Origin of the sequence: Amycolatopsis coloradensis (assembly GCF_037997115.1) — a bacterium.
GTDB classification, from domain to species: Bacteria; Actinomycetota; Actinomycetes; order Mycobacteriales; family Pseudonocardiaceae; genus Amycolatopsis; species Amycolatopsis coloradensis_A.
The window spans coordinates 5157389-5214461 of record NZ_CP150484.1; the positions used below are offsets into that span (position 1 = coordinate 5157389).

50 protein-coding genes and 2 pseudogenes (1 of these 52 only partly in view) are annotated in these 57073 nt (G+C 68.6%); 22 read left to right on the plus strand and 30 right to left on the minus strand.

Translation table 11 applies throughout. From position 1 onward, the window contains the following. Positions 1–59: 59 nt before the first annotated feature. Positions 60–1139 (minus strand): glycoside hydrolase family 5 protein, encoded by a 1080-nt coding sequence (locus LCL61_RS24075; protein ID WP_340681803.1) that lies wholly within the window; start codon positions 1137–1139, stop codon positions 60–62. A gap of 177 nt (positions 1140–1316) precedes the next feature. On the opposite strand from LCL61_RS24075, the pseudogene LCL61_RS42660 reads away from it, so the two are divergent. Next, positions 1317–2025, plus strand: a pseudogene (locus LCL61_RS42660) (PIG-L deacetylase family protein). Here the strand turns inward: LCL61_RS42660 and LCL61_RS24095 are convergent. The 3 genes and pseudogenes from LCL61_RS24095 to LCL61_RS24105 all read right to left on the minus strand — a co-directional run bounded on the left by LCL61_RS24095 (position 2014) and on the right by LCL61_RS24105 (position 4872). Further along, a complete protein-coding gene (locus LCL61_RS24095; RefSeq protein ID WP_340681805.1) occupies positions 2014–2577 on the minus strand; it encodes a CGNR zinc finger domain-containing protein in 564 nt (187 codons plus the stop codon). The pseudogene LCL61_RS42660 and the gene LCL61_RS24095 overlap by 12 nt on opposite strands. Positions 2578–2838: 261 nt before the next feature. Further along, positions 2839–3660, minus strand: a pseudogene (locus tag LCL61_RS24100) (tRNA (adenine-N1)-methyltransferase); the annotation flags it as partial. 60 nt (positions 3661–3720) lie between these two features. Continuing rightward, positions 3721–4872: a M50 family metallopeptidase gene (locus tag LCL61_RS24105; RefSeq protein WP_340681806.1), complete on the minus strand. Its 1152-nt coding sequence runs from the start codon at positions 4870–4872 to the stop codon at positions 3721–3723. A gap of 128 nt (positions 4873–5000) precedes the next feature. On the opposite strand from LCL61_RS24105, the gene LCL61_RS24110 reads away from it, so the two are divergent. Beyond that, a complete protein-coding gene (locus tag LCL61_RS24110; RefSeq protein ID WP_340681807.1) occupies positions 5001–5894 on the plus strand; it encodes a RecB family exonuclease in 894 nt (297 codons plus the stop codon). A 308-nt stretch (positions 5895–6202) separates the two neighbouring features. On the opposite strand, the gene LCL61_RS24120 is transcribed toward LCL61_RS24110, so the two are convergent. From LCL61_RS24120 to pip, 3 genes are all read right to left on the minus strand, one after another. Further along, complete coding sequence (locus LCL61_RS24120) at positions 6203–7027, minus strand: metallophosphoesterase (protein ID WP_340681808.1); 825 nt, start codon at positions 7025–7027, stop codon at positions 6203–6205. Between the two features lie 15 nt (positions 7028–7042). Then, a complete protein-coding gene (locus tag LCL61_RS24125; RefSeq protein WP_340681809.1) occupies positions 7043–7447 on the minus strand; it encodes a hypothetical protein in 405 nt (134 codons plus the stop codon). Positions 7448–7556: 109 nt separating this feature from the next. Continuing rightward, positions 7557–8549 (minus strand): prolyl aminopeptidase, encoded by a 993-nt coding sequence (gene pip / locus LCL61_RS24130; RefSeq protein ID WP_340681810.1) that lies wholly within the window; start codon positions 8547–8549, stop codon positions 7557–7559. 407 nt (positions 8550–8956) lie between these two features. Here pip and LCL61_RS24135 point away from each other — a divergent pair, with 407 nt between their 5' ends. Continuing rightward, positions 8957–10363: an MFS transporter gene (locus tag LCL61_RS24135; RefSeq protein ID WP_340681811.1), complete on the plus strand. Its 1407-nt coding sequence runs from the start codon at positions 8957–8959 to the stop codon at positions 10361–10363. Between the two features lie 64 nt (positions 10364–10427). Here LCL61_RS24135 and LCL61_RS24140 read toward each other — a convergent pair whose 3' ends face one another. Continuing rightward, the gene (locus LCL61_RS24140) at positions 10428–14720 is read right to left on the minus strand and encodes a GH92 family glycosyl hydrolase (RefSeq protein ID WP_340681812.1); all 4293 of its coding nucleotides are present in this window, start codon (positions 14718–14720) and stop codon (positions 10428–10430) included. A 240-nt stretch (positions 14721–14960) separates the two neighbouring features. On the opposite strand from LCL61_RS24140, the gene LCL61_RS24145 reads away from it, so the two are divergent. Beyond that, positions 14961–16589 (plus strand): tannase/feruloyl esterase family alpha/beta hydrolase, encoded by a 1629-nt coding sequence (locus LCL61_RS24145; RefSeq protein ID WP_340688666.1) that lies wholly within the window; start codon positions 14961–14963, stop codon positions 16587–16589. 62 nt (positions 16590–16651) lie between these two features. On the opposite strand, the gene LCL61_RS24150 is transcribed toward LCL61_RS24145, so the two are convergent. From LCL61_RS24150 to LCL61_RS24165, 4 genes are all read right to left on the minus strand, one after another. After that, on the minus strand, positions 16652–17314 hold the full coding sequence (locus LCL61_RS24150; RefSeq protein ID WP_340681813.1) for an ABC transporter ATP-binding protein: 663 nt from the start codon (positions 17312–17314) through the stop codon (positions 16652–16654). Further along, a complete protein-coding gene (locus LCL61_RS24155; RefSeq protein ID WP_340681814.1) occupies positions 17314–18006 on the minus strand; it encodes an ABC transporter ATP-binding protein in 693 nt (230 codons plus the stop codon). Before LCL61_RS24155 ends, LCL61_RS24150 begins: the two co-directional genes overlap by 1 nt. After that, positions 17999–20575 (minus strand): FtsX-like permease family protein, encoded by a 2577-nt coding sequence (locus LCL61_RS24160; protein ID WP_340688667.1) that lies wholly within the window; start codon positions 20573–20575, stop codon positions 17999–18001. The genes LCL61_RS24155 and LCL61_RS24160 overlap by 8 nt, the downstream gene beginning before the upstream one ends. 147 nt (positions 20576–20722) lie before the next feature. After that, positions 20723–23911, minus strand: coding sequence for a BTAD domain-containing putative transcriptional regulator (locus tag LCL61_RS24165; protein WP_340681815.1), 3189 nt, complete (start codon positions 23909–23911; stop codon positions 20723–20725). Between the two features lie 94 nt (positions 23912–24005). Here LCL61_RS24165 and LCL61_RS24170 point away from each other — a divergent pair, with 94 nt between their 5' ends. Next, on the plus strand, positions 24006–24881 hold the full coding sequence (locus LCL61_RS24170; protein WP_340681816.1) for an NAD(P)-dependent oxidoreductase: 876 nt from the start codon (positions 24006–24008) through the stop codon (positions 24879–24881). A gap of 10 nt (positions 24882–24891) precedes the next feature. Continuing rightward, positions 24892–25752: an NAD(P)-dependent oxidoreductase gene (locus LCL61_RS24175; RefSeq protein ID WP_340681817.1), complete on the plus strand. Its 861-nt coding sequence runs from the start codon at positions 24892–24894 to the stop codon at positions 25750–25752. Between the two features lie 72 nt (positions 25753–25824). Here LCL61_RS24175 and LCL61_RS24180 read toward each other — a convergent pair whose 3' ends face one another. After that, entirely contained in the window at positions 25825–26721 is an 897-nt protein-coding gene (locus LCL61_RS24180; protein WP_340681818.1) for a LysR family transcriptional regulator, read from the minus strand. Between the two features lie 79 nt (positions 26722–26800). Between LCL61_RS24180 and LCL61_RS24185 the strand changes: the two genes are divergently transcribed. Next, entirely contained in the window at positions 26801–27703 is a 903-nt protein-coding gene (locus LCL61_RS24185) for an EamA family transporter (protein WP_340681819.1), read from the plus strand. Positions 27704–27861: 158 nt separating this feature from the next. Here LCL61_RS24185 and LCL61_RS24190 read toward each other — a convergent pair whose 3' ends face one another. Then, positions 27862–28098, minus strand: coding sequence for a hypothetical protein (locus LCL61_RS24190; RefSeq protein WP_340681820.1), 237 nt, complete (start codon positions 28096–28098; stop codon positions 27862–27864). A 62-nt stretch (positions 28099–28160) separates the two neighbouring features. Between LCL61_RS24190 and LCL61_RS24195 the strand changes: the two genes are divergently transcribed. Then, positions 28161–28760, plus strand: coding sequence for a TetR/AcrR family transcriptional regulator (locus LCL61_RS24195; protein ID WP_340681821.1), 600 nt, complete (start codon positions 28161–28163; stop codon positions 28758–28760). 13 nt (positions 28761–28773) lie between these two features. Then, positions 28774–29259 (plus strand): ribonuclease E activity regulator RraA, encoded by a 486-nt coding sequence (gene rraA, locus LCL61_RS24200; protein WP_340681822.1) that lies wholly within the window; start codon positions 28774–28776, stop codon positions 29257–29259. Positions 29260–29265: 6 nt separating this feature from the next. Here the strand turns inward: rraA and LCL61_RS24205 are convergent, their stop codons facing one another. Next, positions 29266–30159, minus strand: a complete 894-nt coding sequence (locus LCL61_RS24205) for an NADP-dependent oxidoreductase (RefSeq protein ID WP_340681823.1) — start codon at positions 30157–30159, stop codon at positions 29266–29268. Between the two features lie 70 nt (positions 30160–30229). Here LCL61_RS24205 and LCL61_RS24210 point away from each other — a divergent pair, with 70 nt between their 5' ends. Next, on the plus strand, positions 30230–30835 hold the full coding sequence (locus tag LCL61_RS24210) for a helix-turn-helix domain-containing protein (protein WP_340681824.1): 606 nt from the start codon (positions 30230–30232) through the stop codon (positions 30833–30835). Beyond that, positions 30829–31641, plus strand: coding sequence for an MBL fold metallo-hydrolase (locus LCL61_RS24215; RefSeq protein WP_340681825.1), 813 nt, complete (start codon positions 30829–30831; stop codon positions 31639–31641). The genes LCL61_RS24210 and LCL61_RS24215 overlap by 7 nt, the downstream gene beginning before the upstream one ends. A gap of 4 nt (positions 31642–31645) precedes the next feature. Here LCL61_RS24215 and LCL61_RS24220 read toward each other — a convergent pair whose 3' ends face one another. From LCL61_RS24220 to cmtR, 4 genes are read right to left on the minus strand one after another with little or no spacing between them, the layout of a single operon-like run. Beyond that, entirely contained in the window at positions 31646–32092 is a 447-nt protein-coding gene (locus LCL61_RS24220) for an LppU/SCO3897 family protein (protein ID WP_340681826.1), read from the minus strand. 43 nt (positions 32093–32135) lie between these two features. Next, a complete protein-coding gene (locus LCL61_RS24225) occupies positions 32136–32747 on the minus strand; it encodes a class I SAM-dependent methyltransferase (RefSeq protein ID WP_340681827.1) in 612 nt (203 codons plus the stop codon). 10 nt (positions 32748–32757) lie between these two features. Then, positions 32758–33411 (minus strand): cation transporter, encoded by a 654-nt coding sequence (locus LCL61_RS24230; protein WP_340681828.1) that lies wholly within the window; start codon positions 33409–33411, stop codon positions 32758–32760. Beyond that, positions 33408–33734, minus strand: coding sequence for a Cd(II)/Pb(II)-sensing metalloregulatory transcriptional regulator CmtR (cmtR, locus tag LCL61_RS24235; protein WP_340681829.1), 327 nt, complete (start codon positions 33732–33734; stop codon positions 33408–33410). The genes LCL61_RS24230 and cmtR overlap by 4 nt, the downstream gene beginning before the upstream one ends. Before the next feature lie 453 nt (positions 33735–34187). Here cmtR and LCL61_RS24240 point away from each other — a divergent pair, with 453 nt between their 5' ends. The 4 genes from LCL61_RS24240 to LCL61_RS24255 are packed head-to-tail and all read left to right on the plus strand — an operon-like array spanning position 34188 to position 39118. Next, positions 34188–35609: a family 2B encapsulin nanocompartment shell protein gene (locus LCL61_RS24240; RefSeq protein ID WP_340681830.1), complete on the plus strand. Its 1422-nt coding sequence runs from the start codon at positions 34188–34190 to the stop codon at positions 35607–35609. Continuing rightward, a complete protein-coding gene (locus tag LCL61_RS24245) occupies positions 35606–36994 on the plus strand; it encodes a family 2B encapsulin nanocompartment shell protein (RefSeq protein WP_340681831.1) in 1389 nt (462 codons plus the stop codon). Before LCL61_RS24240 ends, LCL61_RS24245 begins: the two co-directional genes overlap by 4 nt. A gap of 53 nt (positions 36995–37047) precedes the next feature. Further along, a complete protein-coding gene (locus tag LCL61_RS24250) occupies positions 37048–37911 on the plus strand; it encodes a geranyl diphosphate 2-C-methyltransferase (protein WP_340681832.1) in 864 nt (287 codons plus the stop codon). A gap of 25 nt (positions 37912–37936) precedes the next feature. Next, positions 37937–39118 carry a family 2 encapsulin nanocompartment cargo protein terpene cyclase gene (locus tag LCL61_RS24255; protein ID WP_340681833.1) on the plus strand — a complete coding sequence of 394 codons (1182 nt, stop codon included), beginning with the start codon at positions 37937–37939 and terminating at the stop codon, positions 39116–39118. 24 nt (positions 39119–39142) lie between these two features. Here the strand turns inward: LCL61_RS24255 and ligA are convergent, their stop codons facing one another. The 3 genes from ligA to LCL61_RS24270 all read right to left on the minus strand — a co-directional run bounded on the left by ligA (position 39143) and on the right by LCL61_RS24270 (position 42660). Further along, positions 39143–41134: an NAD-dependent DNA ligase LigA gene (gene ligA, locus LCL61_RS24260; RefSeq protein ID WP_340681834.1), complete on the minus strand. Its 1992-nt coding sequence runs from the start codon at positions 41132–41134 to the stop codon at positions 39143–39145. 54 nt (positions 41135–41188) lie between these two features. Then, the gene (locus LCL61_RS24265) at positions 41189–42286 is read right to left on the minus strand and encodes an ionic transporter y4hA (protein ID WP_340681835.1); all 1098 of its coding nucleotides are present in this window, start codon (positions 42284–42286) and stop codon (positions 41189–41191) included. A gap of 122 nt (positions 42287–42408) precedes the next feature. Further along, on the minus strand, positions 42409–42660 hold the full coding sequence (locus LCL61_RS24270) for a hypothetical protein (RefSeq protein ID WP_340681836.1): 252 nt from the start codon (positions 42658–42660) through the stop codon (positions 42409–42411). A gap of 276 nt (positions 42661–42936) precedes the next feature. Between LCL61_RS24270 and LCL61_RS24275 the strand changes: the two genes are divergently transcribed. Further along, positions 42937–43425, plus strand: coding sequence for a hypothetical protein (locus tag LCL61_RS24275; RefSeq protein ID WP_340681837.1), 489 nt, complete (start codon positions 42937–42939; stop codon positions 43423–43425). A 55-nt stretch (positions 43426–43480) separates the two neighbouring features. On the opposite strand, the gene LCL61_RS24280 is transcribed toward LCL61_RS24275, so the two are convergent. The 3 genes from LCL61_RS24280 to LCL61_RS24290 form a co-directional block, all read right to left on the minus strand. Then, complete coding sequence (locus tag LCL61_RS24280) at positions 43481–44944, minus strand: trypsin-like serine protease (protein ID WP_340681838.1); 1464 nt, start codon at positions 44942–44944, stop codon at positions 43481–43483. A 125-nt stretch (positions 44945–45069) separates the two neighbouring features. After that, positions 45070–45471 (minus strand): hypothetical protein, encoded by a 402-nt coding sequence (locus LCL61_RS24285; RefSeq protein WP_340681839.1) that lies wholly within the window; start codon positions 45469–45471, stop codon positions 45070–45072. A gap of 573 nt (positions 45472–46044) precedes the next feature. Beyond that, positions 46045–47085 (minus strand): DUF2891 domain-containing protein, encoded by a 1041-nt coding sequence (locus LCL61_RS24290; protein ID WP_340681840.1) that lies wholly within the window; start codon positions 47083–47085, stop codon positions 46045–46047. A 39-nt stretch (positions 47086–47124) separates the two neighbouring features. Here LCL61_RS24290 and LCL61_RS24295 point away from each other — a divergent pair, with 39 nt between their 5' ends. Next, positions 47125–47808, plus strand: a complete 684-nt coding sequence (locus LCL61_RS24295) for a class I SAM-dependent methyltransferase (protein ID WP_340681841.1) — start codon at positions 47125–47127, stop codon at positions 47806–47808. 11 nt (positions 47809–47819) lie between these two features. On the opposite strand, the gene LCL61_RS24300 is transcribed toward LCL61_RS24295, so the two are convergent. Then, positions 47820–48281 carry a nuclear transport factor 2 family protein gene (locus tag LCL61_RS24300; RefSeq protein ID WP_340681842.1) on the minus strand — a complete coding sequence of 154 codons (462 nt, stop codon included), beginning with the start codon at positions 48279–48281 and terminating at the stop codon, positions 47820–47822. Positions 48282–48368: 87 nt separating this feature from the next. On the opposite strand from LCL61_RS24300, the gene LCL61_RS24305 reads away from it, so the two are divergent. Beyond that, the gene (locus tag LCL61_RS24305; RefSeq protein WP_340681843.1) at positions 48369–48977 is read left to right on the plus strand and encodes a TetR/AcrR family transcriptional regulator; all 609 of its coding nucleotides are present in this window, start codon (positions 48369–48371) and stop codon (positions 48975–48977) included. 327 nt (positions 48978–49304) lie between these two features. Here LCL61_RS24305 and LCL61_RS24310 read toward each other — a convergent pair whose 3' ends face one another. Beyond that, complete coding sequence (locus LCL61_RS24310) at positions 49305–49886, minus strand: SMI1/KNR4 family protein (RefSeq protein WP_340681844.1); 582 nt, start codon at positions 49884–49886, stop codon at positions 49305–49307. A 9-nt stretch (positions 49887–49895) separates the two neighbouring features. After that, a complete protein-coding gene (aztA, locus tag LCL61_RS24315) occupies positions 49896–50645 on the minus strand; it encodes a zinc ABC transporter ATP-binding protein AztA (RefSeq protein WP_340681845.1) in 750 nt (249 codons plus the stop codon). 47 nt (positions 50646–50692) lie between these two features. Between aztA and aztB the strand changes: the two genes are divergently transcribed. The 4 genes from aztB to aztD are packed head-to-tail and all read left to right on the plus strand — an operon-like array spanning position 50693 to position 54832. Continuing rightward, positions 50693–51544: a zinc ABC transporter permease AztB gene (gene aztB, locus LCL61_RS24320; RefSeq protein WP_340681846.1), complete on the plus strand. Its 852-nt coding sequence runs from the start codon at positions 50693–50695 to the stop codon at positions 51542–51544. Next, positions 51541–52737 (plus strand): hypothetical protein, encoded by a 1197-nt coding sequence (locus LCL61_RS24325; RefSeq protein ID WP_340681847.1) that lies wholly within the window; start codon positions 51541–51543, stop codon positions 52735–52737. Before aztB ends, LCL61_RS24325 begins: the two co-directional genes overlap by 4 nt. Beyond that, positions 52734–53633 (plus strand): zinc ABC transporter substrate-binding protein AztC, encoded by a 900-nt coding sequence (gene aztC, locus LCL61_RS24330; protein ID WP_340681848.1) that lies wholly within the window; start codon positions 52734–52736, stop codon positions 53631–53633. Before LCL61_RS24325 ends, aztC begins: the two co-directional genes overlap by 4 nt. A 26-nt stretch (positions 53634–53659) precedes the next feature. Further along, positions 53660–54832: a zinc metallochaperone AztD gene (gene aztD / locus LCL61_RS24335; RefSeq protein WP_340681849.1), complete on the plus strand. Its 1173-nt coding sequence runs from the start codon at positions 53660–53662 to the stop codon at positions 54830–54832. Positions 54833–55293: 461 nt separating this feature from the next. On the opposite strand, the gene LCL61_RS24340 is transcribed toward aztD, so the two are convergent. Further along, complete coding sequence (locus tag LCL61_RS24340) at positions 55294–55929, minus strand: response regulator transcription factor (RefSeq protein ID WP_340681850.1); 636 nt, start codon at positions 55927–55929, stop codon at positions 55294–55296. Then, positions 55926–57073, minus strand: partial view of a sensor histidine kinase gene (locus LCL61_RS24345; protein ID WP_340681851.1) — the 3' portion only. The gene runs 19 nt beyond the window's last position; only the last 1148 of its 1167 coding nucleotides appear in the window; the start codon falls outside the window, past its right edge; it ends in the stop codon at positions 55926–55928. The genes LCL61_RS24340 and LCL61_RS24345 overlap by 4 nt, the downstream gene beginning before the upstream one ends.

Sequence of the window (57073 nt, forward strand, 5' to 3'; positions counted from 1 at the left end):
CTCTTCCGATCTCGGAAAACGTCCTGAACGACCCTTTCCTGACGTGCGCGCTGCCGGGATCAGGAGGTCGGGAAGTTGTCCGCGGTGCGGATGCGGTCCCGGATCCAGACACCGGCGGGCTTCAGCGGAGCCGTACCGGTGAACGAGCTGCCCGAGCAGGTGCCCGGCTTGAACACCGCGCCCGAACGGCTGTCGTCGGAGAAGTTCCAGTTCGTCCAGCTGATCTTCTTCGACGCGAGGAAGTCGAGGTACTTCTGCGAGTTGGTGAAGTCGTTCGCGCCGTCACCGCTGGCGGTCTGGGTGCCGAACTCGGTCACGAACAGCGGGATCTTGCTCGCGGCGCGGCTCAGCGCGTTGAAGTACTCGGTTTTGTGCGACGCGGCGTAGAAGTGGAACGTGTACATGAAGTTGCTGGCGCGCACCGGGTTGTTGATGATGTCGGTCTCGTCGCGGCCGTCGGAGATGCCGAGCGAGCCCCAGCCGTGCGTGCCCACGAGCACGACGCCGTCGGAGTCCTGAGCGCGGATGACCGGGATCATCTGCTCCGCGTAGCTGCGGACCCGGTCCCAGCTGACGTTGTTGGGCTCGTTGGCGATGTCGTAGATGATGTTGGTCTTGTCCTTGTGCCGCTGGGCGATCTCGGTGAAGAACGTCTTGGCGCGGCTGAGGTTCGCGTTCGGGTCGCCGGGGGTGAGCTGGTGCCAGTCGACCAGGGCGTACATCCCGCGTTTGGTGGCCTCTTCGATGTACCCGTGCACCATGTCGGTGAACTTGCGCGGGTCGGTCTCGTAGCCGCCTTCCTGGATGTACATCGAGATCCGGAGGACGTCGGCCTTCCAGTCGTTGGCCAGTGCGTCGAGTGAAGCGGTCTTCACGCACTGGCTGAACCACTGGATGCCGTGGGTGCTCATGCCACGGAGCTGGATCGGCTTGCCTGCGGAGTTGCAGAGCTGGAGACCGCAGACCTTCAGCTGTCCGTTGATCGCCGCCGGACTGCCCGGCGGCAGCGCGGCGGCTGCCTGCGTTGCGGGCTCTGCCGCGGTCTCGGCCGCCGTCGACGTGCTCGCGGTCGCGACCGGGGCCAGCAGTCCGGCGGCCAGTGCGGCCGTCACCCGGAGGCGGATCTTGTCCCAACGCATTCGGCTTCTCCTCTCGCGTCGACGGCACCGACGTTGGCGCGCCGACGGTCAGGGCGGCGGAGTTAAATAAGAAACTTTCCTTACTATCGGAAAGTAAAGGGAAGATTACCCACAGGGTCGACGGACGGTCAAGAGTTCACCGCCGACCGTTCCGACGACCACTGGCATGCTCGGAGCGTGACGACCATCGTGGCCTTCCCGCCCATCCCGACGACGAAGCCCTGCTGACCGGCGGCACCCTCGCCCGCGCCGCCGCGGACGGCCACCGTGTCGTCCTCGTCGTCGCCACCATCGGCATGCGGGGCGCGGACGCGTCGCGCGCGTCGTTCATCTCGGCTACGCCGGCAGCGGTCACGGCGCGATCCTCTATCCGGACCCGCCGGACTGGGTCCGCTTCGTCCGCGCGAGCACCGACGAAGCGGCGGCGCGGCTCGTGGCGATCCTGCGCGAAGAGGGGGCTTCGGTCCTATTGAGCTACGACCGCAACGGCGGCTACGGTCACCGCGACCACGTCAAGGTACACGAGGTCGGCAAGCGGGCGGCGGAACTCGCGGGCGACGTCCGTCCGCTGGAGGCCACGATCCCCCGCGACGTCGTCGCGCGCCTGGTGTGGATCGTGCGCTTGTCACGGATCCCGTTCCGCTATGACGTCGACGCGCTTCTCCGCGCCTACAGCGCCAAACCCGAGATCACGCACACCTTCGACGTCCGGCGCTTCGCGCGCCAGAAACAGGCCGCGATCGCCGCCCATTCCTCGCAGGTGAGCGACAACGGCAGGCTCGCGCCGCTGATGCGCGTGCTCACCCGGATTCCGGCGCCGCTCTTCGGCTTCGTGTTCAACCGCGAGTGGTACGTCGACGCGGCACCGCGAGGCTCACGCTCCTGAACGGCGGGCGCGGTACGCGGCGGCCTTCACCCGGTTCTGGCAGGCCAGCCCGCAGAACCGCTTGATCTGCGCCTGGCTCGCGTCGATGTACACCTGATCGCACCGCGGCGCCGCGCACAACCCGACGCGATGCGGGATGTCGCCGCCGAGCGCCGCGGCCACGGACACCGCGAGGCCAGCCGCCCACTGCTGGACGATGTCGGCTTCAGGACCGTGGAAATGCAGATGCCACGACTGTTCGCCGTGGCGATGCAAGGACGGCCGGGCCTTGCTGTCGACGAGCATCCGGTTGAGCAGCCCGGCCGCCTGGTCGTACTCCCGCCGGGAAAGCGACTCGATGATCTCCCGTAGCCGCGCCGCGAGATTTCGCAGCCGCTCCGCGGTGAGCACGTCGACCCGACCGTTCCCGGTTTCGAGCGCTTCGGTCGTGGCCCGGACCAGGTCCTGCCCCCGGAGCGCCGGTTTCGGCCTGCCGTGGACATGTTCCCCGGTCAACGCGTTGATCAGCGCGACCCCGGTCTCCAACCGCATCGCATGGTGCTCGTCAGCCATTCCGCCCCTCCCCCGAACGTCACTGGTTCACAGGACGCCCGCGGTGACGCTATCAAAGGCGTGCGACGCCGCAAGGTGGTGAAGTCTGTTGGAGCGACGAAATCCGGCGGACGGCGGGTCTTAAGTCCACTGTGGACATAGAGGGTGGCGGAGGGAATTGGGGCGGGTCTCGTGAGTGGTAAGGACGGTTCTAACCGTCCTTACAGATTTCGGGTGCGTCGGCCAGGCGGGTGCCGTATTCCTGTGGCTCGGCGCCGACGAACCCTTGCCGGAGCGGCGGTGCACCCGCGGCGAAACGGTGCCGTCAGCCAGACGGCGCGCCGTCAGCAGGAACGCGGTGTGCGCGACCATCCGGTGGTCCGGCCGCACCGCGAGGCTCACGACGTGCCAAGGCCGCATGAGGGTCTCCCACGATTCCGGCTCGGTCCAGCACTGCTGGTCCCGCAAGGCTTCCGTGATCCGCGAAAGCTGTGTGACCGTCGCCACATAGACCGTGAGCACGCCGCCCGGCACCAGATGCGCGGCGACCGTGTCCAGCTGGTCCCAAGGCGCCAGCATGTCGAGGACGACGCGGTCGACCTCGCCGGTGTGCGTCGACAGGTCCGCGACCGTCAGCGACCAGTTGTCCGGCTTGCGGCCGAAGAACTTCTCGACGTTCCGCTCGGCGTGTTCGGCGTGGTCGTCCCGGATCTCGTAGGACTGCACGGTCCCTTCCGAACCGACCGCCCGCAGCAGCGAACAGGTCAGCGCGCCGGAGCCGGCGCCGGCCTCGAGTACCCGCGCCCCCGGGAAGATGTCGCCCCACATCACGATCTGCGCGGCGTCCTTCGGGTAGATCACCTGCGCGCCACGCGGCATCGACAACACGTAGTCCGGCAGCAGCGGGCGAAGCGCCAGATAGTGGCTGCCGCCTGCCGAAGTGACGACCGATCCCTCCTGCGCACCGATCACGTCGTCATGCGCCAGCGCGCCGCGATGGGTGTGATATTGCTGTCCCTCGGCGAGGACCATGGTGTAGTGCCGCCCCTTGGAGTCGGTCAGCTGAACCCGGTCACCAACACGAAACGGCCCTCGGACCGACACTGAACCTCCATACGCGCGAACACAGATCGACGACCGATCCTCGCAGGTGGCCGCACCGCGCTACGCCGGGGGTCGGCTCCGGGTCATCGCGGCGCGCAGGTCTTCACGCCTGAGCACCCCGGCGGGCCTGCCTTCGTCGTCCACCACGAGGAACTGCCACGCGGCCGTTTCCCGCACCCGCTCGGCGATCTCCTCCCCCGACTCCGAGGAAAGCAGCACGGTGTCGGCGCGGATCGGCTCCGCGGCCATCTCCGCGGGCGCGTGCGGCGACGTCCCGGCCAGCTGCGCGGCTGCCGTCTCGTCGAGCAGGCCCGCCGCGACGCCGTCGGCACGCACCAGGACCACCCCGCGGCCCGCCGATGCGGCCAGCGCGTCCGAGACTGGGCTTTCCGCCGGAAGCTGGAGAACGGGACGGACGAGTTCGCTCAGCCGCACACCTTCCGGCCACCCCCGGCGGGTTTCGGCGGCGAGTTCGCTTCGGGCGCCGAGGATCACGAACCACGCCGTCACGACACAGACACCGAGCCGGAGCCAGCGGTCCTCGCTGCCCGCCGCCAGTCCCCACAGCGCCCAGACGAGCAGTCCGGCGGCGACGACACCGCCACCGACGACCGCTGCCCGCGTGCCCTTCTCACGGCGGCCGGTCGCCGCCCAGACCCCGGCGCGGACCAGCCTGCCGCCGTCGAGCGGAAGCCCGGGAAGGAGGTTGAAGATCCCGACGGCGAAGTTCGCGACGGCGCATTCGGCGATGAGCAGCCATGCCGCGCTTTCCGGTGGGACGGCGAACATGAGCAGACCGCAGAAACCGCCGAGCAGCAGGGAAACGATCGGTCCCGCGGCCGCGACGAGCCCTTCCTGCCTCGGCTCGCGGGGTGTCCTGGCGACCTCGGAGAGACCACCGAGCAGGAACAGCCGCAGGCGCCGGACCGGGATCCCGAGCCGCAGCGCGACCAGGCAGTGCCCGAGTTCGTGCGCGAGCACCGAGAGTCCGAGAAGGACCGCGAACGCGGCCGCCAGCAGCCACGAGGTCAGCGTCGTCGCGCCGGGCAGGATCCTCCCGACCAGCGGCGTGTAGAGCACCACGATGATCAGGGAGCCGATCCACCACGAAGGGGCCAGCAGCACGGGGATCCCGGAGACCCGGAACAGCAGGAGCCCACCCTCTGGCGCCACGCCTCGTCGAGGCGGGCCCTGCTCACCCGTCACCGCCATGTGTCAGAGCGTAGATGCCCAGGTGTGGGGTGCCGGTAACCCGCCCTTCCCGTCCGGGTGGTGTCGGTCATGCCGCTCCGGTGCGTCGCGGTCCCGAAACTGTCGGTGCCCGGCGATACGCTCACCCCATGCCCGACACCGACACGGTCACCGCCGATCCGCCGCCCGGCGCCGAAGTCCCGCGCCGTCGGCCGGCCCTGTCCCCGTCGCGTGCCAGCGACTTCAAGCAGTGCCCGCTGCTCTACCGCTTCCGAGCGGTCGACAGACTGCCCGAGGTCCCGACGAAGGCCCAGCTGCGCGGCACGCTGGTGCATTCCGTGCTGGAGCGCCTGTTCTCCCTTCCCCAAGCCGATCGCACCCCGCCCCAGGCCAAGGAACTGCTCGCGCCGGCGTGGGAGGACCTGTCCGCCGAACGTCCGGAATGGATCGAGCTGTTCGACCAGGACGATCCCGAGGCCGTCACCTCGTGGCTCTCGTCGGCCGAGCAGCTCGTCGACACCTACTTCGGTCTCGAGGATCCACGCCGTCTGGAGCCTGAGGCGTGCGAGCTGCACGTCGAGATCGAGCTGGGCTCCGGAGTGCTGCTTCGGGGCTACGTCGACAGGCTGGACGTCGCGCCGACCGGCGAGATCCGGGTCGTCGACTACAAGACCGGCGCCGCGCCGCGCGAGATCGGCGAGGCCAAGGCGATGTTCCAGATGAAGTTCTACGCCGTGGTCCTCTGGCGGCTTCGCGGTGTCGTGCCGCGCCAGCTGAAACTGATGTACCTCACCGACGGGCAGTCCCTCGCCTACACGCCGGACGAGGGTGAGCTGATCCGCTTCGAGCGCACACTGGAGGCGATCTGGCAGGCGATCCTCAAAGCGGGCAAGACCGGCGATTTCCGCCCCAATCCGAGCAAACTCTGCGCGTGGTGCGATCACCAGGCGCTCTGCCCGCAGTACGGCGGCACTCCCCCGCCGTATCCCGGCTGGCCGGAGCCGGATCCCGGCGAAGAGTCCGTATTGGACCGTGCTGATTAGGCCGTGTCCGGCGAGTCCGTTCGATGGGCTTCGTGATCCAGGTGGTTCCTGGCGGCGCGGGCGGTTCTCCCTCGTACCGGGTCGTACTCGNAGCAACGCCTGCGAGGCCGCCCGGAAGTCGTTGCCGGCGCTCGCTTTGAAACCCAGCCCGGTCGTCTCGGCGAGCGCGTCGCAGAGTGCCCGGTTGCGCGACGCCTGCTGGACGACGCGTTTGAAGAAGTCGAAGAACGCTTCGCCGGGGTCTTCACGCGCGACGGACCTTGGGTACTGGAGGGGCTGGGTTAGAACCCTCTTCACCACACGACAAGTCAGAAGATGCGCCGCAGCGGGATCGGCCCCCGCGACCGCTTCCGCCACTCACGCGGATAGCCGAGCGAAACCTCTTCGAACCGCACCCCGTCCGCCTCCGTGGAGCGCGGGATGTGCAGGTGCCCGTAGACGGCGACCTCCGCCCGGAAGCGCTGGTGCCAGTCCTCGGTCTCCGTCGTCCCGCACCACAGCGCGAACTCCGGGAAGTACAGCGGCTCGGTCGGGTGGCGGTGCAGCGGCCAGTGCGACATGAGGATCGTTCCGTGGTCCTCAGGGATCGCCTCCAGCCGTTCCGTGCTGATCTTCACCCGGTCGGCGCACCACGCCTGCCTGCTGGGATACGGGTCCGGATGCAGGAAGAACTCGTCCGTGCACAGCACGCCGGCCTCGCGCGCCTGCTCGATGGCCGCCAGCATCGGCAGGCCGTCGGCCGCGGGGGTGCGCCAGCTGTAGTCGTACAGCACGAACAGCGGGGCGATCGTCAGCGGCTTGTCCTGGTGTTCCCACACCGGATAGGGGTCCTCCGGGGTGAGGACGTCGATCTCGCGGCAGCGCTCGACCAGATGCTCGTAGCGCGCCTGTCCCCGCAGCTGACATTCATCCTTCTGGGTGGTCCACAGCTCGTGGTTTCCGGGCACCCAGACGACCTTCGCGAAGCGTTCACGCAAGGTCCTGAGCACCCCGATCACGGATTCGGCGCGTTCGGCGACGTCACCGGCCACGAGCAGCCAGTCGTCGGGGGTCCTGGGGACGACCTCGTCGACGAGCGGGGCGTTGCCCTCATGGGTGACGTGGAGGTCGCTGGTGGCGAAGAGATGCGGCACTCCACCACCGTAGCTTCACCCGGACCGGGGAACCGCCGGAATCGGGTCACGGCGCAGCCTGCCCGACGCCGACACGCCCAGCACGACCAACGCCGAGACGGTGTGCAGGCCCGCCTGGACGTTCAGCAGGACGCCGGTGCCCAGCACGTCGAGCAGGACGCCCGTCAGCAACGCACCCAGTGCCGTGAACCCCGCCGTCCCGGCGAAGACGGTGCTCAGGACGCGGCCGGAGCGCTCGGGGGACGCGGCGGTCTGGACCAGCGAGAGCAGACCGGAGCCTGCGAGCACTCCGGGGGCCCCGACCAGGCCGAAGAGTCCGATGAAGACCCCCAGCGGCAGCGACACCGTGAGGGCCGGAAGGTTCCAGATCACCGCCGACAGCAGGCCGAGCGCCAGACCGCCCCAGCCGAGCAGGGCCACGGGCGCGACCTTGCGGGCGATGGTGGCGACGGCGAATCCCGCGGCCAGCCCGCCGTCCGATCTCCTCGGCTGAGCCGAGGGAAGGAGGCCTTCACGCGCGATCCGTGGCTCAGGAGGCGAAGCGATCCGTCGCGCCGATGAGGACCTCGCGCATCGGCTCGTCCTGGGTGCTGTGGCCGACCTCGTCGATGACCACTAGCTCGCTGCCGGGCCACGCGTGCGCCAGCTCCCACGGGGTGCCGATGAGGTTGCTCAGGTCGAGACTTCCTTCGGCGAGTACGGCCGGGATGTGAGCCAGTTTCCCGGCCTCCCGCAGGACCACGCCTTCGTCCAAAAAGGACCCTTGACTCCAGTAGTGCGTGACCAGCCTGGCGAAGGCGAGCCGGAACTTCGGACTCTCGAAGCTCTTGTACGGCGGGGAGGTCGGGATGATCGCGTCCTCCCAGGCACACCAATCGGCCGCCGCCTTTTCGTGCACCGCCGGATCGGGGTCCATCAGCAACTTGAGGTAAGCCGCCGCCAGGTCACCGACGCGATCCTCTTCGGGAACGCCGTCACGGAACTTCGCCCACGCCTCGGGGAAGACGCCGCCGAGGCCACGGGTGAGCAGGTCGGTCTCGCTCCGGCGTCCGGTGGCCAAGCCCATCAGGACCATCTCCGAGACCCGGTCCGGATGGCGCTCGGCGTAGACCAGCGCGAGCACCGAGCCCCAGGAACCGCCGAAGAGCAGCCACTTCTCGATTCCCAGATGCTCGCGAAGGCGTTCCATGTCCGCGATCAGGTGGTCGGTGGTGTTGGTGGAAAGGTCTGCCTCGGGCTCGCCCGCGTGCGGGGTGCTCCGGCCGCAGCCGCGCTGGTCGAACAGCACGATCCGGTACTTGGCCGGGTCGAAGTACCGGCGCAGGCCGGTACTGCACCCGGTCCCCGGGCCGCCGTGCAGCGTGACGGCGGCTTTGCCGTCGGGGTTCCCGCAGACCTCCCAGTACACGAGGTGCCCGTCGCCGACGTCGAGCATCCCGTGGTCGTACGGTTCGATTTCCGGATACAGCCGTGTCACGTTCTCGTCCTCCCAGACCCGCCAGAAATACAACAGCGCTGTCACAATAGCCGGGATGGGCGCCTTGGCGCGCGTGCTTTAAGTACATGAAGGCCCGGATCTGCTGCCGTCGGTGAAACGGAACATCTCGGGCGGAACACGGATCGGATCCATGCGTCCTCCGGCGGCTGGTGCGTGGAGCTACACGTTAGGGGGTAACCCAGGCGAGTCCCAACGGACCGTCGTTTTCACGNAGGTAGTGAAGGCCTCCTTGCCAACCCTCAGGGTAGGCAAGGAGGCCTTCACGGACCGGCCCGCGGCGGATCCCGAGACCACGGTCGGACCTAGCCGTCCTTGCCGCTCACGAGCGCCGTATGATCGGGATATCGGGGTAGAAACGTGCCCGCCGTACCGGGCACGCGCATACGCGGTGTCGAATGAACCGTCACTCCTTCACTTCGAAGGAGTACGTGATGCGTTTCCCTGTCCAAAGCCCCTCCCTGGCCGGGAAATGGCCCGCGTTGGCCGGGCTCTCGGCCGTGTTCCTGGTCGAGATGCTCGACAACTCGATCCTCAACGTCGCGTTGCCGACCATCGGCCGTGAGCTGTCCGCCTCGACGACCACCCTGCAATGGGTGACCGGCGCCTACTCCGTCGTGTTCGGCGGCCTGATGCCGGCGTTCGGCGCCTTGGCCGATCGGGCAGGAAGGCGCAAGATTATGCTCACCGGACTCGTCCTGCTCGGACTGGCGAGCCTGGCCACGCTGCTCGTCACCTCCGCGTGGCAGCTCATCGCCGTCCGGGCGCTCATGGGTGTCGCGGCCGCGATGACGACGCCGGGATCACTCGCCCTCGCGTTCCGCCTGTTCGACGAAGACGTCCTGCGCGTCCGCGCGACCACGCTGATCTCGACCGTGGGCCTGATCGGCCTCGCCGTCGGCCCCACCGCCGGCGGGCTCGCGCTCACCGTCGCGCCGTGGCAGTCGCTGCTGCTGGTGAACGTGCCGGTCGCCGCGCTCGCGTTCCTCGGCATCCGGGCCGGCATCCCCGCCGACGAGCCCGCCGACCTGCACCACGATCCGATCGACGTCGCCGGTGCCGTGCTGGGAACCGCGACGATCGTCCTCACGCTGCTCGTCCCGACGCTCTTCGTCGAAGCGGGCACCGCCTCGACCCTGCCTTGGGGTGCCGCCGTTGCCGCGCTCGTCACCGGAACTTGTTTCGTCGTCCGCGAGAAGACCGCCCGGCATCCCTTGCTCGACCTGGAACTCATCGCCCGCCCGCTCGTGTCCAGCGGCCTGGCGCTCAAAGCCGCGGCGGGGCTGGCGACCGCCGGCCTCGGGTACCTCGTGACACTGCAGCTGCAGTTCGGTCTCGGCTGGTCACCCGCTCAGGCGGCGCTGGGAATGCTGCCCCAAGTCATCGTCCTCATCGCCGGAGGCGCCCTCATCGGCCCGCTGATCACCCGCGTCGGCCTCGACAAGGCCGCCTGGCTCAGCGCCGCCGCGGTGGTGTGCGGGCTGGCGGTCTACACGGTGTTCGGCGGGCTCAATTACGCCTGGATCGCCGTCGCGCTCGCCCTCGTGGCAGCGGGAATGCGCGTGGTCGGTGTCGTGGCGGGCACCAACGTCATGCGCGGCCTGCCCTCGAACCGGACCACCATCGGAGCCGCGCTCGTCGACACCTCCAGCGAGGTCACCACCGGGATCGGCATCGCGCTCAGCGGCACCATCCTGGCGCTGGTCTTCCCCGGCGCGTTGACGGTGGCTCAGCGGTCGGCCGACTTCCCGAAGGCGATCACCTGCGCCGGGCTCGCGCTCACCCTGCTGTCCGCGGCCCTCGTCGGGTTCGGCATCCTCCGCGGCCGACGTCCCGAATAGACGTGAAGGCCCCCTTCACCGCGCCAGGCGCAATGAAGGGGGCCTTCACGTACTTACCGGAGGACTACAGCTTCGCGCACTGCCCAGCGGCCGGACCGCGGACGGTGTTCTGCAGGTCGTAGTCCGTCGGGACGGGGGAGTTGGCCGCGCACGCCAGAGGTCCGCCGATCGTGCTGGCAGTCAGCACCGGCCCCTTGTTGCCCGTCAACGCCACCGGCCCGCCGATCTCGGTCAGCTCGATCGAGACCGACCCGGTCGTCCCGGTGATCGCCACCGGACCGCCCACCTTCGTCCGATCCAGCACGACCTGCGCCGCGCCGGTCGCCGTCAACGGCCCGGAAATCGAGCCGCCGCGAACGATCAGGCTCGTACCCGCCGCCACCGACACCGGACCGGAGATCGTCGCACCGTCCACACAGGTCACGCCGCTCCGCACGGTCAGCGGACCCTTGCGCTCGCCGGTGATCGTCTCCGTGCATGCCGCGTCGGGCTTGCCCAGCACCTCGAACTCCGACAGCGACGCCTCCCCGCCCGTGGTCGCGGTGACCTCGAGCCGGTAGTAGGCGTAGTGCGCCGGATTCGCGATCTTGAACGCCCTGGTCTGCTGGCGCCACTGGAACGTCTGGTCGGTCCGCTGATCCGCGACCGCCCACGTCTTCCCGTCGTAGGAGCCCTTCAGCACCCAGCTCTTCGCGTCACCCGCGCCCTTGCCCGAAGTCAGCGTGTAGAACGAACCCGCCTCGTTCGTCGAAGGCACCTGGTACTGGATCGGCGCCTTGACCTTCGCCTCGGTCCGCGACGTGTTGTCGAAGAACGCGGCGTCCCCGCCGGAGACCGGCTTGGTCAAGTCGTGCACCGGGGTCGGCACCGCGTCGCCCTTGGTGATCGACTTCGGCGCGTCGTCCGGGCCGGTACCCCACGACGACGGGTTCGGGCCCATGTCGAAGTCGAGCGTCCCGCCGTTCGCGATCGCCGAATGCGGCAGCGACGTCGACGTCTGCGTCTTGCCGTTGACCTTCAGACCCTGCACGTAGACGTTCTTCGCACTGTTCTTCGGCGCGTTGACCACGATCTTCTTGCCGCCGGGCAGGTTCACGGTCGCCTTGGTGAACAGGGGCGAGCCGATCGCGTAATCCGAGCTGCCGACCTGCAGCGGGTAGAAGCCCAGCATGCCGAACAGCCACCATGCCGACTGCTCGCCGTTGTCCTCGTCACCGCCGTAGCCCTGGCCGAGCTCGCTGCCGACGTACAACCTGGCGAGCGCCTCGCGGACCTTCGCCTGCGTCTTCGACGGCTGACCCGCGTAGTCGTACATGTAGAGCGTGTGATGCGCGGCCTGGTTGGAATGCGCGTACATGCCCATCCGCACGTCCCGTGCCTCGGTCATCTCGTGGATGACACCGGGGTAGGTGCCGAACTTGAGACCCTGCTCCGGCTTGGCGAAGAACTCGTCCAATTTGGACGCCAGCCCGGCCTTGCCGCCGAAGAGGTTCGCCAGGCCCTGTCCGTCCTGCGGCACCGAGAACCGCATGCCGTACGCGTTGGTCTCGGTGTAGTCGATACCCCAGACCTCCGGGTCGAACTCCTCCTTGCTCCGGGTGAACTCGCCCGCCGCGTCACGGCCCTGGAAGAAGCCGACACTCGGGTCGAACACGTTCACGTACTGCGTCGCCCGCTCGGTGAAGTACCCGTAGTTGTCCAGGTACTCCTGCTTGCGCGGATCGTTCGCCGGAGCCTCGTCGTGGAGCTTCTTCGACATGTTCGCGATGGCGTTGTCGTTGACGTAGCCCTCGATCGCCCACGAGAACCCGTGGTCCGCGGTGTTCGGCGCGTACCCGAGGAACGTGCCCTCGTCGATTCCCTTACGTCCGACCGCGCCGTTCGGCGGGGTCACCGTCGCGTTCTTGATCGCCGAGTCGTAGGCCGACTGGACGTCGAAACCCTTGACTCCCTTGAGATAGGCGTCCGCGAACGCGGCGTCCGAACTGGTCCCGGTCATCAGATCCGCGTAACCGGGGGAGGACCAGCGCGAAATCCAGCCGCCGTCACGGTACTGCTGCACGAAACCGTCGACGAGCTTGCCGGTGGTGTCCGGGCTGAGCAGCGAATACGCCGACCAGACCGTCCGATAGGTGTCCCAGAACCCGTTGTTGACGTAGAACTCGCCGTCGACCAGTTTCGCCCCGGTCTGCGTCGGGGTGTCCTGACCGGCCTTGGGCGACACCGGGCTCGCGTACTTCTTCACCGGCTTCTCGACGGTGCCGACGTTCTCGAAGCCCGAGTTCGGGTACAGGAACAGGCGGTACAGGTTGGAGTACAGCGTGATCAGCTGGTCCTTCGAGGCACCTTCGACCTCGACGACCTTGAGCTTCTCGTCCCACGCGTTCTGCGCGGCGTCGGCGACGGATTCGAGCGTCGCGTTCGGGGCGAGTTCCTGCTCCATGTTCTTCTTCGCCTGGTCCACGCTGATCAGCGAGGTCGCGATCCGCATGTTCACCGTCTTGTCGGCGCCCGCGTCGAACTTCAGGTAGCCGAGGACGTTGTCCCGCTTCTGGTCGCCCGAACCGGTCGACAGCTTCGAACCGGCGGTCACCGGCTTGTCGAAGGTGGCGTAGACGAACATCCGGGTGGCCCCGGCGGACAGCCCGCTCTTCACGTCGCTGTACCCGGTGATCGCCCGGCCGGCGGGGTCGAGGGTGAGCCCGCCGTTGTTGTTGACGTTGTCGAAGATCAGGTTCGAGTCCGCCCCGGGGAACCTGAAGCGGTACAGCGCCGCGTGATCGGTCGGCGCGACCTCGGCCTTGATCCCGTTCTCGAAGTCGACACCGTAGTAGTGCGCCCGCGCTGTCTCGTTCGAGTGTTTGAACGGCAGCTTCCGCGCCTCACGGTCGGGATTCGGCACGCCGGACGCGGTGGAGGGCAGGAACTGGAAGGTCTGCCGGTCCGCCATCCACGGACTCGGCGCGTGACTCGCGGAGAACGCCTGCAGCGCCGGGAGGTTTTGCTCGTTGTTGCGCGAGTGGTAGGAGTACATCCAGCTCAACGTGCCCGCGTCGGTCGTCGGGATCCAGAAGTTGAACCCGTGCGGAACCGCGGTGGCGGGCATGTTGTTGCCCCGCGAGAACGACCCGTTCGACAGCGAGCCGCGAGTGGTGAGCACGTTGTCGGACGGGCGAAGGCTCGCCGGCGGTGTCGGCGTCGCCGAAACCTTGATGTCGTCCAGCCAGCCCTGCAGCGAACCCGGGCCGTCGGCGTTGTCGTAGCCGACGAGGATCCGGTCGATCGTCTTGCCCTTCGCGACCACACCGATCTGCGAGCGCACCAGGTTCCACTGGTTGGTGTACAGCACCTTGCTCGCGCCCTGGCCCTGCGGGGAGAGCCCGAAACCGTACTGGTCGACCGCGCCGAGCTGGCTCAGGTAGGTGCCGTCGGTGAACGCCAGGTCCACCGCGACGTTCGTGCTCGGGTACTTGAGGTCGCCGCGGATGAACTCCGGCTGCACCTTGTACGACAGCTCCGAGGTCGCCGCCACCGGGATGTCGACGTCGAAGATCTTGTTGTACGACCAGCCGTGCCCCTGCGCTTTGTGGCTGCCGGAGTAGCGGAACGCGCGCAGTCCGGTGAACCCGACCCGGTTCTTGCTGGTGTAACCGCTGCCCGGGCCGCTGTCGGTGAAGCTGCGCATGTTCGGCAGCGCCGGCGGGGCCGGGTCCTCGTTGGCCAGCAGCAGCTCCGAGAGCTGCATGATCGGGCCGCCGTTGTTCTTGGTGACCTCGAGCCGGAAGAACTTGTACGCGGCGCTCGCGGCGGCGAGCCGGTATTCCTTCTTCTGGAACGGCTCGCTGAACTTCTGCCCGGTCTGCTTGTCCAGATCGGTCCAGGACCGGCCGTCGGTGGAGCCCTTCAGCGTCCAGTCCTGCGGGTTGCGGTTGTCGAAGTCGTTCGCCGAGGACAACGCGTACCGGGTGATCGACGTCGGCTCGGACAGCGTGATCTGCGCCCAGCCGGTCGGGGTCCAGGCCAGCCACTTGGTGTCGGTCGAGCCGTCGACGAGGTTCGCCACCCCCTCGTTGGGGGTGTTCTCGCTGTTGGCGGAGACCTCGGTGACCTTGCCGCGGATGTCACCGGGGATGGTGGTGGCGTTCGCGCCGTCGACGCCGAAGGCCTTCGGCTTGCCGGACGGGTCGACGTCGACGGTGTCGCTCCACGTCGGCTGCGGTTCACCTTGCTCGAAAGAAGAGTGGAAATCCGGCGGGAGCTCTTCGGCCGCGGCGGTGGCAGGGAGGGCCACCAGCCCGGACGCCACCACCGTGGCACTCAGGAGGCCGCAGACCCAAGGTCTGACGCTTCGGGGCATCGTTGCACCAATGCTTTCTCGCGGGGGCATGCTGGGCGCCGCGCAGGCAGGGGGACCGGCGGCGCCAAGAGAGAAAAGCTCGCGTGTGACATCGATGTCAAGACACTCGGACAAACCTGGCCCGAACTGGACAACCGGATGTCCGGAAACCTGGTGGACAACCGCCGGGGCCGGGGCCAGGGTGAAGAGACGACTGAAGCCGATCCGGGAAACTGGGGTGGGGACATGCGGCGGTTGTCCATGCTCGGCGTGGCAGCGCTCATCACGGCAGGCTCGATACTCACGGCTCCGGCGGCCACCGCCGGAGAAACGACGTTCCGCCCGGTGCGCACCTGCGCCGATCTGGTGCGGACCTATGACATCCCCGGCGCGGTCACGCATGTCGAGACCGCGACCGTGGTGCCGGCGACGGCGACCGAACCCGAGAACTGCGACGTCCGCGGCTACGTCGAACCTGCGGTGCGGTTCCAGCTCCGGTTGCCCACCAAGACCTACGCGGGCCGGTACCTGCAGTTCGGCTGCGGCGGGTTCTGCGGGGTGGTCACCACGCCGCCGTTCGCCGATTGCGGCCTCCCGCACGGCGGCGAAGTCGCGGTCGCGGCCACGGACGACGGTCACGTCGGCAAGACCCCCGCGGTCGTCGATGACGGCAAGTGGGCCGAGAACGACCAGGCCGCGCGCGACGACTTCGCGTTCCGCGCCCCGCACGTGGTCTCGAAGGCGTCCAAGCGGTTGATCACGCAGTTCTACGGCGCTCCTCCGAAGAAGTCGTACTTCAGCGGTTGCTCCGACGGCGGCCGCGAGGCGCTGCTGCTCGCGCAGCGCTATCCGCACGACTTCGACGGCATCATCGCGGGTGCACCGGCCGGATACTGGGGACCACTGCTCGGGGCGTACCAGACCTGGCTCGCCAAGGTGAACACCGGCGCCGACGGCAAGCCGATCCTGACCGCGGAGAAACTCCCGGCGTTGCACGCCGCCGCACTGTCCTCTTGCGACAAGTCCGACGGGCTCGGCGACGGCGCCATCGACGACCCGCGCACCTGCCGGTTCGACCCGGTCACGATCGCCTGCCCGCCGGGCACCGACAACGCGGGCTGCCTCACCCCGGCGCAGGTGGCCGCCACGAAGAAGATCTACGCGCCGCCGACCGACGAACGCGGCCGCAAACTGTATCCGGGCGGCCAGACCGTCGGCTCCGAACTCTCGTGGTACGGCTGGATCATCCCGTCGCCGGAAACCGGCGGCGTGGCCTTCGCGCAGTCACTCGCCGACAACTACCTGAAGTACATGGCGTACCCGATCGGCACACCGCATTCGTCGGTCGAGAAGTTCGCCTTCACCGCCCGCGAATTCGACCGGCTGACCCCGGAAGGCATCCGCTCCAACGCGATGTCGACGGATCTGCGCGAATTCCGTCGTGCGGGCGGGAAACTCGTGATCTGGCACGGCTGGGCGGATCAGGCGATCCCCGCCGCGGGCAGCATCGACTACTACGAGCGGCTCACCCGGGCCAACGGCGGCCCCGCCGCGACGCGGGACTGGGCTCGGCTGTTCATGGTGCCCGCGCTCTACCACTGCGCGACCGGCGACAAGCTGACCGAGTACGACCCGCTGAAGGAGCTGGTCTCCTGGGTCGAGCGCGGCACCGCGCCGGACCGGACGATCGCCACCGGCCGCGACGCCGACGGCAAGGTCTTCCGCACGCGGCCCGTGTTCCCGTACCCGCTGCAGGCGAAGTACGACGGCACCGGAAGCGTCGACGACGCGGCCAACTTCGTGCCTGTCCCACCTTTGCGGCCTTCGCGCGATCTTGTGAACTGGGCGGGGAACGGGCTGTACGGGAAGGCAGGCCCGGTAGCTCCCTAGAGGTGTTGGGGCGCGTCTCGTAAGTGGTAAGGACGGTTGGAACCGTCCTTACCACTCACGAGTCAGGAGAGGACGCCGTCCAGCAGTCGTACCCGCCGGTCCGCGATCCGGTGCACCTCGTCGTCGTGCGTCGCCACGATGACCGCGGCGCCCTCTTCGGCGCAGCGCCGCAACAGCCGAAGCACCCGCGGCGTGCTCCCGGCGTCCAGGTGTGCCGTCGGCTCGTCGGTGAGCAGAACCCGGGGCCGCCCGCTGACCGCCCTGGCGAGCGCGACCCGTTGCTGCTGCCCGAACGAGACCTCGAGAGGGTAGCGGTCACCGAGATCGCCGATCCCGAGTTCCTCCAGCAGCTCCGAAACCCGCGTGTGGATTTCTTTCGCGCTGGGCTTGGGAACGTCGGATCGGAGCCGCAGCGGCAGCGCCACGTTCTCCGCGATGGTGAGCTCGTTCGCGAGGCCGAGCGCTTGCGGCAGGACGGCGCAGGTGTGCCACGGCGGCGCGCCCGCTATCGGGACGCCGTCCAGCAGGACACTGCCCGAATCGGGCGAGTCGAAACCGCACAGCAGCGCCAGCAGCGCGCTCTTGCCGGAACCCGACCGGCCGGACACGGTGACCAGTTCTCCCGGGGCCACCCGCAGTTCGAGCCCGCGCAGGACTTCGACGTCCCCGCTGGGATGGGGGAACCGGCGGCGCAACCCGACGGCCTCGAGGGCGGGTTCCGCCATCACGGCACGACCTCCCGTTCTTCGACTTCTTCCAGCCTGCCCTTGTGCATCCGCGCGACCCGGCTGCCGAGTTCGATGAGCCTGTCGTCGTGCGAGGCGACGATGACGGCGAAATCCTGATCCGCCAGGTACTTCAGGGTGTCGAGCACCCGGTCGGCCGAGCCTTCGTCCAATTGGGACGTCGGCTCGTCGGCGAGCACGACGGTCGAGCGGCGGGCGAGGGTGCAGCCGAACGCGAGGCGCTGCTGCTGTCCGCCGGACAGTGCGGAGATCCGCCAGCTGCCGGTCCCGCCGAGCCCCAATTGCTCGAGGATGTCGTCAGGCAGGCACTCGGTCCCGGCCGATTCGGCCGCCGCGCGGAGATTGTCCGCGACGCTCAGATACGCGAGCAGGTTGTCGGTCGGGTTCTGGAACACCAGGCCGAGATGGTTCCGCCGCAGCGCCCGCCGGTCACGATGCCGCAGCTTGCCGGTTTCGCTGCCTTGGAAGGAGATCGTGCCCCGTACGGGCTGCTCGAAGAGGCCGAGCGTCCGCAGCAGGGTGGACTTGCCGGAGCCGGACGGCCCCGCCAGCACGGTGATCCCGCGCGCCGGGATGTCGAAGGTGACGTCCTCGACGCCGGTGACCGTGCCCGCCGGCGTCTGGTAGTCGACGCCGATCCCGCGCAGCCGGAAGATCGGTTTCTCAGGCACGGATCAACTCCGCGGTCCGGGCGGTGCGCACCGAGCGCATCGCGATCCAGCCCGCCAGCGCCACGACGAGCACACCGACGGCGAGCACGGTCAGGGCGAGCGGGGTCGGGTCGGGCAGGGCCGACTGCGGCGGGAGGAACGTCGCCGGATCGAACCGCGGCACCGAAAGCCCCGCGACCGAGACACCGCACACGACGCCGATGACCACGGCGAGCCCGCTGAGGGTGCCCAGTTCCATCAGATGACTCGCCAGCAGGGCACGTGGCCGCATACCCATCCGCAGCACCAGAGCCCCGGCGAGCGCGTTCTGGCGCCGTCGGACTTCGACCGCGACCAGCAGCGACAGCACGGCGACCACGCCGAGCACGGCCCCGAGCAGGGCCATGAACGAGAACGTCCAGGACACCACGTAGAACGGGAGCGCGTCGAGCGCGGACTCACGGGTGACGCGGTTGACCGCCGTCATCACACCCACGGAGGCCAGCGCCTCGGTCACCCGCGTCATCGACGAGCTGGACAGCACGCTCCACTTGGGCACGGTGCGCAACTGCGCCTCGGTGAGCGATTCCCGCGAGATCACGTACCCGGCCTTGGTACCGATGATCGGGAACATCGGCAGCTCGCCGATCGCCTTGGCCTCGGCGAGACCGGCGGGCAACGTGGTCTTCTGGGCGGCGTCGTGCCCGATCCGGATCGCCGGGACGCCGGTGCCCTGGTTCGACAGACCGCTCAGCAGCCGGTCGACCTCGGCGCCGTCGAGCGGACCGAGCGTGGCGGCCTGCCGGAAGGTCCGCGGGTCCACGACCAGCACGACAGTGCCGGTGCCGGTCAGCTCACCGACGATCGTGGTGCTGCCGTCCAGTGAGGCGGGCAGCGCGACCTTCCCCGTGCCGACGACGCTTTCGGTGTCGACCCTGGTCTCGGCCCCGACGAAGATGGCGGACTTCGTCTGCAGGGCCTCTTCCTGGCCGCGCGCGATGCCGATCCCGGTGGCCAGGGTCCCGATGGCGAGCGTGCCGATCACGAGCACACCGGTGACCGGCGCGCGGGCGCTGGCGAGCCGCCGGATGGCCAGTTGCAGTGCAGGCCGGGACCACAGCCGGGCGCGATGCGACGCGTGCAGGGCGAGCCAGGCCAGTCGTGCGGCGACGAGCCCGACCGTCAACACGACGAACACCGGATACGTGAGCGCGAGCGGGTCGACCTGGGGGAGCGGATTGCCGATCCGTGATCCCTTGCTGTAGTCGACGAGCCGGTTCCAGCCGAGCAGGGCGACACCGGCGGTGAGCAGTTCCCACGGGAAGAAGGCCAGGAACTTCACCTTCTTGCGCCGTCCGGAGCGGACCCTGCCGAGTTCGAACTCCCGATGGGTCCGGACGGAGATGACCCCGGCGAGCAGTGCGAGTGAGACGAGCAGGATTCCGGCCGCGACGAGCGATCCCCAGAACGTCGCGCCATCGTCCAGTTCACCTGGTGGTCCGTAGAGCCCGAGCAACAGCCGCGCGAGCACCGCGCCCAGCGCGCCACCGGCGACGATCGGGAGCCCGAGTTCGGCGACCGCGAGCAACCCCAGCGCCCCAGGGCCGCTGCCGCGTGCCGACAGCAACCTCAGCTGCGGGTGCCGCCGCTGGTACCACTGCAACGCGACGGTGCCGATCCCCGCGCAGCCGACGAGAATGCTGATGGCCGCGAGCGGCAGGATCGAGATCAGGACGTTCGATTCCGCCTGGTTGCTGATCTCGACCGAGCGCTCGAACGGCAGCGACCCGACGATCGCGTCACCGAGGCCACGGGAGCCCAGATCCGCCTTGACCGCGGCGATGAGGGCCTTCCCCCGTTCCTCCAGGTCCTCGGCTTCGCTCACGGTCTTGGGCGGAGCCTCGTAGAACGACATGTGCAACGTCTTGATCGTCGGGACGCCCAGCGCGCGGACCGTGTCGTCGAACGTCTTCCCGTCGTTGGCGAACATGACCGAGTCGAGCGGGTCGTTGGCGAGCCTGCTGACGACGGCGTTCCGCTGCTGCGAGCACCACCAGCGCGGCGCCGGGTCGGGAAGGTCGCGGTACAGCCCGGTCACCGGAGGTATCGGGGTGCCCTTGATGCTCGGCGTGGCTCCGACCTTGATGTTCTCCGCCCCGGCGACGACGGTGCCGAGCAGGAACCCGGCGCCCGCGGATCCGCTCGTCACGTCGAGGTGGCCCTGCGTCGCCTGGTCACGATGGGCGAGAACGACCTTGTAGTTGGGGTCGCCGTTGAACTCGGTGCCGTAGAGATACGGCGTGTAGCGGGAGGTGACCGGCGCGGGAAAGCCATGCGCCGCGGCGTTCCGGCGGACCGAGTCGACGACCTGCGGAGCCACCGCGGCGGGCACGTTGTCCTTGCTGAAGACCGGCCCGTAGTAGTCCGGGCACACGATGCCGGACTGATGCGTGACGGCCGCGCCACCCGCGGCCGAGGCCTGCAGGACGGCGGCAGTCCCGAGAAAACAGGCCAGCAACGCGGTCACCGCGGCGATGATCAAAGTCAGGGGACTGGTCAGTGCCGCTTTCGGAGCCGCTCGCCACGGCATCGTCACCCTGGGCCCGCCGGGAGCCCCCCACCTCACCCGCATGGATACGCACGCTACCGGTCACGGCGCTCCGGCGACAGGAAGAAATCACCGTTTGTTGCTGACGTGAAGTAAGGCCTGGTCCATTGTGGTGACACGGGTGCGTGCTCACTGACTGTCCGTCACCAATTGATCGATGGGTGTCGTCTCACCCGCCTCGCACTCCGCCGAGTATGCGGTTTCTCCGAGCGCCGCGACGATCACGCCGGTGATCCTGTCGACGTCGTCGCGTTCGGCTTTCGGCAGGGGAGCACCCACCGAGCGCCGCGAAGCCGCCGCGGCACCGAGCAGCCGCGCGGCCAGGCGATACGAGCCGGCTGCCGCCTCCGCGCCGGCCAGGCCCTCGAGACCGAGCGCGATCGCACGGGGATCCTCGCTCTGGCAAGCGATCGCGAGACCGTCCAGGTGGAGCCGCTTCGCCGCCACCGTGTCTCCGCGTTGCTCGGCGATGAACCCGAGCTCCGCCAGGATCAGGGTGCTGCCCGCTTCGGACTCCACCCGGCGATGCCAGTCCAGTATGGACAGCAGCCGCCGCTCGGCCTCATCGAACAGCCCCTGGCGCCGTGCGCCGAGCGCGAGCCCGGTCTCGGCGTACACCTCACCGGGTTTGAAACTGTGCTCGACGGCCAAGGTCCTGGCCCGCTCGTGGAACTCCTTCGCTCCTTCGAAATCGCCAGTGAGCAGCGCCGTCCGGCCCAGCCACGACAGTTTGTAGGAGACCTCCGGCCACAACTCCAGTTCCTCCGCGCGGCGAAGGCTTTCCCGATGGACGCGGGCGGCGTGGTCGTAATCCCCGGCGATCGACGCCAGCATGCCGATGACGAACGAAGCCTGAAGCCAGCCCCAGCGTTCGCCGAGCCCGTCGAAGATGCCGGCGCTCTGCGCCGCGATCCGGCCACCCCCGGTGAGGTCGCCACCGGCGATCAGGTGGGCCGCCCTGTCGCTCAGCGCGGCGGCGGCGCTCCAGTCGTCACCGATGTCCCGGGCGGTTTCCAGCGCGCCGACCGTGAGCTTCTCCGCCCGGCACAGGTCGCCGACCGTGGACCACGCGTAGCCGAGGAACCACAAGGTCCGTGCCCGTACGAGAGGATCGGTGATACCCCACGCGATCTCTTCCGCCGCTCCGTCCGTGCCGGTGCCGTCGAGCACGGCGATCCCGGTGCGCCAGCCGAGAGCCTGCGCGTATTCGTCGCCGGTGCCCGCCTCGGTGCCGAGCACGAGGTCCAGCGAGCGCTTGGCCTCGGTGAGCCGTCCGCGGAGGAACCAGAACCACGCCGTCGCGTTCACCAGCCGCGACGCGAGCCGATGTTCTCCTTGCCGCAGCAGCGTTTCCAGTGCGCGCCGGGTGTTGGCTCCTTCAGCGTCCAGCCTGTCGAGCCAGCGCCGCTGCTCCCTCCCGCGCAGGCCCGTGTCCCCGCGTTCGGCCAGCTCGACGTGGAAACGGGCGTGCCGCAAGTACAGGTCGTCGAGTTCGCCCGCCTGCTGGGCGTGGTCCAAGGCGTATGCCGACACGGACTCCAGGAGCCGGAACCGCGGTTCACCCGATCTGCCGGGCCTGCTGACCACCAGCGACCTGTCGACGAGCCGGGACAGGAGATCCAGCACGTCACCGGCGGCGATCTCGCCGCCGGCGCAGACCGACTCGGCCGTGTCGAGGCCGCAGCCCTCGGCGTGGACGGCGAGCCTGCGCAGCACGATCTGCTCGGGTTCGCTCAGCAGGCTCCAGCTCCAGTCGATCATCGCCCGGAGCGTCTGCTGGCGACGCGGCCCGCCTCGCCTGCCCGACGACAGCAGGGCGAACCGGTCGTCGAGGCGGGCGAGGAGTTCGTGCACGCCCAGCGTCCGCACGCGGGTGGCGGCGAGTTCGAGCGCCAGCGGGATGCCGTCGAGCGTGCGGCAGATCCGGGCGACCACGGCCGCGTTCTCCGCGTCGAGTGCGAACCCCGGCGCGGCCGCCGCGGCACGCGCGGCGAACAACCGGACCGCGCTCGACTCCCGCACGGCGGCGAAATCCGGCAGCTCGGGCAGCTCCAGCGGTGGAACCGCCCAGACGTTCTCCCCTGGCAACCCGAGCGGCTCCTGGCTGGTGGCGAGCACACGCAGCCGGGGCGCCGCCGCGAGCAGTCTTTCCACCAATGCCGCGACCGGCTCGACGACCTGTTCACAGTTGTCCAGGACCAGCAGGATCTCCTTGTCCCGCAAGGCATCGGCCAGCGACTGGGACAGCGTTCCGGCCGACGTCGCGTCCTCCCGGAGATCCAGCACGGCCGCCAGGACGACGGCGACGAGATCCTCGGGCGGGCACGTCGGGCACTCGACGTTGTCCAGACCCGCCAGCTCGACGAGCCAGGTGCCGTCGCCCATCACGACCTTCGACGCGGCCTCGATGGCGAGCCTGGTCTTGCCAACACCGCCGGGGCCGGTGAGGGTGACCAGCCGTGCGTCGGTGACGAGCGCTACGACCTCCTTGACCGCAGTCGTGCGGCCGATCAGCTCGGTCACCGCCTCCGGCAGGTTCCCGCGTACCGGCCCGGCGGCGCGGACTGGCTCGAGGTCCGGACTGCGGGTGAGGACCGCCTGGTGCAACGCCGCGAGCTCCGGCCCCGGTTCGAGACCGGATTCGTCACGCAGGCGGGCGCGCAGTTCGGCGTAGGTCTCGAGAGCTTCGCTGTGCCTTCCGGCCGCGTACAACGCGCGCATCAGCAGGCCGCGGAGCCGTTCCCTCAGCGGATGGCGCGAGACCAGCGCGGCCAGCTCCCCGGTGAGGACGCCGTGCTCGCCGAGCGCCAGCCGGGCTTCGGCTCGCTCCTCTTCGGCGAGCAGCCTTTCCTCCTCCAACCGCTGAGCAGCGGCGACGGCGAACGGCTCGTCCTCGAATCCGGCGTACGCGGGCCCTCGCCACAACGCCAGCGCATCCGCCAGCAGTGCGGCACGGGCGCGCGGGTCGACGGCGTCGCGGGCCCGGGCGGTGAGCGCGCGGAACCGATGGACGTCCAGGTCACCCGGCTCGACGGCGAGGACGTACCCGGCCGGTTGGTGCGTCACGAGTTCCCGCGCGCCAGGCTCGGCGCGATCCAGCGCGCGGCGCAACTGGGAGATCTTCGTCTGCAGGGTGTTGCCCGGATTGCCCGGCGGATGCTCGCCCCATAGGTCGTCGGTCAGCGACGACACCGACGCCGCCCTGCCGTCGCGGCTCAGCAGCCCGGCGAGCAGGAGGCGGACCTTCGCCTCGGGCACGACGACGGGCTCGCCCGCGGTCGTCCACACGGCGAGTGGTCCCAGCACTCCGAATCGCACGAACCGACGTTAGCGCGGAGCACCGACAAGATCGTGCGCGAGGCCGTGCGCGGACCCGCAGCGATCCGTGCGCGGACCGCGTCACGGTAGTCCCATGAGCGAACACGGCAAGACCCCGGTGACGGTACTGGGGCTGGGCGCGATGGGAACCGCGCTCGTAGAGGCACTACTGGCCGCGGGACATCCCGTCACCGCGTGGAACCGGACCGCGAGCCGCGCCGAGGCGGTGGCGGCGAAGGGAGCTTCGGTCGCTTCGACCGTCGAGGAGGCTCTCGCGGCGAACCAGATCGTGATCGCCTGCCTGCTCGACTACGACTCGGTGCACGAGGTCCTCGACCCGGTGGCGTCCGAGCTCAAGGGACGGCAGCTGATCAATCTGACCAACGGCACCCCCGGCCAGGCGCGCGAAATGGGTGCTTGGGCCGAGGAACTGGGCGCGGAGTACCTGGACGGCGGGATCATGGCCGTCCCGCCGATGATCGGCACCGCCGCGGCGTTCATCTTCTACAGCGGATCGGGCACGGTCTTCGGCCGGGCACGCACCGCGCTCGACACCTTCGGCGGCGCCAACTACCTCGGCGCGGACCCCGGACTGGCGCCCCTGCACGACATCGCGCTGCTCAGCGGGATGTACGGGCACTTCATCGGCGTCATCCAGGCGTATGCGCTGGTCGGCTCGGCGGGGGTCAAGGCGCGGGAATTCGCGCCGCTGCTCCGAGCCTGGATCGACGCGATGAGCGGCTTTCTGGAGCGCGCGGCCGAGCAGATCGACGATGGCGACTACGTGACCGACGTCGTGTCGAACATCGCGATGCAGGCGGCCGCCTACCCGAACCTCGCCAGGGCCGCGGCGGACCAAGGCATCAGCGCCGAACTGCTCATCCCGCTGCAGTCGCTGATGGACAAGCGGGTCGCCGACGGACACGGCGCCGAAGACCTGATCGGCGTCATCGAACTCCTCAAAAAGTAAAGGAAGAACAATGATCACACTGATCGGGCTCGGCCCGATGGGACAGGCCATGGTCCGGGTACTCCTGGAGAACGGCCACGGAGTGACCGTCTGGAACCGCACCGCCGCCCGCGCGGACGACGTCGTCGCGGCGGGTGCCGTGCGCGCCGCGACTCCTGCGGACGCGGTGGCGGCGTCGGACCTGGTGCTGCTGAGCCTCACCGACTACGCCGCCATGTACGACATCCTCGGCAAGGCCGAGGACGCACTGGCGGGCAAGGTGATCGTCAACCTCAGCTCGGACACACCGGAGAAGACGCGCGAAGCCGCGGACTGGGTCAAGGCCCGTGGCGGGCAGTTCGTCGCGGGTGGCGTGATGGTGCCCGCCGAGCTGGTGGGCAAGGAGGAGGCGTACGTCTTCTACAGCGGCCCGGCCGACGTGTTCGAGAAGCACCGCGAGACCCTGGCGCTGATCGGGCGTCCGGACTTCCTCGGTGAGGACGTCCGGCTGGCACAGCTGTTCTACCAGGCGCAGCTGGACGTCTTCCTGACCTCGCTTTCGGTGTTCATGCACGCGAGCGCGCTGGTGAAATCCGCCGGTGTGCCGGTGGAGAAGTTCGTCCCGTACGCCAAGGACAACTTCAAGATGATGGATTTCTACCTGGACGCCGCCGCCGTGCAGATCGAGAAGGGCGAGCACCCCGGCGACGACGCCAGCGTGACCATGATGGGCGCGACGGCCGACCACATCGTCCAGGCGAGCCGGGACGCCGGGGTCGACCTGGCCCTGCCCGAGGCGGTCAAGTCGCACTACGACCGGGCGATCGCCGCCGGACACGGACGTAGCTCGTGGACCAGCCTTTTCGAGATCATCAAGGCGGACCGCAAGTAAGTGCCCGGGCTCGTGCGGCCACCAAGGTCGTGAAGGCCTCCTTGCCTACCCTGAGGGTTGGCAAGGAGGCCTTCACAGACCGGCCGAAGGGCGAGTTTCGCTCACGACGCCCAGAATCTCCAGGAAGGCCTTCGCCGCCGGAGTGACCGTGAAGCGGTTCCAGACGAGGTGTTCGATCCGCGCGGGCGCGTCCCGCACCGGCACGGTGACCACGTCGGTCAGGTTCGGCACGAATTTCGACGGCAGCAGCGCCACCCCCAATCCCTGATGGATCAGCCGCGCCATGAAATCGGCGGCCGTCACCTCGAAGGCGACTTCCCGGGTCACTCCCGCCGCGGCGAAGGCCTGATCCGTCTGGGCACGCCCCGCGGATCCGGACGGGAAGTCGACGAACACCTCCGAAGAAAGCCGCTTCAAGTCCACTTCGGACTCGACGGCGAGAGGATGCCCGGGAGCCACCACGGCGATCAGATCGTCCCGGCCCAGCTCGCAGGTGGCCACGCCGTCCGGCCGGTCGGTCACCGGGAGACCGAGGAACGCGACCTCGATCGCACCGTCCTTGATCTGCTCCACCAGTTGCCCGCTCGCCCCGACCCGCAGCCCGATCCGGACGTGCGGATACCGGCCGCGGAAGGTCTGCAGGGCGGCCGGGACGTCGACCGCCGCGACGGTCGGGATCACACCGACGGTGAGCCGCCCGCGGATCTCGCCGACGGCCGCCGCGACCTCTGATCCGGCCCGCTCCGCGGCCTCGAGGCATTGCCTGGCGGCGGGCAGGAACGCCTCGCCGGCGGCGGTGAGCCGCACCCGTCGGCTCGTGCGCTCGAACAGCCGCGCGCCGAGTTCTCGTTCCAGCCGCGCGATCTGGTGGCTCAACGCCGACTGCACGACGAGACACCGTTGCGCGGCACGCGTGAAGCTGTTCGTTTCCGCCACGGCCACGACGTATCGCATCTGCTGAAGCTCCATGGATCCATCTTGAATCATGATGGATCAAGTGACAAACATGTGTTGGACTCATTGATCGTCGGCGTCGAAGCTGGGACACGTGAAAACGCTGACGACCACACCGCTCGCCGCAGGTCTCGCCGGAACCGCGCTGACCGCCTTCGCCCCCATGGTCTGGGGGACGACCTACGTGGTCACCACCGAACTACTTCCGCCCGGACATCCGCTCTTCGCAGGGCTCATGCGCGCCTTGCCCGCCGGACTGATCGCGCTCGCCATCACCCGCACGCTCCCGCGCGGCACCTGGTTGCTGAAGGCCGCCGCGCTCGGCGTCCTCAACATCGGGATGTTCTTCCCCCTGCTGTTCGTGGCCGCCGAACGGTTGCCCGGCGGAGTCGCGGCCACGCTCGGCGCCGCCCAGCCGCTGCTCGTCGCGATCCTCGCCGTGGCCGTGTTGCGCCAGAGCCCCTCCGCGTGGCGGTTCGCCTGGGGGATCGTCGGTATCGTGGGTGTCGGCCTGGTGGTGATCGGACCCGCGGCGGGCTTCGACCTGATCGGGGTGCTCGCCGGACTCGGTGGCGCGGGCACCATGGCGCTCGGCGTCACGCTCACCAAACGATGGGGACGCCCTGCCGACGTCGGGCCGACCGCGTTCGCCTCGTGGCAGCTCACCGCGGGCGGGTTGTTCCTGGTGCCGGTGACCTTCCTCTTCGAAGGCGCACCGCCCGCCATCGACCTGAACGCGGCCCTCGGCTACCTCTGGCTCGGGCTGATCGGCGGCCTGCTCGCCTACGTCCTGTGGTTCCGCGGCATCACATCCCTGCCGGTCACCTCGGTCGCGGTCCTCGGCCTGCTCTCGCCGATGGTCGCCGCGGTCCTCGGCGCCGCGCTGCTCGGTCAGTCGCTCGGGCCGATCCAGCTCGCCGGTTTCGCGCTCGCCCTGGCCTCGATCGTGGCAGGCCAGATCACCCCGAAGAGCAAGCAGGAAGGCGTCGTCCGATGAAGATCGCCGTTGTCGGAGCGTCGGGAATGGCGGGTTCCCGAATCGTCACCGCCGTGTTTCGCCGCGCTCCACCGGCATTCGCGCCTCCGGCCACCTGAGCGCGGTATTCGGGGTGAGTCGATGCCATCGTGGGAGCGACGAGATCCGCGCCCGGCGGGCTACAGCCGCCACTTCAGCTCGGGCGGGTCTCCGGGCGAGGGCGTTTCGGGGCTCCGTTCGGCCTCGATCTGGATCTCGATGTTGGTCTTGTGCGAGATCGGGTCCCAAATCTCCTCGATCGGCGCCAGCAGTGACTGACTGACGCCTGCCCGGCGGGCACGCGCGGCGTACCACGCGAACCCGGCCAGGAAGAGGGGAAGGCTGAGGAACGCGGCCACGGGCGCCAGGACCTCCATGCACCGGACAATACAGTAACGTCGTGTATCCAGAAACGTTCTGTTACTGAATAGGGCGGGCGATGACCAGGCTGACACGGGCCGAGCAGCAGCGGCGCACCCACGAACACCTGCTGGAGGCCGGACGCCAGGTCTTCTTGCGGCGCGGCTTCCTGGCGGCGACGGTCGAGGAGATCGCGGCCGACGCCGGGTACACCCGCGGCGCCGTCTACAAGCACTTCGGCGGCAAAGAAGGGCTGTGGCTGGCGATCATCGAAGCCACCGCGGAAGGACACCTCTCGGAGCTGAAGAAATCTCTCGCCGTGGCCACCGACAGGGACGACGTCATCGCGGCCTTGGCCCCCGTCGACGTGGTGGACAAGGATGCCGCCCGATGGAGCGCGGCGGCCGCCGAAGTGCTTGCCGCGACGGCACAACAGCCCGAAACCGCCGCTCTCGTCGCCGCCGTCCAGCGGCGTCACGACGACGAGGTCGTCTCCCTGCTCGTCGAGCATGCGCGGCGGCTCCACCTCGAACCCGCCATGCCGCTCCACGAGGCCGTGGTGATGCTGGGAGCTCTGGGTATCGGGCTCGCCCTGCGGCAGGCGGTCGCACCGTCCGCCGACCCCGCCGCCATCCTCGCTCACGTGCTGGACTCGGTGTTCCCGCCCGAGGCGACGTGAGAAACTCGCGCGCGTGATCGATTCCTTCACCACCGCCGACCTCGTGGACGAACACGGCGACCGGCTGCGCGTCTGCGACACCCAGTTCCGCCAGTTCGGCGGGCACCGGAAGTTCTCGGGCCCGATCCGCACCGTCTCCTGTCACGAGGACAACGGCCTGGTCAAGAAGCTCCTGGCCACCCCCGGTGACGGCGCCGTCCTGGTGGTCGACGGTGGCGGCTCGCTGCACAGCGCGCTCACCGGCGACATGATCGCGAAGTCCGCCGTCGACAACGGCTGGGCGGGCATCGTCGTCAACGGCGCGGTACGGGACAGCGCCGAGCTCGCCGGGCTCCCGCTCGGGGTGAAGGCGCTCGGCACCAACCCGCGCAAGAGTTCCAAGGCGGGCGCCGGCGCTGTCGACGTCCCGGTCGGTTTCGGGGGAGTGACGTTCACCCCTGGAGACACGCTCTACGCCGATGACGACGGCGTCGTGATCCTTCCCGCGGCCGGATCCTGAACCGGCTCAGACGACGATGACCCGGCGGCCGCGGGTATGGCCGGCGTGGCTGTCGGCATGCGCCGCCGCGGCGTCGGCGAGCGAATAGGCCTTCTCGACCGGTATGTGCAGCTTCCCTCGTGAGATGAGATCGACGGCCTCGGCCAGTGCGTCCGGCACGCTCCCGGCCACGCCGGAGAAGCGGGCACCGAACTCGGGCGCGCCGAGGTCGGCGATGGAGATGACCTTCCCCGGGTCCCCGGTGAGCTCGACCAGGTCAGGGATCACGCCGGATCCGGCCAGGTCGAGAGCGGCGTCGACGCGGCCGAGCCGCCGCACCCGCTCCACCCAGCCCTCACCGTAGGTCGTGGCGAGCGCGCCCAGGCCGCGCAGGTAGTCCTGATTCGCGGCACCCGCCGTGCCGATCACCCCGATGCCGCGTTCCCGCGCGAACTGCAGCACCGCCGACCCGACCCCGCCGGACGCGCCGCTGACCAGCAGATTCTCGCCGGGGCGCACTCCGGCTTCGCCGATCAGCCGCAGCGCGGTCTCGACCACGGAGGGGTATCCGGCCGCCTCCTCGAACGTCAGACCTTCGGGCATCACGGCCCACGCCGTCAGCACGGCGAACTCGGCATAGGTACTCGCACCCGCGCCGAACACGAAATCGCCGACGTCGACTCCGGTGACGCCTTCGCCGATCTCGTCCACGACCCCGGCGGCGTCCAGGCCCACGCCGGACGGCAACACGGTCGGATGCGCGCCCAGGACCTGGCCTTCACGGATTCTCCAGTCGACGGGGTTCACCCCGGCAGCTCGCACCGCGATGCGTACCTGGCCTGGGCCGGCGTGCGGATCCTCGGCGTCGACGAGCTGCAGGACTTCCGGACCACCGAACTCGGTGAAGACCACTTTCTTCATGTGATCGACCGTAACACTAACGGTTAGTTTTTTAAAACCGTTAGTGTTTTGGATCTGATAGCGTCCCCGCATGACCGTGCCGACCGGACGGCGTGAGCGGAAGAAGGCCGCCACCCGTCAGAAGATCGCCGACACCGCACTGCGGCTTTTCCTGGAACGTGGGTATGACGCGGTGGGCATCCGCGAGGTGGCGGCGGAGGCCGACGTCGCCGTCACGACGCTCTTCTCCCACTTCGCCTCGAAAGAGGCCTTGGTGTTCGGGCAGGACGCGGAGTTCGAGCAGGGCCTCGCGCGGGCGGTCACCGAAAGGGCACCACACGAGCCGCTCATTCCCACGCTGCGCCAGGAGGTCCATGCGATGGTGCGCCATTGCGCGGCGGACGGCGCGGCTCCGATTTGGCGCATGATCGACGAGTCTCCCGCGTTGCGGGAGTACGAGGACTCGATGCGGCTCCGGCACGCGGAGTCCCTGGCGGCGGCCATCGCGGCGGATGTGGAGTCGTCACGGTCCGCGATCGCCTGCCGGACGATCGCGAGATTCGTGATCGACGCCTACTCGCTCGGCCGGGAGGCGGCCGATCCGGCGGCCGCGGTGGACGAGATCTTCCGGATGATCGAAGCGGCCTGGGAAGCCAGCGGTAACGGGATATCACAAGCGAAGGGATCGCCGTGCTGACACAGGTCGCGGAGGGTGTGCTGGTCCACCAGAGCGCGTTGCTCGAGAACAACACGGTCGTCGTGGAGGGCAGGGACGGCGTGCTGCTCGTGGACCCCGGGATCACGGGCGACGAAATGGCCTGCCTCGCGCGCGATCTCTCCGATTCGGGCCGCCCGGTCGTGGCGGGTTTCGCGACCCATCCCGATTGGGATCACGTGCTCTGGCACGCCGAGCTGGGTGACGGACCCCGCTACGGCACCGCCCGTTGCGCGGAGTACCTGCGCGATCTGCGGTCGAACGCGGACTGGAAGACCGGCCTCGCCGAGGGGCTGCCGCCGGAAATCGACGGGCAGGTGCCGCTCGACCTGTTCGGCCTCATCACCGGCCTGCCCGCCGGAACCACCCGGATTTCTTGGGACGGCCCGCGAATCCGGATCGTCGAGCATCCGGCCCACGCTCCCGGTCATGCGGCGCTGCTGATCGAGGACCGCGGGGTGCTCATCGCCGGCGACATGCTTTCCGACGTCCTGGTCCCGATGTTCGACGACGACGGGGATCCGATCGAGGACTACCTGGCCGGGCTCCGGGTGATCGAAGACGCGGCGGGCGACGTCGACGTCGTCGTACCCGGCCACGGAGCCTTCGGCGGAGCCGGTGAAGTGCGGGCACGGATCGACCTGGATCGCGCGTACGTGCACGCCTTGCGCGACGGCCGGACTCCGGACGACCCGCGAATCGGCCCGTCGGCGAAACCCGGCTGGGAATGGGTGAGCGATCTGCACGCCGGGCAAGCCCGAAGCCTCGCCCGGCGACAACCGTCCTGAGCCGTCATCCCCTCGGCATGACGCAGAGTTCCCTGGACTGCCCCGACTTGAAGTCGTAGACGACGGGGTTGCCGTACTCGTAGCCGGGCACGGAGTTGCAGTCCGAGCCGGACCCGGACGCGAGCTGGGCGATCACCGAATAGTTGGCGGAGCTGTCCGAGCAGTGGACCCGGACGGCGCTGGCGCTGAACGCGCCGTTGCTGCCGGCGTCTTCGTCGGCCGAGATGCAATCCCCGGCCTGCGCCGAGAACGGGTCGGGGTCGACCTCGGGAACGCTGGCCCCGGAAGCGCCGCCGTCCGTGGTGATGGCCACGGTCACCGCGATCGCCCCGCCGGTGACGACGACCGCCGCGGCGGCGATCCCCACGATCAGCCCCGTCTTCGGGGTCTTCTTCGGTGTCGCGACGGGGTACTGCTGCCAGATGGGCGGCTGCTGCTGAGGGTAGGTCACGCCATCAGGATCGGCCACGTCGATGAAATTCCGATGACACGGTTCACTTGCGGGCGACGAGCCGTTCCACCAGCCCGAGTTTGAACCGCTCCCGGTGCTCCACGGCCAAGCCGAGACCGTCGATCTTGTCGAGCGGGCGGCGGAGGAAGTGCTCGCCCGCCATCGGCACGGTGATCTTTTCGGCGATCCATTGCAGACCGCGGACGGCGCGCGACGAACTCGCGATGTGGTCGAGCAGGATGAGCCTGCCCCCTGGCCGGAGAACCCTGGCCATTTCCCGCAACGCCTTGCCGTCGTCGGGGATGGCGCAGAGTCCGAGCGTGCAGACCACGGTGTCGAACGAATCGGCGTCGAAGGGGAGGTCATGGGCATCGGCCCGCCGCAGCGTCACCGGATGGCCGAGGCGTTCGGCGCGGCCGCGGGCGATGGTGAGCATGCCGTCGCTGAGATCGATGCCGGTGAGCGTGACGTCTTCGGGATAGAGCGGCAGGTTCAAGCCGGTCCCGACGGCGACTTCGAGGACTTCGCCGGTGGCCTGGCCGCAGGCCCACGCACGGGAATCGCCGAAGAGTTTCCGGTCCAGGAACTGCATCTCCCGGTCGTAGTTCTGGGATTTGCCGTCCCAGTAACGGTTCCATCGGGCGGGTCGCGTCATGGCGCTCCTTTCAGCAGCAGTGTTCACCGCGCCAGGCCTCGTGGCCTTCCTTGATCGCGACGGCGGCTATGACGAGCGCGACCAGCGGGTCGGCCCAGTACCAGCCGAAGAGGCTGTTGAGCAGCAGCCCGACGAGCAGCACACCGGAAAGATAGGTGCAGAGCAAGGTTTGCTTCGAGTCGGCGACGGCGCTGGCGGAGCCGAGTTCGCGCCCGGCGCGGCGCTGGGCGTAGGACAGGAACGGCATCACGAGCAACGAGACCGCCGCCAGCGCGATGCCGACAGGGGAGTGTTCGGCGGGGTCGGCGCCGAACAGGGCGCGTACCGATTCGACGGTGACGTACGCGGCCAGCGCGAAGAAGGACACCGCGATGACCTTGAGCGCCGCGCGTTCGCGGGCTTCGGGGTCCTTTCCGGAGAACTGCCAGGCGACCGCCGCGGCCGAGGCGACCTCGATGACCGAGTCCAGGCCGAAACCGATCAGGGCCGTCGACGAGGCGATGGTGCCCGCCGCGATGGCGACGACCGCTTCGACGACGTTGTACGTGATCGTCGCGGCGACCAAGAGCCGGATCCGCCGGGAAAGCACGGCACGGCGATCCGGGGCCACTGTGGACTTCGCGGCACAGCAGCCATCCGCACAGGAACCGCTCTCCACGCTCATTGGAGCGCCTCGTCCATGCAGGGCTCGGCGGTGTCGACGGCCAGCACGACCTGGACAAGTTCCCGCAGGGCGCGGGCGAGATGCTCGTCCGCCAGCGAGTAGCGGACCTGCCTGCCCTCATAGGTGGCCACGACCAGCCCGCAACCACGCAGGCAGGCGAGATGGTTCGACACGTTCGAGCGGCTCAACCCGAGTTGCCCGGCCAGCAGCCCGGGATAGTTCACGCCATCGAGCAGGGCGACCAGGATCCGGCACCGGTTCGGGTCGGCGAGGGCGCGACCGAGCCGGGCGAGGGCGGCCCCCTGGGTCTCACATGTCAGCACAGGCGCGACAGTACAGCCAACGCTGACGTATCAGCAAGCGCTGAACCATTGCTCCTACTGAGTGTCCGGACGCGACCCTCTGTTTCGTCGCGGTCTGTCAAGCCATCGCCGAACAGGCACGCCGGACCGACCCGAAAGAGGCCGGTGTGGCCACTCCAACGGCCGCATCGCGGGTACCCGGGGGAGTCCCGGCGCGGCTTCACGTGACACCTCGGCGCAATTTCCGGCCCGATTGCGTGGCCACCGTAAAACGTCGAGTGACTTTGTCAAAAGGCTTCGTGCGCAAGGAAAATTCGGCATTCGGGTGGCCTTGTCGTATTACCTGAAAGTGCGCTTGTGTGGGAAAAACCCCTTGCTATGTTGATCCTGCGGGCCGCACTTCGGGGCAGGACCGGCGCGCCGCGAATTGTGGATCTTGTTTATTCACACGACTATCGAAGGGTGGACCTTGCTGTGACCGTGACCGAATCGGACACTTCCGCCGAAGGTGTCCAGGGGCCGGAAAATCCGCAGCTGAGTTTGGGCAGGGCCGCCGCGCGCAACCTGGCGACGACCACCAAATCCGTTCCGCAGATGCAGGGAATTTCGTCCCGGTGGCTGCTGAAGTCGCTCGAATGGGTTCAGGTGAACGGTGGTGCCTACCGGGTCAACCGGAGGCTCAATTACGCGGTCGGCGACGGGCGGGTGACCTTCTCGAAGGCGGGCGCCGAGGTGAGTGTGATCGCGGCGGAACTGGGAGAGCTGAAGCCGCTCAAGGGATATGACGACGAGGAAGTACTCGCCGAACTCGCCCGCCGATTCGAACAGCAGGAAGTGGCGGCCGGCGACGTGCTCGTCGAATTCGGCCACCGGGCCGACCGGGTCTACCTCATCGCACACGGCAAGATCACGAAGACCGGCCCTGGTCCTTACGGTGACGAGACCGCGCTGGGTGTGGTCAAGGACGGCGACTACTTCGGTGCGCAAGCCCTCGTGGACGGTGACGGCATCTGGGAGTTCACCGCCAAGGCGGCTACCGCCTGCACCGTGCTCACCCTGACCCGCCAGGACTTCGAGCGCATACTGGAACAGTCCGAATCGCTGCAGGCGCAGATCGAGCAGGCGTCGCAGGACTCCGGGCGCGCCAACGACTTCGGCGAGGCCGAGATCGACATTTCTTCCGGGCACGACGGCGAGCCGCTGCTGCCGGGTACGTTCGTCGACTACGAGATCTCGCCGCGCGAATACGAACTGAGCGTCGCCCAGACGGTGCTCCGGGTCCACAGCCGGGTGTCCGATCTCTACAACCAGCCGATGGACCAGACCGAGCAGCAGTTGCGCCTGACCATCGAGGCGCTGCGTGAGCGGCAAGAGCACGAAATGATCAACAACACGGACTTCGGCCTGCTCCACAACGCCGACTTCACCCAGCGCATCGCGACACGCACCGGCCCGCCCACTCCTGACGACTTCGACGACCTGCTCGCACTGGTATGGAAGGAGCCCGGCTTCTTCCTCGCGCATCCGCGCACGATCGCCGCGTTCAGCCGCGAGTGCAGCAAACGCGGGATCTACCCGACCGGCACCGACCTCGGCGGGCACAAGGTGCCGTCCTGGCGCGGCGTGCCGATCCTGCCCTGCAACAAGATCCCGGTGAGCCAGACCAACACCAGCTCCGTGCTGCTGATGCGCACCGGCGAGAAGAACCAGGGCGTCGTCGGACTGCGTCAGATCGGCCTGCCGGACGAGTACGAGCCCGGCCTGAACGTCCGGTTCATGGGGATCTCGGAGCAGGCGATCATCTCCTACCTGGTCAGCACCTACTACTCCGCGGCCGTACTCGTTCCGGACGCGCTCGCCGTCCTCGAAGCCGCCGAACTCGGCCGCGAAGGATGACCTCCACGACGCCGGAGGCCGACCGGCGGCTCAGTCTCGGCCCCGCCGCCGCGCGCAACCTGGCCACGACCACCAAGACGCGGCCGCAGATGCAGAGCATCACCCCGCGCTGGCTGCTGAAGATGCTGCCCTGGGTCGAGGCGTCCGGCGGTACCTTCCGGGTCAACCGGCGGCTGACCTACGCGATCGGCGACGGGCGGGTGAGCTTCACCAACGTCGGCACCGAGGTTCGGGTCGTCCCGCAGGAACTCGCGGAACTGGCCCTGCTGCGGGGCTTCGACGACGAGGACACGCTCACCGCGCTCGCCGACCGGTTCGTGCAGCACGAGTACCAGCCCGGCGAGACCATCGTCGGCCACGGGTCTCCGCTCGACGAGGTCGTGCTGGTCGCGCACGGCAAGATCGCCAAGGTGGTGCCGGGCGAGTACGGCGCCGAAGCCACTGTCGGCAGTATGGCCGACGGCGACCACTTCGGTGAAGAAATGCTCGCCGGCATCGACCGGAACTGGCCGTTCACCGCCAAGGCCGTCACCCCGGTCATCGTGCTGACCCTGCGCGCCGAAGACTTCGCCGACCTCAACGGCCGATCGGCGGCGATGCGCCGCCACGTCCAGAACATGCTGGCGCGCAAGGGAAAGCCGCAGAACGCCAAGGGCGAGGCCGAGATCGGGATGTCATCAGGGCACGACGGCGAGCCACTGCTTCCCGGCACATTCGCCGACTACGAGATCTCGCCGCGCGAGTACGACCTCGCCGTCGCGCAGACTGCGCTGCGGGTGCACACCCGGGTCACCGATCTCTACAACGGGCCGATGGACCAGTTCGACGAGCAACTCCGGCTGACCGTGGCGGCACTGCGGGAGCGGCAGGAGTACGACCTGATCAACAACCGCGAGTTCGGGCTGCTGCACAACGCCGACCTCAAGTCGCGATTCCAGACCCGGTCGGGTCCGCCGACACCCGACGACATGGACGAACTCGTCAGCCGTCGCCGCAAGACGAAGTTCTTCCTCGCCCATCCGAAGGCGATCGCCGCGTTCGGCAGGGAATGCACGCGCCGCGGCCTGTATCCGGAGGGCACCACGGTCGACGGCAAGGTGGTCGCCGCGTGGCGCGGCGTGCCGCTCCTGCCCTGCGACAAGATCCCGATCACCGACAGCGGCACATCCTCGATCCTCGCCATGCGGACCGGTGTCGAGGACAACGGCGTGATCGGACTGCACCAGACCGGCCTGCCCGACGAGTACGAGCCGGGCCTGAACGTGCGCTTCGACGGCATCAACGAACAGGCGATCGCCAGCTATCTGGTCAGCACCTACTACTCGGCCGCCGTGCTCGTTCCGGACGCGCTCGGTGTCCTGGAGAACGTCGAGGTCGCGCGGTGACCCCTCACCCCGCGACGACAACGAACAACAACGCTCCAGAAGGGACCACACACGTGACCATCGCCCGTACTCCCGCTCCTGCCAAGGTGTTGCGCACCGAGTACCAGAAGTCGGTGGCATCGTACTGGAACAAGGAGAAGGATCCGGTCAACCTGCGTCTGGGCGATGTGGACGGGCTCTACCACCACCACTACGGGGTCGGCGAGGTCGACTGGTCGGTGCTGGAAGGCCCTGAGAACACTCGCGACGAGCGGATCATCGCCGAAATGCACCGACTGGAGACCGCTCAGGCGGACGTCCTGCTCGATCACCTCGGCGACGTCAAACCGGACGACCGGCTCCTCGACGCCGGCTGCGGACGCGGAGGGACCAGCATCATGGCCAACGCGCGCTTCGGCTGCCACGTCGACGGCATCTCGATCTCGGAGAAGCAGGTCGAGTTCGCCAACCACCAGGCGGATATCCGAGGTGTCGCCGATCGGGTGCGCTACCACTTCCGGAACATGCTCGACACCGGCTTCGAAACCGGCTCGCGCAAGGCGATCTGGAACAACGAAAGCACGATGTACGTCGACCTCCACGAACTCTTCGCCGAGCACGCGCGGCAGCTGGAGTTCGGCGGGCGGTACGTCACCATCACCGGGTGCTACAACGACGTGACCGGCGGCCGGTCCAAGGCCGTCGCGCAGATCGACCAGCACTACACGTGCAACATCCACCCGCGCAGTGAGTACTTCAAGGCCATGACGGCGAACGACCTGGTGCCGATCTCGGTGGTGGACCTGACGCCGGACACGATCCCGTACTGGGACTTGCGGGCGAAGTCTTCGGTGGCGACCGGGATCGAAGGACCGTTCCTCGACGCCTATCGCGAAGGCAGCTTCCACTACCTGCTGATCGCCGCGGACCGCGTCTGATCCCGCGAGACCATCGGAGCAAGCGATGACCGAACAGGGTGCGCTCGCCACACTGCTGGCCGGTCCGAGCGGGCTGGGCACGTCCGCCGCCCGGCTGGCGGCCCGGCTGACCGCTGTTCCCGCGGCGGTGGAGGACGTTCCACCGCCGCGGGAGCCCGCTCTCGACCCGGCGTACGCCTACCGGCCGTGGGGCGACGGGTCGGCGCCGCCGCTGTACTGCCCCGTCACCGAACGGATCAACGATCCGCTCGCCCTGGAGGTCGACCGGCGGCTCGTCCTGTGGGCGGGGGAGTGCGGGTTCGACGAGGAGGAGTGCGAGCAGATCGGGAAGGCGGGATTCGGCAGGCTCGTCATGCTCGCCCATCCGGACTGTGAGGATCCGGACCGGCTGTTGATCTCGGCGAAGCTCAACGCCGCATGGTGGGCGGCCGACGACCTCTACGCCGACGACACCTCCCTCGGCGCCGTGCCCGCCGAGCTGCCGCCGAAGCTCGCGCTGGCGATGGCCGCGATGGACCCGGTGCCGTCGTTGGGCGAATTCAGCCGCGACCTCGACGAAACACTGCGGAACGACCGGGTTCTGGTAGCCCTGGGCTCGGCGACGGACTTCCTGCGGCGATCCGGGACCGCAGCGCAGGTCCAGCGAGTCTGCTACTCGACCTTCGCGATGTTCGTGAGCTGGACCGCCTACGCCGCGTGGCGCCACAGCGGGAAATACCCGCCGGCGTGGGAATACCTAGCGGCACGGCAGCACGACAGCTTCTACACCTCGATGACGTTGATCGACGTCCTCGGTGGCTACGAACTGACCTCGAACCTGTACTACGACCCCCGGGTCCGCGAGGCGGCGATCCAGGCGGGGACGGCGGCGGTGCTCGTCAACGACGTGCACTCGGTCGCCAAGGACCTGGAGGACGAGTCGCCGCCCTGCAATGCGGTCCTGTTGATCGCCGGCGATCGGAAATGCTCGATCGAAGAGGCCACGGCGATCACCGTCGAACTGCACAACGACGTCGTACGGGACTTCCAGGCGGCGCACGAAAAGCTGAGCGCCGTTCCGTCCGTCGAGCTGCAACGGTTCTTACGCGGGTTGCGAGGGTGGATGGGCGGCGGTTTCGAATGGCACTCGACGAGTCCGCGGTACCGGACGAAGCCCGGCAATCAGTCCTCTGAATGCGGTAGTTCGCGACACGAACCTCCGCATTAAGAGGACTAAACGCGGAAGAAGGAGTTAAACGACACCGGCCTCGATCAACTGCTGCCAGATCGCGCCTTGGTCCACGACCTCGACTTCGAGTTTCTCGGCCTTGGTGAGCTTGCTCGCCCCGACGTCGGCGCCGGTGATCAGCATGTCCGTGTTCGCCGAGACCGAAGACGCGATGGTCGCGCCCGCCCTTTCGCACAACCGCTGGAAGGTCGGGCGCGGCACCTTCTCGCCGGAGCGGGGGTCGCTGATCGAGCCGGTGACCACGACCGTCTTGCCTTTCAGCGGCGCGCCGGCCGCGACGACCGGCGGGAGGTCTTCTTCGCGTACGTCCAGCGAGACTCCGGCTTCCCGTAGCCGCTCGAGCTCGGGACGAAGCCGGGTGAGGTGCTCGATCAGGGACGCGGCGACCTTCGGGCCGATGTCCTCCACGGCGACGAGTCCTTCCTCTCCGGCATCGGCGACGGCTTCCAGCGAGCCGAACCCTGCCCGGCACAGTCGCGCGGCGGTGCCCTCGGAGGCCATCGGGATCGCGAGCCCGATCAGCGCCCGGCGCAGGCCGACGGCCCGGCTCGCGTCGATCGACTCGATCATGCGGGTGGCGGAGATTTCGCCGATCCGGTCGAACTCCAGCAGCTTCTCCTTGGTGAGCCGGTAGAAGTCCGACGGGTGCTCGAGAATCCCGGCCTCGGCGAGCCGCTCGATCCAGACGCCGCCGATCGCGTCGATGTCCGCGGCCGCGCGAGACGCCCAGTGGATCAGCCGCCGGACGGTCTGCGCGGGGCAGGCGACGTTGGTGCAGAACAGTTCCCGGCTGTTGCCCTGTTCGGTCAACGGTTCTTCGCACGACGGGCACACCGAAGGCGGCACGATCTCGCGCTCCTCGCCGGTGCGTTTGGCGGCATCGAGAACGCCGGCCACGAACGGGATCACGTCGCCCGCGCGGCGCACCAGCACGGTGTCGCCGATCTTGATGCCGCGGGCCTTGATGACCTCTTGGTTGGCCAGCGTCGCCCGGGTGACGGTGGTCCCGCCGACGAACACCGGCTCAAGCCACGCGACGGGTGCGATCTTGCCGGTCTTGCCGACGTCCCAGACGACATCGGCGAGCACGGTGGTCTTCTCCTCGGCGGCGAACTTGAACGCCAGCGCGCCACGCGGTGAGCTGGACCTGGTGCCGGCGGCGGCGTAGGCGTCGCGATCCGCCAGGCGCAGCACGGCACCGTCGAGGTCGTAGTCGAGTTCGTTGCGCTGCTGCTCGATGGTCGTGATGACCGCCTGCGCCGCCTCTGCGTCCTCGCAGTGGCGCATGTCCGCGGCGGCGAACCCGAGCGTCCGGAGAGCGCCGTCGAGATCGGTCTCCGCGCTTTCGGGCTCGGTGGAGAGGTCGAAAGCGAAGAACTGGAGACGTCGCTCGGCGACGGTGGCCGGATCCTTGGCGCGCAGGGTGCCGGCGGCGGCGTTGCGCGGGTTGATCAGCGGTTTGTCCGGGTGGACCTTGTTGTAGGCGGCGAAGGTGGAGCGCAGCATGACCGCCTCACCGCGGACCTCGACCCGGCCGGGGGCGTCGACGGTGTCCGGGACGCCGTCGGTCAGCGCCCGGACCAGCATGGTCACGTCGTCGCCCGTGGTCCCGTCGCCGCGGGTGACCGCCCTGGCGAGCCGTCCGTTCTCGTAGACCAGCGCCAGCGACAGGCCGTCGAGCTTCGGCATGACGACCACCGGCTGGCCCGGGAACCGGGTGAAGAACGCCGCGACCTGCTCGGGCTTGGTCGCCTTCTCCAGTGACAACATCGGGCGCGAGTGCCGGATGGGCGCGTGCAGGATGGCGGGCGCGCCGACCTGGTCGAGCGGGTTCGGATCCGGGGTGAGCTCGGGGTTAGCCTCGATGAGCCCGCGCAATTCATCTTCGATCGCGTCGTAGTCGGCGTCGGCGACCTTCGGCGAGCCACGGTAGTAGGCGTCGCGAAGGACGACGATCTGATCGGCGAGTTCTTGGATGCGGTCCCGAGCGTTCACGGGGCAGAGATTACCCGGGACCACCGACAGAACACCGTCCGAAGAGGACTCGTGTCACGGGTTGATGGCCAGCACCAGGAACGCGGCCAGCAGGACCAGGTGCACCCCGCCCTGCAGCCGCGTCGCGCGACCGGGGACGACGGTGAGCACGCTGACCGCGATCGTCAGCGCCAGCAGCACGATGTGCGTGGCGCCGAGGCCCAGCAGCAACGGCCCGTCCAGCCAGATCGACGCCAGTGCGATGGTCGGGATGGTGAGCCCGATGCTCGCGATCGCCGAACCGTAGGCGAGGTTCAGGCTGGTCTGCATCCGGTCGCGCCGCGCGGCCCGGGTCGCGGCCAGGGTCTCCGGCAGCAGCACCAGCATGGCGATCACGACGCCGACGAACGACTGCGGGAACCCCGCGGCGCGGACTCCCGCTTCGATCGCGGGCGATTCGACCTTCGCCAGGCCGACGACGGCGACCAGCGCGACCAGCAGCAGCCCCAGACTGGTCAGGGCGGCCTTGTTGGTCGGCGGTTCGGCGTGTTCCTCCTCCTTGACCGAGCCCTCACTGTCGACCGGCAGGAAGAAGTCGCGGTGGCGCACGGTCTGCGTGAGCACGAAAAGTCCGTAGAGCAGCAGCGAGGCGACGGCGGCGAAGGTGAGCTGTGTGCCGTTGAAGGCCGGGCCGGGGGTGCTCGTGGTGAACGTCGGCAGCACGAGGCTGACCGAAGCGAGTGTCGCCACGGTGGCGAGCGCGCCGCCGCTGCCTTCGGGGTTGAAGTGCGTCTCGCCGTAGCGGCGGGCGCCGACCATGAGCGAGATACCCGCGATGCCGTTCATCGTGATCATCACCGCGGCGAACACGGTGTCGCGGGCCAGTGTCCCGGCCTCGGGGCCGCCGGAGGACATCATCGTCACGATCAGCGCGACCTCGATGACCGTGACCGCGATCGCCAGCACCAGCGAGCCGAAGGGTTCCCCGACGCGATGCGCGACCACCTCGGCGTGGTGCACCGCGGCCAGCACGGTTCCGCCGAGCGCGAGCGCGACGATGGCCACGGGCACCGGGCCCAGGTCGCGGCCCCAGCTCAGCGCCAGCACGACGACGGCGAGGACCGGCATGACGGTGGTCCAGGACACGGGGAATCGTCTGCGCGAAGCGGCCATGCCGTCACCTTCGCACACTCTGCGTGACGTCGCCCCTCCATGGAGGTCGCGGGGTGAATGCCAGGCGAGTGTGGCGTGGGCTTACTTCCCTGGCCGCAACTGCCTCTCGAAGGGCAAGACCGTCACGAAGGGCGACCGTCGGGAATCGTGACCGTGATCCGCTCGTCCGCGGCGACGATCCGCTGAAGGCGGAACCGGCAGAGGGCGTAGAACATCTCGCCCAGCTCTTCAGGATCGATGCGGCCTTCGAGGTCGCGCTTGCTCGCGTTGAGCACCCGGCTGATCACGGCCGCGGGTACGCGGCCACCGAACTCGCCCATCAGCCAGACACCGATTTCGCCGATCTCTTCCGTGATCGTGCGCTGCGCGGTCATCAGCCGTACCTCTCTGCGTCGGAGTGTCACGACACTCCGACGGGTGACGGAAACACCCATGACGGGATACCCGCGAGATTGCTCTGCTCGGCCTAACCGCCCGGCGTCGGTTGCACCGAACCGTGCAGCGGGCCGGGCGATCTCCGGGAGAACCCCGATGTGATCGACATCCGGGTGTGCCAGCCTCGTTGATGACCATTGTGGACAGTCAGGGAGGAGGGCACACGCGTAGTGGCCCCAGCAAGTGATGAAGAGACCGCGCGATGGATAGCGGAGTTGACGGACCTCTGTGAGCTTTACCGGTCCGCGGAGATCGCGGGATCGACGGAGGCGGTGTCACACGCGGGGTGGCACACCGGGGCCCGGATCGGGACGAGCACCGCGGACGGGCGGATGCTGGCCTACCACGATTCGGGTGTCGAGGCGGAGTGCGTCTTCCGGGAGGGAGAGCGCACGCTGTTCAACATCATGAGCACCGGATACGGGCGCGACACCGGCGAGCGCGGGTTCGCGGTGTGGAGCAGGCGACCGGGCGTGCTCGGCGCGATCGACACCGGGGTGACCCGGCTGGAGGTGGCCGACGCGGACGGCGACATCGTCCAGGCGGCGATCGTGGGGCACACCTTCGCCGTGGACGTGGACCTGGGTCCGGTGCCCCGGACGATCGACGAAGTGTTCGCCCCATGGGAGCCGCCGGAGCTGACGGTCCGGGTGTACGGCGAGGGTGACGCACTGAGGTACGAAGGTCCTCTGCTGACCACGTGAAAGTCGGTGAAGGCCCCCTTCACGCGATGAAGGGGGCCTTCACGTACTTGTGAGGTCAGCCGTTCGGAGTCGTGATCACCGCGAACGTGGATCCCTGACTGGCGATCCGCTCGCTGAGATCGGTGGTGATCGTCTCGATCGGCGCGTAGTTGTTCAGCTCACCGGCCTGGCAGGGGCCCGACCTGGACTGCTGGTTGCCGACCAGGATGCCGAGTGCCGCGTGGTCGGCCTGGCTGAACAGCGGTCCGCCGCTGTCGCCCGGACGCGCGCAGAGGTCGGTGTTGATGCCGACGTCCGTGGAGAGGACGCGACCGCAGCGGGTCCCGACGAGGTAGCCGGCGCCCGCGCCGCTGTCGACGGAATCGGGGTAGTTCACCGCGCTCGACGCCGTTCCGGAGGCGCAGACGACGTACCCGGCCTTGATGTCGGCGAGCTTGCGGGCACTGGTGATGTACTCGTCGACCGAGGTGGCCTGCGCGCCGCACGGGGTGTCACCGTTGCTGTCCATACCGCCGTTGCGGCAATACTTCAGTACGCGGTTGCGGCCGGTCTGGCCTTCGAGCCACTGCGTCGACGCCGCGTCGTTGACGTACGGCAGGGCCGCGTAATCGTACGGGTACGAGCTTTTTTCGATGCCGTGCTGCTGCAGCACGTCGTTGCCGTTGTGCTGCGTCGGCGTGTTGTTGGTCTTGGTCCGCATGCAGTGGCCCGCGGTGAGCACCCAGCCCTTGCCGGGGAACCCGCCACCGGTGGACCGCAGGTTGAAGCCGCTGGTGCAACCGCCCCAGGTACCGTTGTCCCGCTTCATGTCCAGCCGGAGGCCGCCGCGCATCGGGCCGTAGTTCGTGCAGTAGAGCGGGTGACAGAAACCCAGATCCACGTTCGCCGTGGACAGCGCGTTCGGGTTCTTCAGCACGCGGGAGACGACCATGCCGGATTCCGCCGCCGCGGCCTGGTGCGCGGCGTTCGTCTCGGCGGCCGCGGCGCGCACGGCCGCCTTCTCCTGCGCCACCCAACCGCGTTCCCAAAGCACGACACGGTTTTCGGACTCGCTCACCGAAGGCAGGTAGACCGCTTCAGGACCAGCGCCGACCTTGGCAGCGACGCGATCCTTCGCCGCCGTGAGCTGCTGCAACGAGTGCTGGACCTGTTGCGTGCGAACAGCGGACCGGGCGGGCATCGCCTTCAGATACGGCTCGGCCGCCGAGGGCTTGGTCATCGCCACGACCAGCTGCCCCTTGTCCTGGTCGAGCCACATGCCGCCGTACTCGGCGCCGCGGTCGCGGCGCAGCAGTTCGTCCAGTTTGCGGCTGTCGGTCTGCAGTTCCAGACGCCGCAACGCCTCCTGCTCGCTCACTCCGTAGTTCTCGACCAGATAGCGCATCGACTCCCGCACCGAAGCGGGGTCGAGCGAGGTATGGAACGACTGCACGGTGTCGGCCGACGCCGGGCTGCCCAGTGCCGTGGCCGCCGCCAGCACCGAAACGGCCAGGGCCCCCAGTCTTCTAGCTCTCCGCACGAGATCTCCTCACATGTCGGGACTTCGCGATCATTCAACCGGAAGTCGCCGCACAGGCGGGGAGATTTTCCGACATTGCCGGGCGCCCCGTGCCCGCGAGGTGACGGGCACGGGGCGCGATGCGGTTACAGACTCGGCTCTCGCCGCTGTTTTCCTTGGCGGGACTTGTCGATCCATACGCAGAAGAGGGTCAGGAGACCGACAGTGGTCCCTGCCGAAAGCCCGATTTGCGGAGTGCTGATCCTGACGACGCCGACGACGATTCCGCCGCCGATCGTCAGCAGGAGGCACATCCGCAGCGTCGGGGCCCAGCCGGCGAGGACCGCCATCGCCAGGCAGAGCCAGCTGTCGCGCGTCTGCTCTTTGCGGTGGCGTCCCGGTGTCCTCAGGAGCGGCCGCGCCGTGCGGATCATCTCCGCGGACGTCGCGACACGCCGAGCCGGCTTTTCGGCGTTGTCGATGACGACTTTGACCCGTTGAGGCGGCTCGTTGTCTGGTGTCTTCGTGTTGTCAGGCTGTAAGGTCACGATCGTCCTGTCCTTGTTCTAGCGAGCGGGCGAATGGACATCCGCGTGGCCTCCTGTGACAGCAGGGGGCCACGCGTGCGTTACCGGTTCTTGACCGGTGCGGCTGAAGACATCTTGGCGAAAGCAGACTGTGACCGTTCAGTAGTACAGCGTGTGTCGCGCTGAACGGTATGCACGCGTCGCTCAACGGTCTGGGTGACTTCGAAAACTACTAAAAGTAGTGGGTGGCGACGAATGGGCCAGTGCCGCCGAGAGATCTCCGTAGCCCGGCAACCTGTCTTTCCAGTGTCGAGTCAGGTCATCGCCAGATGTGCCGTGGCAGCGAAGTTCCCAGGTGAAGCCCGATGTTGGCGCTGTCGTGCACGCTGTTTTCGCATTGTGCGAAATGCTGATCGCAACTGCCGAGTAAAGTCGAACTTCGCCCAGGTTCGACGAGGTCCGAGCAGCGTGCTCACGGTGTGTTCACTCGATCAGGTGGGTGTCCACCACGTAGTCGCCTCGCTCGGCTTACCAACAGCGAGTGACTGCTCTGAACGGGTGGTCGCACTCCGAACAATCTCGCCGGTTGCCGGCTCAGCCGAGCAGGAGGAGCGCGTAGTAGGCAAGGAAGTGTTCGACCATGTAAGCACCGCCCGTGGTTTGTGCGAGTGAAGCGTGGGTATGGGCGTGCGTGGCTTCGAGGATGGCGGGGATCCGGTCGTCATTGCCGGGGAGGGCGTCCGCGATGCGGTGCCAGCACCACGCCCGATGCAGGTTGAGACCGTGGAGATGGGCGAGTTGTCCGTCGGAGGTGTCCGTGACGGTCACCGGGGTGAACAGTGTCGCGGGTCTACGCCCCGCGATGCCAGGAAGGAAGCGTCCCAGCCAATCGGTGAATTCGGCCGCGGGCATCAGGCGGGACATGAGCTCGGCTTCGGCGAGCGCGGGGGACAGGAAATCGGCCCCGGACGGCTCCCAGGAGCCAGGGTAATCGCGGTCGGATCCGAACCAGCGCCATGCGGTCTCGGTGATGAGGCCGCGCAACCGCGGGTCGCCGTGGTCGGCGAGGTATCCCGCGTACGGCAGGGCGCGGGACAATCCGAACGCGCCGTTGTCATGCACCCCGTACCGGATCGGGTACGTGGCCTGGGGAAGCCAGTCGAGGTAGCGGTTCACGAAGACCGCGCTCAACTCATGCAGCCCCGCTGACCAGCACGCGGCGTCCGGGTCATCCCAGGTGGCGGTTTCGAAGGTGAGTTCCAGCAGCGCCGACCAGCCGTACGGGCGTTGGGTGTTGCGCTGTGCCTCAGGGGCGAAGAAAGCGACCTCGCCCGCGAGCGCCTCGACGGTCAGGTGCTCGCCGAGAAGGCCGCGGATCTCCTCGGCGGGCACGAGTTCGGCGTGACGGCGCAGCAAACGCACGAGCACCCAGAACATCTCCACGCAGGAATGCCAATCGAAACTGCCGTAGAAGCACGGGTGCGAGAGCCGAGGGGAGAGGATGGGCACACCTTCGACGTGCCAGTGACTCTCGTGGTGCGGATACTCGCGCAAGACGTTCGTCAGCGCCGTCCTGGCCAGCGCGCCGGCATTCGACTTCAGCAGCCGGTCGCGTTCGAAATCCCATTCGGTCATCGCACCGCCCTCCATCAGGCACGAGGTTACGATGCCGGAGTGGACGAACGACCGATCACCACGGCGCAGCGCAACTTCCGGCGGGTCGCCGAAGAGCTGGAAAGCATGGGAACCCAGGATCGTTTCACCTACATCTTCCGTTCCCGGTTGTGGAGTTCCTCCTCGGTCTCCGGGCCTGGTTCGGAGTCGGTCCAGACGCGGGAATTGAGCGACCGGTTGCCCGCTCTTCTCGCTCGTTTCGGGGTACGCACCCTGCTTGACCTGCCGTGCGGCGACTACGGCTGGCTCAGTGCGGTGGGCCTTGATCTCGACAGGTACATCGGTGCCGACATCGTTCCCGATCTGATCGAGATGAACGCCGAACGGTTCCGGGGCGACCCGGTCCACGAGTTCCGGGTGCTCGATCTGACCGGCGATCCGCTGCCGTCGGCCGATCTCGTGCTGTGCCGGGATTGCTTGGTCCATCTGAGTTTCGCCGATATCTGGCGGGCCTTGCGCAACCTGCGGCGGAGCGGTTCCCGGTACCTGCTGACCACGACGTTCACCGAACTGCGGATCAACACCGACATCGTGACCGGCGACTGGCGGCCGCTGAACCTGTGCCGGGAGCCGTTCGGGTTCCCGGAGCCGCTGGCCGTGCTGGTCGAGGGGTGCACCGAGGAGAACGGCGCCTACGCCGATAAGTCCTTGGGCCTGTGGGAGATCCCCGCGATCGTGGACTGATCGCGACGGCTTCACCGAAGCGGAGAGTCTGCGCCGTGTTCCTCCTTCGGGCGTGGGCCGTGGATACGCCGCTCGGTTTCGGAGATGGCGACGTCGTTGATGCTCGCCTCGCGACGGCTCATGAGACCGTGCTCGTCGAACTCCCACAGTTCGTTGCCGTAGCTGCGCCACCATCGACCGGCCCGGTCGCGCCATTCGTACTGGAACCGGACGGCGATCCGATTCCCGGTGAACGCCCAGAGGTTCTTGCGTAGCGCGTAGTCGAGCTCCCGCTCCCACTTCCCGGTCAGGAACGCGACGATCTCCTCGCGGCCGCGGACGAAGGTCTCCCGGTTCCGCCACACCGAGTCCGGCGTGTACGCCGACGCCACCTTGCGTGGATCCCGGGTGTTCCAGGCGTCCTCTGCCGCTTGGACTTTCCGCAGTGCCGTCTCGCGGGTGAACGGCGGGTAGGGCGGGCGATCTTCGGTCATGTCGAGCCTCCTAGGTTGAGAACGTGCGTTCTCCACGTCTGGCGCCTACGATAGGGAACGCACGTTCTCAACGTCAAGGGAGACCCGATGCCGGCCGCCGTCACCGATGAGCAGAACCGCGTCGATCGCGAAGCCCTGCTCGATGCCGCTGAGAAACTCTTCTACGAAAACGGCATCCAGGCGGTCGGCATGGACCAGGTGCGTGCGGCGTCCGGTCTCTCGCTCAAGCGGATCTACCGGTTCTTCGAAGCCAAGGAAGACCTCGTGGTGGCGATGCTCAAACGCCGTGATCAGCGCTGGCGTGGCAGCCTGGCCGCCCATGTGGACCGGGTCGAGGATCCCCGCGAGCGGGTGCTCTCGATCTTCGACTGGCTCGCGGCGTGGTTCGCCGAACCGGGTTTCCGCGGCTGTGCCTGGATCAACGCGCACGGCGAACTAGGTGCGTCGTCCGAGGCGGTACTGGCCGAGGTGCGGGCGCACAAACAGGCGTTCCGCGAACAGATCGACACCTGGGTGCGGGCAACGGGTCTGCCGGTGACCGAACCGGTCTACCTGCTCGCCGAAGGAGCCATCGTGACGGCGGGAATCAGCGGGGACCCGGCGCCCGCCCGTCAGGCGCGCGAGGCGGTCGCGGCGTTGCTCGGGAGTCAGACCGCGCGGGCGATCGAGCCGTCCAGCCGTGCCCCGGCTTCGTAGAACATGTACTCCTTGCCGTTCATGGTCCCGAACGACGGAGCCGCGCAACGCCCCGCTGTCCGGCGCGCCCGACAGCGGGGCGTGGAAAACGCCGAGGTGCTTGCGCTTGCCGAAGTCGCGGTTCGAGCTGGGCGCGGCGCTGTTCGAGGAATTCGCTCAACTCGACCCGCGGGTCGCCTTCCTGGTGTCCAGGCCGCCCGCGCTCGTCGTCCATGGCTCGGGGGACGAGCACGTCTCTCACGACATCGCGCGGGAAACGGCCCTCGCGCGGCTTCGAGGACTCGGCGGAAGAGGCGCTGGAGGTCACCGTGCGGTGGCTTTCGCGGGTCAAGGCCAGGTGAGCGCACCGTCGCTGATGACAGGATGCCGTTCTCCAAGGCCGTGGACGTAGTTGTCGAGTCGCTCGGCGATCTCGCCGAGGATCTCGGTCACGCTCGCCCAGTCGGACCAGTAGATCCCCTCGCTGGCGTACCACTCCATGACGCAACCGTGGTGCTCGCCTGGCCGGAGATCGACGCACAGCAGACCTCCGTCGATGGCCCGGCCGATGGGGAGGATCGCGGTGCAGAACGGGAAGCCGGCCTGGCCCGCCTCCTTGCGGTGGGTGCCTTCCGGAGTGCAGCAGTCTGGGTCGGGATACCGCGACTGCCGGGTGTACTCCTCCTCGGCTCGCGCCACCGACAGAGGCTGGTAGCCCTTCGGGATCAGGTTTCCGGTTCCGCGAACACGTTCGTCGTCGACGCCGTCCATGAGGGCCCACCAGGCGAGCAGTTCGGGCGGGAGTTCGAGGCCGACGCGATTCCGCAGGCGCGCGACGTGCGCGGCCGGTGCCGGAGGCCGGATTTCCCGCGCGGTGGCGGGTGCGTGTTCGGACAACAAGGCCATGATGCGCCGCCACGTCGCTTCCACCGGTGCACCCTAGCGAGAATCGACGGCCTCGGGCGCGCGATCAGGTGACTGAATGCGGGTCGGCAGGCCCCAGGCCTCCGCCACGCGTTCCGGGGTCAGCACTGACGCCGGAACACCTTCGCCGACGAGGCGGCCGTCCTGGAGCAGCAGGCAGTGATCGGCCCGGCCCGCCACCTCGAGGTCGTGGGTGACGCGCAGGACCGTCGTGCCTTCGGCGAGTGTGGCGCGCAGGGCTTCGTCGATCAGGCCGCGGGCGTGCAGGTCGAGCCCGGCCGATGGTTCGTCGAGCAGCAGCAATCCGGCTTGTTGAGCCAACCCTTGCGCCACCAGCGCCCGTTGGCGTTGCCCACCGGAGAGCGTGCCGATCAACCGGTCCGCGATCGACGTGATCTCCAGTAACTCCAGGCATTCCCCGACGATCTTCCGGTCCGTCTTCGACAGCCGCCGCCAGTGTCCGCGGTGCGCCCAGCGTCCCATCGTCACGGTGGCGCGGACGGTGATCGGCAACGACCGCGACACCTCGCTCTGCTGGGTCACGTAGGCGACCCGCCCCGGGTCTCGCCGGGTCACCGTGCCTGTGGTCGGCGGGAGCACGCCCGCGACGAGGTTCAGCAGCGACGACTTCCCCGCGCCGTTCGCGCCGGCGATCGCGGTGAGCCGCGCCGGCGGCACCTGGGCGGTGATCCCGCGCAGCACCTCACGGGAGCCGTAGTGGGCGTGCGCGCCGTCGATCGTGAGTGCCGCTGTGTCCGGGGTCATCACACCTCTTTCAGATAATGACAATCATTACCACTATAGTGTGACGGGTGGAGTGGTTGCTGGTCCCCTTCGAGGTGTCGTTCGTGCAGCGCGCGCTGATGGCGGGAGTGCTCGTTTCGGCGGTGTGCGCCGTCGTGGGCACCTGGGTGGTGTTGCGCGGCATGGCCTTCATCGGCGACGCGATGTCGCACGGCATGTTGCCCGGCGTGGCGATCGCCTCGCTGACCGGCGTGAACCTGCTGATCGGCGCGGCGATCAGCGCCGGGGTGATGGCGCTCGGCGTGACCGCGCTCGGCCGTTCGCGGCGGCTGTCCGAGGACACCACGATCGGGCTGCTCTTCGTCGGCATGCTCGCGAGCGGCGTGATCATCGTGTCCCACTCACGGTCGTTCGCGGTCGATCTCACCGGCTTCCTGTTCGGCGACGTGCTCGCCGTCGGATCGGGCGACCTGGTGGGCCTCGCGATCACCCTTCTCGTCGTGGGGGCGGTGGCACTGGTGGGACATCGTTCGTTCACCGCGCTCACCTTCGACGTGCGCAAGGCGCACACACTGGGGCTTCGTCCACGTTTGGCGAACGCGGTGCTGCTCGGGCTGGTCACGTTGACGATCGTCGCGTCGTTCCGCGTCGTGGGGACGTTGCTGGTGTTCGGCCTGCTCATCGCCCCCGCCGCGGCGGCGCTCTTCTGGTCGCGGCGGATCACCACGATCATGCTCATCGCGGCGTTGCTCGGTATCGCCGCCACGGTCGGCGGCCTGCTCGTGTCCTGGCATTGGGGCACCGCGGCGGGCGCGACCATCGCCGCCGGTGCGGTCCTCCTGTTCTTCCTTTCCGCGTTCCTGTCCTTCGTACGACAGCGATTCCGTTCCCTGACACCGGAGATCGAGAGCTCACGATGAAACTGAAAGCAGCGACGGCGGTCGTCGCGGCGCTGACCCTGGCGGCGTGCGGCTCGGAGCAGCCGAAGGAGGTGACCGCGGAAGTCCCGCACGGCTACGTCGAAGGCGCCGAGGAGGCGGCCGAGGCGCAGTCACGGCTGATCGTCGCCGACACGGACACCGGCGCCGTTCGGGTCGTCGACCTGATCACCGAGGAGGTGCACGAGGTCGGCCGCGTCGACGGAGTGCGAGCCGTGACGGGTGACGGCCGCTTCGGTTACCTGACCGCTCGTGACGGCACGATCCGGGTGATCGACAGCGGCTCGTGGATGGTCGACCACGGTGACCACGTCCACTACTACCGGGCGAAGGTCCGGGATGTCGGCGTGGCGCCCGGCAAACAGCCCTTGGCGGCCTACAGCGATCCCGCCGTCGCCGCACTGTCCTATTCGGACGGTACGACGACGTTGCTGGATCGAGCCGCGCTCGACAAGGGCGCTGTGACCGAACTGGGGAAGATCACGCGCGAGCCGCACGCGGGTGTCGCGATCCCTTACCGCGAGCACATCATCGCCACGGTGGCGGACGCCGGAAAGCCGCTCGCCCGCGGAGTGCGCGTCCACGACCGTCAGGGCAAAGCCGTGGCCGAGATCGACCAGCCGTGCCCCGAGCTGCAGGGCCAGGCCGTGACCAGGCGCGGAGTCGTCTTCGGCTGCGCGGACGGCGCCCTGCTGGTGACCGAAAAGGACGGCGCGTTCGCCGGGGTCAAGATCCCGTACCCGCGCAGCGTAACCGCGCAGGAACGCGCCACCGCCTTCTTCCACCGGCCCGGTGGCTCCACGCTCGCGGCGCGGGCGGGGGAGTCCGCGGTGTGGTCACTGGACGTCGGCCGACGCAGCTGGCAGTACGTCGAGACCGGCCCGGTCGCCGCGGTGAACGCCGTCGGCGAGGGCGGGCCGCTGCTGGTCCTCGCCCGGGACGGAAAGCTGCGCTCCTTCGACGGCTCCGGAAAGGAACAGACGAGCGTCCCGCTCCTGACGCCGGAAGCGACCGCCGCCGAGGTTCCGTCGATCCAGGTCGATTCGACCCGCGCCTACGTCAACGACCCGCTCTCGGCCGAGGTGTACGAAATCGACTACAACGACAACCTCCGACGCGCCAGGACGCTGAAGGTCGGCGGCAAGGCGGGGCACATCGTGGAGACCGGCCGATGAGGCGCCGCGTACTCGCCCTGTTCATGGTGGCGCTGCTGGCGGCGGCAGGCTGCTCCGGGACCGGCGGGGGCGGCAAGTCGGTCGTCGTCACGACGAACATCCTCGGCGACATCACTCGCGCCGTCGTCGGCGATCAGGCCGAGGTGACGGTGCTGATGAAGCCGAACGCCGACCCGCATTCCTTCGGCATCTCCGCACAGCAGGCGGCCCAGGTCGAGCGTGCCGGTCTGATCGTCTACAACGGACTCGGGCTCGAAGAGGGGATCCTGCGCACTGTCCGCACGGCCGAGGAAAGCGGCGTACCGGCGTTGCCCGCCGGGGAGCGGGTGAACCCGATCAGTTACGCCGACAGCAAACCCGATCCCCACTTCTGGACGGATCCGGAACGGGTGCGCGACGCGGTGAAGACGATCGCCGACGAGGTCGTCGCCCATGTCGACGGGGTCGACGAAGCGGTGATCCGCGCCAACGCCGAACGCTATCGCGGGGAGATCGAGGCGCTCGACAAGGCGATGACCGAGAAGTTCGGCGGGATTCCGCCGGAGCGCCGGAAGCTGGTCACGAATCACCATGTGTTCGGCTACCTGGCACAGCGGTTCGGCTTCCAGGTCGTCGGTGCCGTGATCCCCGGCGGTACCACACTCGCTTCACCGAGTTCCTCGGATCTGAAGGCACTCGCCGACACCGTTCGCGCGGCGGGAGTGCCGGTGATCTTCGCCGATTCCTCGCAACCGGACCGGCTCGCGCGGGTCTTGGCCGAGCAGGCAGGGCTGCACGTCCAGGTGGCCCCGTTGTTCTCGGAATCGCTCAGTGAACCAGGCCAGGGCGCGGCCACCTATCTCGAAATGATGCGCGCCAACACCGAATCGATCACCACCGGTTTGACCCGTTCCTGATCGGAACAGACGAAAGGCACAGGAAAATGGCACGGAAAGCCCGATATCTCGCGCTGATGGCGACGACGGCGAGCACCCTCGCGCTCGCCGCCTGCGGGACCGAACAGCCGGCGGCGGAGCCCGCGAAGGACGCGGCTCCGGCACCCGTCGTCGCCGATCCGGTGGCTGTCACCTATGACGGAGGAATCGTTCTGCTCGACGGGAAGACCTTGAAGGAGGCGAAGAACCTCCCGCTGGAAGGCTTCAACCGGCTCAACCCCGCCGGGAACGACCGGCACCTCCTTGTCTCGACCTCCACCGGATTCCGGGTCCTCGACGCCGTCGGTGCCGTGCTCACGGACAACGAGGTCAAGGCGGCGAAACCGGGACACGTCGTCCGGCACGCCGGCAAGACGGTGCTGTTCGCCGACGGGACCGGTGAAGTGACCGTCTTCGACCCGAAGACGATCGGCACCGCGGCGCTCCCCGCGCCGAAGCACAAGACGCCCGAGGCGCATCACGGTGTGGCCGTCGAACTCGCGAACGGCGAACTGCTCACCACGGTCGGCGACAAGGACAAACGGTCCGGGATCGTGGTGCTGGACAAGGACAAGAAGGAGATCGCGCGCAACGAGCAGTGCCCCGGCGTGCACGGTGAAGCCGCCGCGCGCGGCGAGGCGGTGGTGGTCGGCTGCCAAACCGGTGCGTTGATCTACCGCAACGGCGTCATCACCAAGGTGACCAGCCCGGACCCGTACGGGCGCATCGGCAACCAGGCGGGCTCGGACGTCTCCCCGATCACCTTGGGCGACTACAAGGTCGACGAAGCGGCCGAGCTCGAACGCCCGACCCGGATCTCCCTGATCGACACCGAGAAGGCAACGCTCAAGCACGTCGACATCGGGACCAGCTACACCTTCCGGTCGCTGGCTCGCGGACCGCAGGGTGAGGCCCTGGTGCTGGGCACCGACGGTCAGATCCACGTGATCGACCCGGTGAGCGGTGCGGTGACGCGGAAGATCGCCGTCCTCGGTACCTGGCAGGAACCGATCGAGTGGCAGCAGCCGCGCCCGGCGATCTTCGTCCGGGGCGGAACCGCCTACGTCACCGATCCCGGCAAGAAGGAGATCCACTCCGTGGACCTCGCGTCCGGCACGAAGACCGCGACCGGGACGATTCCGGGAACGCCGAACGAGGTCAGCGGCGTCCTGGGTCACTGATCTCCTGGGGCACCTGTCACCAGGCCCCGCTCCCGACGCCGTGAAAGCCACTTTCGCAACGCGCCCATATGAGCAGTTCGGGATGGGGTCGTGAGTGGCAAGGAGCCTTAAGCACCTACTGCTGGTGCGCGGATGCGGTTTCGCGTGACTGGATGGACAACTCGCGGCTGAACCCCGGCCGCGCGTCGTGTCGTCCATCCAGTCACGCGTGTCGTCCGCCGGATCACGCGTGTCGTCCGGTCGGTCACGCGAAATCGCCGGCATCGGTACAGGGTCGTGAGTGGCAAGGGTCGTTAGAGCGGACACCCACTGCTGACCTGCGCGAAGGTGAGCACCAGCCATGATCAACCGAAGGTACGAGGCACTCAAGTCCTGATACCGGTCCCACCAGAACCGCCGCGCAAAGCGCACGAATCGTGCGCCCGCGAAGGGTGTTCCTTGTGGATAAAGATCCCTGCCGTTCAGCGCCGGATCAGCCCGAGGTCGGTCGCGGTGGCGACGGCGGCGGTACGCGAATCGACGCCGAGTTTGGTGTAGCTGCGGGCCAGATGGGATTTCACCGTGCCTTCGGTCAGGTGGAGCCGATCCGCGATGGCCCGGTTGGACAGGCCGTCGGCGACCAGGACCAGGACCTCGATCTCGCGCAGCGTCAGCGCGGTGGCGGGCATCCGCATCCGGTTCATGAGCCGGTCGGCGACGGTCGGGGCGAGCGTGGTGCGTCCGGCGGCGGCGGTGCGCACGGCGGCGGCAAGATCCTCGGGAGGGGCGTCCTTGAGGAGATAGCCGGTGGCGCCGGCTTCGACGGCGGGCAGCGTGTCGGCGTCGGTGTCGTAGGTGGTGACGATGAGGACGCGGGGTGCGTCCGGCCGCGCCGTGATCGCCGCGGTGGCCTCGGCGCCGGTCATCCCGGAGCCGAACCGCAGGTCCATCAGCACGACGTCGATGTCGCCCTCGGCGGCGCGGGACACCGCTTCCTCAGCGGTCGCGGCTTCGGCCGAGACCACGAGACCCGGCTCGGTTTCCAGGACGGCACGCAGTCCCGCCCGGACGATGGGGTGGTCGTCGGCCAGCAGGAGCCGGATCGGCGGTTCGGTCACGGGCATTCCTTGGGCAGTCGCGCGGACACGGTTGTTCCGTGTCCGCGGGAGGACTCGACGGTGAAGATCCCGTCCAGCGCTTCGGTCCGGGTGCGCATAGCGGTGAGCCCGAAGCCGCTGTGTTCCGGGTCGAAACCGACGCCGTCGTCGACGACCTCGAGGGTGACGTACTCGCCGCGGTAGCTCAGCGTGACATCGGCGGTGGACGCGTCGGCGTGCCGGACGGTGTTCGCCAGTGCCGCCTGACCGATGCGCAGCAACGCGACTTCGTGCGCGGTCGGCAGCGGAACGGGGTCGCCGGCGAGGTGGAAGCGCGCGGTGGTCCGGTGCCGGGCGCTGATGGTGGCGCACAGCCGTTCCAGCGCGTCGGCCAGCGTGGTGTCGTCGAGCGCGGGAGGCGACAGGGCGACGACGAACCGGCGGGCTTCGGCGAGGTTGTCCGCGGCGGCTTGACGAGCCTGTTCGACGTAGCGGGCGGCGTTCCCCGCGGTATCGGGCAGTGTCCTTTCCGCCGCGCGCAACAGGAGTTGAATACTCGACAATCCCTGGGCGAGGGTGTCGTGGATCTCGTGGGCCAGCCGCTCCCGCTCGGCGAGTACTCCCGCCGCGTGCTGGGCTTCTGCGAGGTCTGCGCGGGTGGCGGTGAGCTCCTCGATCAGGTTCCGGCGACGTTCGCTTTCGCGGTACAGCGCCTGGTAACCCCAGACGACGGCGACCGCGACGGCGGCACCGAGTGCCGGGCCGATCGCCGCCGCCGGGGCGAAGGAACCCTGATGGACGGCGAACGCGGTGATCGCCGCCAGCGCGGTCACGATCACCGCGACCAGGCCTTGTCGGCGCGGCAGCAGATGCAACTGCAGGAAGTACAGCGGGAAGGCGACCCAGACGCCGTCGGCGGTCAGCACTAGCAGGACCAGCCACACGAGGCCCACCGCGACCAGCCACCACAGGGCGGCCGGCCGGGACGTCCTGACGCGGGGCAGAAGCGGGCCGGCCGCGTACACCACGGCGCACGTCACCGCCACCGCGACGACCGCTCCCGCTTCGGGTGAGCCATCCGCCACCGCCCGCGCGGCCGCCAGCGCGAGCAGGGCGACGAACAGCAGGTGCAGACACCAGGTCAGCACCCGGCTGGTCGGGGTCA

What these genes read in the sequence shown, in the direction of transcription:
- LCL61_RS24075 (WP_340681803.1), bottom strand. Translation starts at nt 1,139, where the DNA reads ATGCGTTGGGACAAGATCCGCCTCCGGGTGACGGCCGCACTGGCCGCC.
- LCL61_RS24095 (WP_340681805.1), bottom strand. Translation starts at nt 2,577, where the DNA reads ATGGCTGACGAGCACCATGCGATGCGGTTGGAGACCGGGGTCGCGCTG.
- LCL61_RS24105 (WP_340681806.1), bottom strand. Translation starts at nt 4,872, where the DNA reads ATGGCGGTGACGGGTGAGCAGGGCCCGCCTCGACGAGGCGTGGCGCCA.
- LCL61_RS24110 (WP_340681807.1), top strand. Translation starts at nt 5,001, where the DNA reads ATGCCCGACACCGACACGGTCACCGCCGATCCGCCGCCCGGCGCCGAA.
- LCL61_RS24135 (WP_340681811.1), top strand. Translation starts at nt 8,957, where the DNA reads ATGCGTTTCCCTGTCCAAAGCCCCTCCCTGGCCGGGAAATGGCCCGCG.
- LCL61_RS24140 (WP_340681812.1), bottom strand. Translation starts at nt 14,720, where the DNA reads ATGCCCCGAAGCGTCAGACCTTGGGTCTGCGGCCTCCTGAGTGCCACG.
- LCL61_RS24145 (WP_340688666.1), top strand. Translation starts at nt 14,961, where the DNA reads ATGCTCGGCGTGGCAGCGCTCATCACGGCAGGCTCGATACTCACGGCT.
- LCL61_RS24150 (WP_340681813.1), bottom strand. Translation starts at nt 17,314, where the DNA reads ATGGCGGAACCCGCCCTCGAGGCCGTCGGGTTGCGCCGCCGGTTCCCC.
- LCL61_RS24160 (WP_340688667.1), bottom strand. Translation starts at nt 20,575, where the DNA reads ATGCCGTGGCGAGCGGCTCCGAAAGCGGCACTGACCAGTCCCCTGACT.
- LCL61_RS24170 (WP_340681816.1), top strand. Translation starts at nt 24,006, where the DNA reads ATGAGCGAACACGGCAAGACCCCGGTGACGGTACTGGGGCTGGGCGCG.
- LCL61_RS24175 (WP_340681817.1), top strand. Translation starts at nt 24,892, where the DNA reads ATGATCACACTGATCGGGCTCGGCCCGATGGGACAGGCCATGGTCCGG.
- LCL61_RS24180 (WP_340681818.1), bottom strand. Translation starts at nt 26,721, where the DNA reads ATGGAGCTTCAGCAGATGCGATACGTCGTGGCCGTGGCGGAAACGAAC.
- LCL61_RS24190 (WP_340681820.1), bottom strand. Translation starts at nt 28,098, where the DNA reads ATGGAGGTCCTGGCGCCCGTGGCCGCGTTCCTCAGCCTTCCCCTCTTC.
- LCL61_RS24195 (WP_340681821.1), top strand. Translation starts at nt 28,161, where the DNA reads ATGACCAGGCTGACACGGGCCGAGCAGCAGCGGCGCACCCACGAACAC.
- LCL61_RS24205 (WP_340681823.1), bottom strand. Translation starts at nt 30,159, where the DNA reads ATGAAGAAAGTGGTCTTCACCGAGTTCGGTGGTCCGGAAGTCCTGCAG.
- LCL61_RS24210 (WP_340681824.1), top strand. Translation starts at nt 30,230, where the DNA reads ATGACCGTGCCGACCGGACGGCGTGAGCGGAAGAAGGCCGCCACCCGT.
- LCL61_RS24225 (WP_340681827.1), bottom strand. Translation starts at nt 32,747, where the DNA reads ATGACGCGACCCGCCCGATGGAACCGTTACTGGGACGGCAAATCCCAG.
- LCL61_RS24230 (WP_340681828.1), bottom strand. Translation starts at nt 33,411, where the DNA reads ATGAGCGTGGAGAGCGGTTCCTGTGCGGATGGCTGCTGTGCCGCGAAG.
- LCL61_RS24245 (WP_340681831.1), top strand. Translation starts at nt 35,606, where the DNA reads ATGACCTCCACGACGCCGGAGGCCGACCGGCGGCTCAGTCTCGGCCCC.
- LCL61_RS24255 (WP_340681833.1), top strand. Translation starts at nt 37,937, where the DNA reads ATGACCGAACAGGGTGCGCTCGCCACACTGCTGGCCGGTCCGAGCGGG.
- LCL61_RS24265 (WP_340681835.1), bottom strand. Translation starts at nt 42,286, where the DNA reads ATGGCCGCTTCGCGCAGACGATTCCCCGTGTCCTGGACCACCGTCATG.
- LCL61_RS24270 (WP_340681836.1), bottom strand. Translation starts at nt 42,660, where the DNA reads ATGACCGCGCAGCGCACGATCACGGAAGAGATCGGCGAAATCGGTGTC.
- LCL61_RS24290 (WP_340681840.1), bottom strand. Translation starts at nt 47,085, where the DNA reads ATGACCGAATGGGATTTCGAACGCGACCGGCTGCTGAAGTCGAATGCC.
- LCL61_RS24300 (WP_340681842.1), bottom strand. Translation starts at nt 48,281, where the DNA reads ATGACCGAAGATCGCCCGCCCTACCCGCCGTTCACCCGCGAGACGGCA.
- LCL61_RS24305 (WP_340681843.1), top strand. Translation starts at nt 48,369, where the DNA reads ATGCCGGCCGCCGTCACCGATGAGCAGAACCGCGTCGATCGCGAAGCC.
- aztA (WP_340681845.1), bottom strand. Translation starts at nt 50,645, where the DNA reads ATGACCCCGGACACAGCGGCACTCACGATCGACGGCGCGCACGCCCAC.
- LCL61_RS24325 (WP_340681847.1), top strand. Translation starts at nt 51,541, where the DNA reads ATGAAACTGAAAGCAGCGACGGCGGTCGTCGCGGCGCTGACCCTGGCG.
- aztC (WP_340681848.1), top strand. Translation starts at nt 52,734, where the DNA reads ATGAGGCGCCGCGTACTCGCCCTGTTCATGGTGGCGCTGCTGGCGGCG.
- aztD (WP_340681849.1), top strand. Translation starts at nt 53,660, where the DNA reads ATGGCACGGAAAGCCCGATATCTCGCGCTGATGGCGACGACGGCGAGC.